This window comes from Mycobacterium sp. IDR2000157661 (assembly GCF_022317005.1).
Classification (GTDB): domain Bacteria; phylum Actinomycetota; class Actinomycetes; order Mycobacteriales; family Mycobacteriaceae; genus Mycobacterium.
In genome coordinates, this window is record NZ_CP081006.1 from 4,446,261 (window position 1) to 4,498,381 (window position 52,121).

Genomic DNA, 52,121 nt, shown 5'->3' on the forward strand with positions numbered 1-52,121 from the left:
CGGACGGCCCAATGGGATACCGCCCAGCGCATTCATCAACGACTCGAGTGCGGCTTCCCGGCCGCCGCCCATGCCTGCGGCGATCCTGTCGATGAGCCCATCGGCGGCACCGGTCTGGATGAAGCCCGGCGACACCGTGTTGACCCGGACACCTTTCGGCGCAACCTCATTGGCGAGACCCTTGCTGTACGCCCGCAGCGCGGCCTTGGCGGCGGCATAGCCCAGGGTGCTGTCATAGAGCGGCATGCGACTCTGGATGGACCCGACGTGAACGACCGTGCCACGACCGGCCTCGACCATCATCGGCAGCAGCGCACGGTCCAGGCGCACGGCAGCCAGTAGGTTGAGATTCATCTCATCGGCCCAGTGCTGATCCGTCAGCGCCGCGAAGCCGCCCGGCGGGGCGCCCGACGCGCCCGCGGTGTGCACCACGATCCGCGCGCCGCCTCGGTCGGCAACATGGGTGGCCACCCTGGCGATGTCCACGACCGAGGTGAGATCGGCGGCGACGAAGTCATCGGCGGCCAGGTCGGCGCCATCGGGTCGTCGGCGGGCCACCGCCGTCACATGGGCGCCCGCCGCTCTCAGGCGTTCGACGATCGCGGCGCCTGCGCCTTGAGTGCCGCCCGTGACGACCGCGCGCCGACCGTGCAGCGCGCTCATGCGTCCGCTCGGAAAATCGGCCAGCACAGGGCGGTACGCCATTGCACGGAATCGTCGACGTCCCACGAGAAGGTCTCGTAGTACTCGCGCAGCGATCCTTCGATGCTGATCTCGTGTCGAGTCGCGTGTTCCCCGAGCGCGCTGTAGGCGAGATCGACGTCGTCATGCGGTCCGCGGTGGGCGATGACCGCGAGCTCGGCCGCCGGTATGGTCGCTGGCTGCACCCGGCCGACCGGCCGCACGGCCCCGTCGACGGGTATGAAAACCGTTGCGTTGCCACGATCTTCAGCGAAAATTTCGTACTCGAACAAGGCGCCGGGCACCCCCCTCGAGGTCAGCTTCTCGTTGGCGGCCACGGACGCCCGCACCTCGCCCATCGCGCCTTGCCACCAGGACAGAAGGTGCTCGCGGTCGACGTCTGCGGTGATCGCGGCGGCCGCCGTCGCACCGACACTGCGGTGCTCGATGCGCATGCCCTGGGCGGGCCGCTCGAGGATGGCCCGCAGCGACTCGACGGCGCTGCGGGTCGCCGCGAGCTGGTGCTCAAGCCGTTCCAGATGCCCGCCGATCAATGCGTTGCGCTCGGCCGGCGCCGACGTCAGCACCGCACGCACATCCGCGATCGGCATGCCGAGTTCACGTAATCGTCGCACCACCTGCGCGGTCGGTACCTGGTCGGGCGTGTAGTAGCGGTATCCGCTGGCCGGATCGACGCGGTGGGGCGCAAGGAGCCCCACCTCGTGGTAGTGGCGCAGCGTCTTGACCGACAACTGCGTCATCCGGGAGAAGTCGCCGATAGGTAGTGCAGTGCTCATGGGCTCAGTCTGAGGTCTCCCCCTGCAGGAGGGTCAACACAGGACCGCCGAGTCGACTCTTCTGCAGCGGGTACCGACACGGCATCGGCGGTCGATAAAGCATACGATGGGCCGGTGTCCACCGAAACAATCTGGGCAGGAGGTCATTACGAGGCCGTCGCCTCCAGGATCGCCGGAATCGCCCAGCGCGTGGTCGCCGCAGTCGACCGCCGCCACCCACTGAAGGGCGCCGTACTCGCCGATCTGGCCTGCGGTACCGGCTCGGCGGCCCTCGCCGCAGCACACCGCGGGGCACGGGTGATCGGTGTCGACGTGACGGCCGACCTGATCGGGCTGGCCGCTCAGAAGGCGCAGGCGGACGGAACACCAATCGAGTGGCGGGTCGCCGACGCCGCGGACACCGGGTTGGCCACGGGTTCGGTTGACGCGGTGATATCGAATATGGGGATCATCTTCGTGGAGCCGCACCGTCAGGTGACCGAGTTGGCGCGACTACTCAGACCTGGTGGTGCACTGGGATTCTCGACGTGGGTCCGCAGCGGCGACAATCCGCTCATCGACCCGATCGAGGCCGTGCTGGGACCACCCACACCGAGTCCTGGCTTCTCGGCCGATGAGTGGGGCCGGGCGGCGACCGCGACGGCGCGGCTGAGCGCCGACTTCACCGACATCGACATCACCGCCGGTACGCACATCTGGCGGTACGAATCGGTGGCCGCTGGGGTGCGCTTTCTCGTCGAGGAGTCGCCGATTCATGTTGCCGCGCTGAGCCGCGCAGGTGACAGACGCGCCGACTTGGTAGCTGCGTTCGAGGCGGCCCTGACCGCTCGCTCGAGCGGCGACGGACAGGTGGCGTTCGAAGCGCCCTACGCGATCATCACCGCACAGCGTCGCTGAGCGCCAGCAGCCGCAAAGTGCCCCGAACACGGAGCGTGTCGGGGCACTTCGCGTCTGCTCGCCGGTGACGTCCGGCGTTGCTCGCTACCGATGCGCGAACTTGTTGTGACGGTCGCCGCGCGACCTGAAGATGTCCTTCCAGCTCTTCTTGCGGCCCTGCGCCTCGGCGGTCGGACCGATCACGTCGGTGCGCTGGTCGCCCGTTCCCGAGGCGGTGTGGTTGGGCCCCGTAGTGGAGGATCCCGTAGTGGAGTCCGTCTCGGACTCCGTCGTGGCGGCCGGTGCGGCGCCCGCCGGCGCATCAGCCGCGGCCGGTGCGGCAGCCGATTGCTCGGCCCAGTGGATGTCGCGAACGCTGCGGATCGACAGCCGACCCAGCGCAGCAGCGCCGAAGAACACGATCAGCGCGCCGAGCCCGTAGAAGTACGTCAGTTCCAGCCAGACCTGCTTGGTCTCGGTCGCCGCGACCGGAGTGCCCGCGTCACCGATGCCCAACGGACCGGCCATCGCCCGACCGATGACGAACCACGCGCCGCCGGCGACCGCCAGCCAGCCGCCCAGCATCGCCGTCGCGCGGTTGCGCGACGTCAGCAGCAGCAGGCCGCCGACGACCGTCACGAGGCCGGGCAGCACCTCCAGCCAACCGCGCCCGCTCGTCCAGGCCCACGCCTCATCCGGCGTGAACGCGAAGTTGAAGTACGGCCCCACGAAGGGGATCAAGGCACCCCAGAGTCCAAGCAGAATCAGCAGAAAGCCGCTCATGGCACCGCGGCTACGCGGCATCTGCAACCGGCCGCCGCGGGGGTGAACGCGTGTGTCGGACATCGTCAACTCCTTCTAAGTCGATGGCCGACGGGTACCCCGATCCGTGCCTGCATAACCGTCAATAAGGGGACGGCCGCACTCAGCATCGACCCCACGCAGGCGAAGAACGGCCCGGCGAATCCCATCAGGCGCCGACACTTTCGACGCGGACAACCGGCGGGATCGTCAGCATCACCAGACCGATCGAGCCGACCCAGAGCAGGCTGCTCAACGCGGCGGGCAACGGGAGCCAGGTGTGCAGCAACGGCAGGATGCCGAGGACGGCTCCCCCGGCCGCCCACTTGGGCAGCACTCCGGTGCGCCATATCGCGATCGAAGCGGCGAAAATCATTGCAGCCGCGCCGATCTGGCAGTAGTGGTACAGCCAGACAGCGAGTGCCAGCAGTGGCTGGCCGAACTCGGTGACGGCGACGTCGCCGAAGCGCACGAGGGCCGCCGGATAGGCGACCTCGGCGGCGAAGCCGGCTGCGCTGAGCGCGAGGAAGACCACTCCGCCGGCCAGCGTCACATAGACCTCGCTGTTGGGACCCGAAGCGCTCCGCAACATCGACACCAGGACACCGAGGAACATCAGCCCGAACAGGACGTGTAACAGCGGCAGCACGCCGTTGGCGGTGACGAAGGACGATCCGCTCTCGTAATAGGCCGCCACCTCGTCCGGCGTTCGCGGCGCGTCCGGCGTGCCGACCAGATAGGCGGGAATCATCGCCACCGCCGACGCGATTCCCAGCAGTCCACCGAGCCTGATGGTGCCGCTTCCCATTCCGGTGCCCTCCCTCAGTCGAACAACCCGGCCTGCCCGAGACCGCTGACGCCGCTCGGCGGGCTCATACCCAGATGTGTCCATGCCAACGCGGTGGCGACTCGGCCGCGGGGAGTCCTCGCGATCATCCCGGCGCGCACCAGAAACGGCTCGCAGACCTCCTCGACCGTGGTGGCCTCCTCCCCGACCGCCACGGCCAGCGTGGAGACACCGACGGGTCCGCCGCCGAAACTGCGGGTGAGCGCCGACAGCACGGCGCGGTCGAGCCGGTCGAGCCCGAGTTCGTCGACGTCGTAGACCTCCAGCGCCGCCTTGGCGACATCGCGGGTGATGATGCCGTCGGCGCGCACCTCGGCATAGTCGCGGACGCGGCGCAGCAGGCGGTTGGCGATGCGGGGTGTGCCGCGGGACCGGCGCGCGATCTCGGCCCCAGCGTCGGCGCCCAACTCGATGCCGAGGATGCCCGCCGACCGGGCCAGCACCCGCTCCAGTTCGGCGGGTTCGTAGAAGTCCATGTGCGCGGTGAACCCGAACCGGTCACGCAGCGGGCCGGTCAGTGCCCCCGAACGGGTGGTGGCGCCGACGAGGGTGAACGGCGCCACTTCCAGCGGGATCGACGTCGCCCCCGGACCTTTGCCGACGACGACGTCGACGCGGAAGTCCTCCATCGCCAGGTACAGCATCTCTTCGGCGGGCCGCGCGATGCGGTGAATCTCGTCGATGAACAACACGTCGTGCTCGACGAGGTTCGACAGCATCGCCGCCAGGTCACCGGCCCGCTCCAGCGCCGGACCCGACGTGAGCCGCAGCGAGGAACCCAGTTCGGCGGCGATGATCATGGCCAGCGACGTCTTGCCCAGCCCCGGCGGGCCCGAGAGCAGGATGTGATCCGGTGCGCCACCGCGGTTCTTGGCGCCTTCGAGCACCAATTGCAGTTGTTCGCGCACCCGCGGCTGACCGATGAATTCGCGCAGCGACCGCGGGCGAAGGCTGGCGTCTACGTCGCCTTCACCGACGGTCAGCGCCGGCGACACCTCGCGGCCGTCGGCGTCCTCGGGGAGGTCGGGGTCGGTGAACCGGCTCATTTCTTCCCCAGCATCGACAGTGCGGCCCGAAGCGCAGTCGACTGGGTGGCCTCGGGTTCGTTGGCCAACACCTTGTCGGTGGCCTCCTCGGCCTGCTTGACCGCGAAGCCGAGGCCGACAAGCGCTTCGACCACCGGGCCACGCACGGTATGGCCGGCCGTCGCGACAGCGCCCGAAGAGGTGACCACCCCTACCTTGTCTCGGAGGCTCAATGCCATCAACTCAGCGGTCTTCCTGCCGACTTTCGGGATGCGGGTCAGTGCGGTGATGTCAGCGTCGCCGATCGCCTGGCGCAACGTCGGCCCGTCGTACATCGCCAGCGCCCCCAGCGCGATGCTCGGTCCGATGCCGTTGACCGCGAGCAGCGTCAGGAACAGATCGCGGGCGTCGGCGTCGGCGAAGCCGTACAGCGTCATGGAGTCCTCGCGCACGATCATCGCGGTGATCAGCCGCGCTTCGGCACCGCGCCGCAGCGTCGCCAGGGTGGCAGGGGTGGCCATGACCTTGTAGCCGACCCCGGACGCCTCGATCACTACGTGGTCGAGTGCGATGTGGAGGACTTCACCGCGCACCGCTGCGATCACCGTTGCACCCTCGCTTTCGCCTTCGCAGTCGCCTGCTGGGCTTTCAGCGTCGACTTGTACTTGCGCTGTTGTTCGGCCGCCAGGGCTTCGGCCGCGGCCATCCGTGCGATCATCGGCGCGCGCCAGCAGTGACAGATGGCCAGCGCCAGAGCGTCGGCAGCGTCGGCGGGCGTCGGCTTGGTCTGCAACGCAAGGATTCTGGTGACCATCGCGGTGACTTGGGCCTTGTCGGCGTTGCCGTTGCCGGTGACCGCGGCCTTGACCTCGCTCGGCGTGTGGAAGAACACATCGATGTCGCGTCGGGCCGCGGCCAGCGCGATGACGCCGCCGGCCTGCGCGGTGCCCATGACGGTCGAGACGTTCTGCTGGGAGAACACCCGCTCGATCGCGATGACGTCGGGCCGGTGGGTGTCCATCCAATACTCGACCGTCTCGCTGATCGCCAACAACCGCCGGTGCAGCGGATCGGCCGAGGGGGTGCGCACCACGTCGACGTCCAGCGCGATGACCTGACGGCCTCGGCCGCTCTCGATCACGGAGAGGCCGCATCGCGTCAATCCGGGGTCGACTCCCATCACCCGCACGTCAGGACCCTTCTGTGAACACCTGTTCGAGAGCTTAGCGGCCTACTCGGACGCCGACGGGCAAGGACACGCCCGTTCAGATCATGAAGTGACCGCCACGGGCGCCTGTGGTCACCTCGAGCAGGATTTCGCTCACGCGCCGCTCAGCGGCGCGCCATCCGCGCACTCTTTCGCGGCCGACCTCGTGCCCGTCGCACTCGATCACGACCACCCAGCGCACGCCGGCGAACTTGGCCAGCAGCCAGAACGGCCACAGCGCGACGAACACCAACCCGACCAGGACCGCAAGCAGGTCCGTGAAATCGAGGACGTCGCCGGGAAACGGCCACCAATCGCGGTGCACTGACCAGACCCTGCCGTTCCTGTCGACGATCACTGCCATGTGCCTATTTTGCTTGGCGCACCGAGAGATCCGCGTCACGACGCCCCGACGTCGATGTGACGTCGGCGCACAATCTCGCTAACGTCGCGAAGAACTGACCTCGATCCCTGGAGTTGAACTCACCCGATGCCCGAAGAACAGGAACTGGAGACCGCTGCGACCAACCTCGCCGTCACCTCGGCCTGGGCCGCAGGCGCCATGGTGGCCGCCTTCCTGGTAGGAGTGATGCTCACCTGGGTGATGTCGAGGTTCGGGCGGCGCAGTGGCGCGCTGTGCGACATCGCGACGCTGACCCGGATGCCGCTGCGCACGGTGTTGATGGTCTTCGCCGCGTCGGTCGCGGTCAAGCAGACCTCCGACCCGTCGGACTCCTGGCGCGGCTGGGTCGACCACACGCTGCTGATCATCCTGATCACGGCCATCACCTGGCTGCTCACCAGCCTGGTTCGGGTGGCGGAGCGGCGTACGATCGCGGCCTACGGCGGCGGCAGCGAGGAGATCTCGGACGCCGACCGCAAATGGCGCCGCGTGCGCACCCAGGTACAGGTGTTGCGCCGGCTCGGCATCGCGATCGTGGTGATCCTGGGCGGCGCGACGATCCTGATGACGTTCCCGTCGTTCTCCGACATCGGCACGACGGTGTTCGCATCGGCCGGTGTGTTGTCGGTGGTGGCCGGCCTGGCCGCGCAGACCTCGTTGGGGGCGGTGTTCGCCGGCATGCAGATCGCGTTCTCCGGTGCCATCCGGGTCGGCGACGTGGTGCAGCTCGAAGACGGCCAGTGGTGGGGCCGCATCGAGGAGATCACCTTGAGCTACGTCGTCGTGCGGCTGTGGGACGAGCGGCGGCTGGTGCTGCCGTGCACGTACTTCACCACCGAGCCGTTCGAGAACTGGACCCGCAGCGCCACCGAGCTGATGGGCACCGTGGAGTTCGACGTCGACTTCTACGTGCCGTTCAACGAGATGCGCGCCGAACTGGACCGGCTGCTGGCCGCGAGCGAACTGTGGGACGGCCGTCGCGGTGTGCTGCAGGTCACCGACGCCGTCGGCGGGGTGGTCCGGGTACGGATCGTGGTCAGCGCGGACAACGCGGGCGCCCTGTTCGACCTGCGGTGTGCCGTCCGCGAAGGAATGGTCAACTGGGTGCAGCGCACCAAGGGCGCCGCCCCGATGCAGCGCTTCGAGCCGGCGACGACGCCGTCGGAGCACATACCGGACCAGGCCCGCGACCGCGACTCGCCGCGTGTGTCGGCCGGCATGTTCTCGGGCAGCCCGGAGGCCGACGAGCGCGCCCGGGCGTTCGACCATTCCGAGGACCACGACGAGTTAGCGCGGTCCAACGGCAGCAGGTGAGCGTGGCGCCAACGCGACACCCCGGTAGCGCGGGGCCAGCGCGGTGCCGGCCGCCAGCAGCGGTTCGACGCTGCGCAGAGTGCGGGCAAGCACGAACGCCCCCTCCAGCGCGGCGATCAGCGCGAGTGTGACGCCGCGGGCCCTTGCCGGGTCGAGGCCCCGCGCAGCGAAGTACGCGGCGCCACCATCAATCCAGCCGGTGAACACCGACGCCGTCGTCGCGCGGAGTTCGTCGACGGTGTCGGCGACCTCCGCGGCGACGCTGGCGACCGGGCACATGTTCGCGAAGCCAGTGCCCGCCATGTCGTCGGCGGCCTGCCGGAACAACCCGTCGATCGCGTCGCCCAGATCGTCGAATCCGTCCACGATCGACGGAATGAGCAGCCCGTAGGCCGCCCCCGCATTGCTCAGCGCCTCGCGTGCGATCTGCACCTTCCCCCCGCGGAAGTGGTGGTAGAGCGAGCCGATAGGGGCGCCGGACGCGGCGGCGATGTCCTTGATGGCAACGGCCGCGTATCCACGGTGCCGCATCAATTCGGCGGTCGCGATCAGGATCGATTCTCGGGTGGATCTTGCCATCGACGCCTCCCTGTGGTCAGACTAGAGCATACGTTCTAGAATCAACATTCTAGTGGAGGGCTTCATGCCGACCGTCGAAGTCGCCGCCGGGACCGTCGAGTACCGCGAGGAGGGTGACCCGCAGGGGCCGCCCGTCGTGCTCCTGCACGGCCTGCTGATGAACGACACCCAGTGGAGGCTCGCGCTGCCCCACCTGCCGGCCGGTTTCCGGTATCTGCTGCCGGTGCTGCCGCTGGGCGGTCATCGCATCCCAATGCGCGAGGACGCCGACCTGACGCTGGCAGGCATGGTGCACCTCGTCGCCGACTTCCTCGACGCGCTCGACCTGGCCGATCTCACCCTCGTCGTGTCGGACTGGGGTGGCCCGCTGTTTCTCACCGACATCGGCCGCGACAAACGGGTTGCGCGGCTGGTCATCTGCCCGTCGGAAGCCTTCGACAATTTTCCGCCGGGCCTACCGGGCAAGATCGCCTGGCTGGCCAGCCGCACCACCGGGACCGTGGCGCTTGCGATGCGGCAATTGCGGATCGGTTGGCTGCGCCGCCGGTGGTTCATGTTTGGACAGATGGCGAAAAAGCCCGTGCCGCAACACATCGTCGAGGACTGGACGGCGGTGGGGCTGGCCGACGCCCGAATCCGCCGCGACCTCGTCAAGTACTGCCGGAGCAGGTTCGACGGCGCCGACCTGATCCGGGCCACCGATCGGCTGCGCGACTTCGACGGTCCTGCACTGGTGTTGTGGAGCCACAACCCCGTCATGCCGGCGGAGCACGGGGAGCGGCTGAAAGCGCTGCTGCCCAACGCAACGCTGAGCCACGTCGACGACGCTTACGTGCTCGTGATGCTCGATCAGCCCGAGCGGACGGCCGCCGCGATCGGCGAGTTCCTCGCCTCCTAGGCGTCGAACACATTTCTCCCATCGCCACTACCGCGTGGCGATCGATTTCTAGTCGTCGGTGTCGAGTTCGGCTGCGACGTCGTCGCCGATCTCGATGTTGGTGTAGACGTCCTGGACGTCGTCGAGATCCTCCAGCGCGTCGACCAGCTTCATGATCTTGCGGGCACCTTCGGCGTCGAGTGGGACGGTCACCGACGGCTCGAACCCGGCCTCGGCAGATTCGTAGTCGATGCCGGCGTCCTGCAACGCGGTGCGCACCGTGACGAGATCACCGGGCTCGCAGAGGACTTCGAAGGTGTCGTCGAGATCGTTGACGTCTTCGGCACCGGCATCGAGCACGGCGGCGAGCACGTCGTCCTCGGTGAGGCCGTTCTTCTCGAGGGTGATGACGCCCTTGCGAGAGAACAGGTACGCCACCGACCCGGGGTCGGCCATGTTCCCCCCGTTGCGGGTCATCGCCACGCGAACCTCGCCCGCGGCGCGGTTGCGGTTGTCGGTCAGACACTCTACGAGCACCGCGACACCGTTGGGCCCATAGCCTTCGTAGGTGATGTTCTGGTACTCGGCGCCACCGGCTTCCTCACCGCTGCCGCGCTTGCGTGCCCGTTCGATGTTGTCGTTGGGCACCGACGACTTCTTCGCCTTCTGGATCGCGTCGTAGAGAGTCGGGTTGCCGGCGGGGTCACCGCCGCCGACGCGCGCGGCGACCTCGACGTTCTTGATCAGCTTGGCGAACATCTTGCCGCGGCGTGCATCGATGACGGCCTTCTTGTGCTTGGTGGTGGCCCACTTGGAATGGCCGCTCATCGGGCATGACCTCTTTTCGCTCACTGCAAAGTCCGGTCAACGAGTCTACGTGCCCACCGAAGTGCCTCGCGGGGGTCACCGCGGCGAAGCGGGTGCGGGCCGACAGATGCTCCGCCCGGACCATCCCTGTTAGCTCCGACACAGCACTAGCCGAGCTAACTTACTCTGGAGTAAGATCGCGGTATGTCGTTTTCGCTCGAGTTGTCGCCCGATCTCGTCCACATCCGCGACTGGGTCCACGAATTCGCCGCCGACGTCATCCGACCGGCCGCCGCCGAGTGGGACGAACGCGAGGAGACGCCGTGGCCGATCATCCAGGAGGCGGCCAAGGTCGGCATCTACTCCGTGGAGTTCTTCGCCGAACAGTCAGCCGAGCCGTCGGGCCTGGGCATGCTGACCGTGTTCGAGGAGATGTTCTGGGGTGACGCCGGGATCGCACTGTCGATCTTGGGCACCGGGCTGGCTGCGGCCTCACTCGCCGCCAACGGCACCCCCGAGCAGATGGGCGAGTGGCTGCCGCAGATGTTCGGCACCGTCGACGATCCGAAGGTCGCGTCGTTCTGCTCCTCCGAACCCGGGGCGGGCTCGGACGTCGGCGCGATCCTGACCAAGGCCCGGTACGACGAAGCCAAGGACGAGTGGGTGCTCAACGGCACCAAGACCTGGGCCACCAATGGTGGCATCGCCGACGTCCACGTCGTCGTCGCCTCGGTGCATCCCGACCTGGGCACCCGTGGGCAGGCGACGTTCATCATCCCGCCGGGCACGCCGGGGTTCCGTCAGGGCCAGAAGTTCCTCAAGCACGGAATCCGCGCGTCGCACACCGCCGAGGTGGTGCTCGACGACGTGCGCATCCCCGGCAACCTGATCGTCGGAGGCCGCGAGAAGTTCGAGGAGCGGATCGCACGGGTGCGCGAGGGCCGCAGCTCCAAGAGTCAGGCCGCGCTGGCGACCTTCGAGCGGACGCGGCCGACGGTCGGTGCGATGGCGGTAGGCGTCGCGCGCGCGGCCTACGAGTATGCGCTCGACTACGCTCGCCAGCGCGAGCAGTTCGGCCGCAAGATCGGCGAATTCCAGGCCATCGCCTTCAAGTTGGCCGACATGAAAGCACGTCTCGACGCGGCCCGGCTGTTGGTGTGGCGGGCCGGCTGGATGGCGCGCAACGGCAAGCCGTTCGACAATGCTGAGGGTTCGATGGCCAAGCTGGTCGCCAGCGAGACCGCGGTATACGTCACCGACGAGGCCATCCAGATCCTCGGTGGCAACGGCTACACTCGCGAGTATCCCGTCGAGCGGATGCACCGCGACGCCAAGATCTTCACGATCTTCGAGGGCACCAGCGAGATCCAGCGCCTCGTGATCGGCCGCGCCGTGACGGGTCTGGCCATCCGCTGACCCGGCGGCTTGTGCACCGCTACCGGCGGTGGCCGCCGCTGGCGGTGCACAGATCGCTAGAGCAGGTCGACGAAGAGTTTGTGGATGCGGCGGTCGCCGGTCATCTCCGGGTGGAACGCCGTCGCGAGTCGCTGTCCCTGCCGCACGGCGACGATGTGGCCGCCGGCCTCGCCGAGCACCTCGACGTCCGGACCGACGCGTTCCACCCACGGCGCCCTGATGAACACCGCGTGCACGGGTCCGTCGACGCCGCTGAATTCGATGTCGTCCTCGAAGGAATCGACCTGGCGGCCGAATGCGTTGCGCCGCACCGTCATGTCGATACCTTCCAGCGGCGCGGCATCGCGGCCGGACACCCCGGCATCGAGGATCTCGGACGCGAGCAGGATCATTCCCGCACACGAGCCGTAGGCCGGCATGCCGTCGGCCAGCCGCGACCGCAACGGCTCGAGCAGTTCGAGTTCGCGCAGCAGGTGGGTCATCGTGGTCGACTCCCCACCCGGAATCACCAGGGCATCGACGGTTTGGAGCTCTCGAAGCCGCCGTACGGTCGACGCCTCGGCACCTGCCTCCCGCAGGGCGGCCAGGTGCTCGCGGGTGTCGCCCTGCAGCGCCAGGACGCCCACGTGGGGCGTGCTCATGGTTGGTAGCCGCGCTTGTAGCGGGTGAGCCCTTCCTGCATGACCGCCGCGACCATCTCGCCGTACTGGTTGAAGATCTTGCCCTGGCACAGCGATCGACCGCCCGAGGCCGACGGCGAGGACTGGTCGTAGAGCAGCCACTCGTCGGCGCGGAACTGCCGCATGAACCACATCGCGTGATCCAGCGAGGCGACCTGCAGGTGCTTACGCTCGAGCGGGTAGTTCACCTGCGCCGAGCCGAGCAGCGTGAGGTCACTCATGTACGCCAGCGCACAGATGTGCAGCACCGAGTCGTCGGGCAACGGATCACGGTGCCTGAACCATACCTGCTGCTGAGATGCCTTGCCAGGCAACTTGTTCAGTACGTCGCGCGGGACGATCCGGACATCCCATTCGTCGAACTGGCGAAAGCTCGCGTCGTCGAAGAGCTTGCTGACCGAGACGAAGTCCGCGGCGTCGTCGGGTGTCGGCGCGACAGGCATCACATCCTGATGTTCGATGCCGCTCTGGTCGGTCTGGAACGACGCCGACATCGAGAAGATGGTCTCGCCGTGCTGAATCGCATTGACCCGTCGGGTGCTGAAAGATCCGCCGTCACGCAACCGTTCGACGATGTAGACCGTCGGCGCCTTGGCATCACCCGGTCGGAGGAAATAGCCGTGCAGCGAGTGCACCTGAAACTCCGGCTTGACCGTGCGCACGGCCGAGACCAGCGACTGGCCCGCCACGTGGCCACCGAAAGTCCTTTGCAGAAAGCCGGATTCGGGGCTGAAGACGCTCCCGCGATAGATGTTGACCTCGAGTTGCTCGAGATCAAGAATCTCTTCGATCGCCATGGGGCTATGGCTGTCCGCTCTTCGCGCAAGCGTTCATCGCCGTATTACCAGCCTCGTTCGGCGAGGCGATGCGGGGTTGCGACGTCCTCGACGTTTATGCCGACCATCGCTTCACCCAGTCCCCGCGAGACCTTGGCCAGCACATCGGGATCGTCGTAGAACGTGGTGGCCTTGACGATCGCGGCGGCGCGGGCGGCGGGATCGCCGGACTTGAAGATGCCCGAGCCCACGAACACGCCCTCGGCGCCGAGTTGCATCATCATCGCCGCGTCGGCCGGGGTGGCGATGCCGCCGGCGGTGAACAGCGTCACCGGCAGCTTGCCTGCCCGGGCGACCTCGACCACCAGATCGTATGGCGCCTGCAATTCCTTTGCGGCGACATACAACTCGTCCTCGGACAACGATGTGAGGTGACGGATCTCGCCGCCGATCTTGCGCATGTGGGTGGTCGCGTTGGACACGTCGCCGGTGCCGGCTTCACCCTTGGAGCGGATCATCGCCGCGCCTTCGGTGATGCGGCGTAGCGCCTCGCCCAGGTTGGTCGCCCCGCAGACGAACGGCACCGTGAACTTCCACTTGTCGACGTGGTGGGCGTAATCGGCGGGAGTGAGCACCTCGGACTCGTCGATGTAGTCCACACCGAGGCTCTGCAGGATCTGTGCCTCCACGAAGTGCCCGATGCGCACCTTGGCCATCACCGGGATGGTGACCGCGGAGATGATGCCCTCGATGAGATCAGGATCACTCATCCGGGCGACCCCGCCCTGGGCCCGAATGTCGGCCGGGACGCGTTCGAGCGCCATGACGGCCACCGCGCCGGCGCCCTCGGCGATGCGCGCCTGCTCGGGGGTGACGACGTCCATGATGACGCCGCCCTTGAGCATCTCGGCCATGCCGCGCTTGACCCGCGCGGTACCGGTCTGGGTGACCGACCCGTTGTTCGGTGCGGTATCCACTGCTATCTCCTCCGAATCGCTACTGATCCAGTTTAGGGTCAGGTGCAAATGTGTTGAATCCGCATCTCAGCGGATCGACTGCAGTTCCCGCCGCGCCACCCCGTCGCGCGCGTCAGCGATCGCATTGGCTTGTTCCAGCAATTCGCCGAGTTGCAGCGGGTAGACGGTTTCGCCCCTGGCGACCAGTTCCTCAATCATTGTCGCATCACACCAGCGGTGGCCGTGAATATAGGCCCGCTCCAGGCCGGTGCGCCCCGCGGCCGAGGGCTCGAAGTGCCGCGTGCGGTGCACGAAGAACATCTCCTCGCTGCGGATGACCGAACCGTTGAAGTCGATCACCGCATCCCGCCGCCACACCGGACCGATCATGTCGGTGGGCTCGACCCGCAGACCGGTCTCCTCGGCGATCTCACGGGCCGCGGCCTGTGCCAGCGTCTCCCCCGCCTGCACGGCGCCGCCGACGGTGAACCACCAGCGCGGCTCTGGGCCGCCCGAACCGTCCCGCCGAGCGGGGTCCGATCCGCACAGCAGCAGCACCGCGCCCCTGTCGTCGAGCAGCACGATGCGCGCCGAGACGCGTTTGTTCACCGAAGGCACCGGTTCGGGCCGCTCGACGATCTCGAAATACGTCGGCAACGCCGCTGTTCCGCCCAGCCGCAGAATCCGCACCGCGGGCCGTTCGCGCAGTGCGAGCGTGTCACGGACCGCGTCGTTGTGGAAGCGTCTGGCCAGCAGCACCCGCGCTTCGGAGTCGGCCAGCTCGGCCACCAGCGGTAGCGGCAGCGACGCGGGCTCCACCGCCGCCAGCGCAGCCGACAGCTCGTTCTCGGCCGCTTCGCGCGCATGCCGCGGCGCCCGTTCGGCGGCGTCGGCCAGTGCCGCCAGCCGCTTGCCCTCCGGGCCGCCGCCATAGGCGTCGACGGCGACCGCGCGGGCCACCACGGCGCGCCGGGCCAACACGCCGTCGAGCGCCTGCCAGGACAGGTCGTAGCGGACATGCAGCCGGTCCAGCCGGTGCGCGGTCTGCAACGCCCATGCGCCCACGGCCAGGATGATCACCACCAGCACCGCCAGCGTGATCACCACCAACCAGGTGATCACCGCACGCCGCCGCTCGTCCGCCGTGGCTTGGTCCGCGTCGCACCCTCCCCGGCGACCGTCACCTTGATGCTCGAACCCGAGACCGTTTCGTAGACCCGCATGATCTGACGCGCCACCACCGACCAGTCGTAGCGCTGGACGGCGTCCGCGCCCGCCGCGATGTAGCGACGGCGCAACTCGTCGTCGGCGAGCACCTCGATCAGCCCGTTGGCCAACGCATCGGCGTCGTCGATAGGCACCAGCAGTCCCGCCGCCCCGTCCTCGAGCACCCGCCGGAAGGCGTCCAGGTCGCTGGCCACCACCGGTGTGCCCGCAGCCATCGCCTCCACCAGCACGATGCCGAAGCTCTCGCCGCCGGTGTGCGGCGCGCAGTACACGTCGGCGCTGCGCATCGCCGACGCCTTCTGCCGGTCGTCCACCTGGCCGAGGAATCGCAGGTGTCGCGCGAATCGGCCTGCGTCATCGCGCAGTTCGTCCTCGTCGCCGCGGCCGACCACCAGAACCTCGATATCGGGGAATCGTTCGACCAGTCGCGGCAGCGCCCGCAGCAGCACGGCCACGCCCTTGCGAGGCTCGTCGTAGCGGCCCAGGAAAAGCACCGATCGGCCCGTCCGCGGGTATCCCTCGAGCGGTGGCGCATCCGCGAACGACGCCACGTCGACACCGTTGGGAATCTCTACCGCATCGCTGCCCAGCGCCTCCATCTGCCAGCGCCGTGCCAGATCCGACACCGCGATTCTGCCGACGATCTTCTCGTGCATCGGCCGCAAGATCGGCTCGAACACGGTGAGCGTCAACGACTTCGTCGTCGAGGTGTGGAAGGTCGCCACGATCGGGCCTTCGGCGATGTTGAGCGCCAGCATCGACAGGCTAGGCGCGTTGGGCTCGTGCAGGTGCAACACGTCGAACCGGCCGTCGGCCAGCCATCGCTTCACCATGCGGTGGGTGGCCGGCCCGAACCGCAGCCTGGCGATGGAGCCGTTGTAGGGGATCGGCACGGCCTTGCCGCCCGAGACGACGTAGTCCGGCAGGTCGGCGTTAGGCGAGGCGGGTGCGAGCACGCTGACGTCGTGGCCCCGATCGTGCATCACCTTGGCCAGTTGCAGCACGTGCGACTGGACTCCCCCGGGCACGTCGAACGAATACGGGCACACCATGCCGATGCGCATCAGACCGGCCTCTTCTTCGCGTTCTTCGCACGGCCGCTCATGAGCCCGTCTCCAGGGCGGCCCGCCGCGCCGCGGGAAGGTCGGCCAGCCACTGCGGCTGCATCATGTGCCAGTCGGCCGGGTGCGCGGCGATGTTGCTGGCGAACCGGTCCGCCAGCGCCTGGGTGATGACGGTGACATCACCCGACGAGGCGTCCACCTCCGGGAACACCTGCATGCCCCAGCCGTCGCGCTCGAACCAGCAGTGCACCGGCAGAAGCGCCGCACCGGTGGCGATCGCCAGCTTTGCCGAGCCCGCGGGCATGCGGGTGGCCTCGCCGAAGAAGTCGACCTGCACCCCGCTCCGGCTCAAGTCGCGCTCGGCCATCAGGCACACCACCCCGTTGGACCGCAACCGCTCCAGCAACACGTCGAACGGCGGCCGGTCACCCCCGGTCAGCGGGACCACCTCGAAGCCCAGGCTCTCGCGGTATGCGACGAACCGGTTGTACAGCGACTCGGGCTTGAGTCGCTCGGCGACGGTGGTGAACGTGCCGTGATTCTGCACCAGCCACACCCCGGCCATGTCCCAGTTTCCGCTGTGGGGCAGCGCCAGGATCGCGCCGCGTCCCGCGTCGAGCGCCGACCAGAGGCGGTCGATGTCGTGCACGACGAGTTCTCGGCCGAGCGCTTCGTGGTTCATGGTGGGCAACCGGAACGCCTCTCGCCAGTACCGCGCGTAGGAGGCCAGCGAAGCGCGCATCAGCCCGTCAGGCAACCGCTCGGGCGACACACCGACCACCCGGGCGAGGTTCTTGCGCAGCTGTTCCGGTCCACCGCCCCGCGCCGCGTAGTGTGCGCCGGCCTCAAATGCGTTCCGCGCGAAGAATTCCGGCATCGCGCGAACGAGTCGCCAGCCGGTGGCATACCCCCAGTCCGCGATCCGGCCACCCAGTGGGCCGGCCGGGGCCGTCGGTCCGGAGGGGGTGGTCGTCACGGCTCTTTCGCCTCGGTTCCGTCGCTCCCGTCGCCGTCGTCGCGCTTGGCGAGCCGGTCCATCGCCCCGGGCGACGTCCGCACCTCGTGCACCCGCTGGCCGAGCGTGATCAGGCTCGTCACCGCCAGCACCCACATCGCGACGTGCAGCAGCCACGGCACCCCGAACAGCCCCGACAGTCCCGCCCCGAGCAGCACGATGATCAGCCGCTCGGGCCGCTCGATCAGCCCCCCCTCGGCCGACAGCCCGCTGGCTTCGGCGCGTGCCTTGATGTAGGAGATGACCTGCGCGGTCACCAGGCAGATCGCCGTGGCGACCACCAACGACGGGCTCTGCATGCCGAACGCCGCCCACCACAGCAGTCCGCAGAATATGGCGCCGTCGCTGATGCGGTCACAGGTGGCGTCCAGCACCGAGCCGAAGCGGGTGCCGCCACCGCGCTGCCGGGCCATCGCCCCGTCGAGCATGTCGGCGAGCACGAAGATCCACACGGCGAACGCGCCCCACCACAGTTGGCCGATCGGGAACAGGGTCAGTGCACTGATCACCGACCCCGCGGTGCCCAGGATCGTGATGCTGTCGGGCGTGAAGCCCGCCTTCAGCGCGCCCTTGGCGATCGGCGTGCTCAGCTTCTCGTAGGCCGCCCTGGTCAGTAGATAGAAATCGCTCACTTCTGATTGACCCATTCGGTCGCCAGCAGTTCACGGGTCTCGCGCAGCAACTGCGGCACCACCTTCGAGCCGCCGATGATGGTGATGAAGTTGGCGTCGCCGCTCCAGCGCGGCACCACATGCATGTGCAGGTGCTCGGCCAGCGAGCCGCCCGCCGACTTGCCGAGGTTGAGTCCGACATTGAACCCGTGGGGCCGCGACACCGCCTTGATCACCCGGATCATCTTCTGTGTGAACGACATCAACTCCAGGCTCTCGTCGACGGTGAGGTCCTCCAGCTCCGAGACCTGCCGGTAGGGCACCACCATGGAGTGCCCGGGGTTATACGGATACAGGTTGAGCACCACATAGACCAACTCGCCACGGGCCACCACCAGGCCCTCCTCGTCGGGCATGGTGGGGATGTCGGTGAACGGCTGCTCGGATTTTCCCGAGCCCGCCGTCTCCCCTTTCAGCGGGCCTTCGGCGATGTAGGTCATCCGGTGCGGCGTCCAGAGGCGCTGCAGGTGATCGGGGTCGCCGGCCCCCCGGTCGACTATTCTCTGCTCTTCGCGCAAGCGCTCATCGTCAATCCTCTGCTCTTCGCGCAAGCGCTCATCGTCGCGTGTCACTTCGGCACGCCTGCATTGACGAGATCGGCTGTCGGCGCGGCATTCTGGCGGTCGGCGATCCACGTTGCGATGGCCTCGACCGCATCGTCGCGCGGCACGCCGTTGAGCTGGGACCGGTCACCGAAGCGGAAACTGACGGCGCCCGCTTCGACGTCCCGGTCACCGGCGACCAGCATGAAGGGCACCTTCTGGTTGGTGTGGTTGACGATCTTCTTCGCCATCCGGTCGTCGCTGCTGTCGACTTCGGCGCGGATACCGCGCAACTTCAGTTGCTCGGCCATGCCGTTGAGGTACGGGATGTGGTCGTCGGCGACCGGGATGCCGACCACCTGCACCGGCGCCAACCAGGCTGGGAACGCGCCTGCGTAATGCTCGGTGAGAATGCCGAAGAACCGCTCGATCGACCCGAACAGCGCGCGGTGGATCATCACCGGCCGCTGCCGCGATCCGTCGGCGGCGGTGTACTCCAACTCGAAGCGCTCCGGGAAGTTGAAGTCCAGCTGGATCGTCGACATCTGCCAACTGCGGCCGAGTGCGTCCTTGACCTGCACCGAGATCTTCGGTCCATAGAACGCCGCGCCACCGGGATCGGGCACCAGATCCAGCCCGGAGGCCGCGCCCACCTCGGCCAGCACGGCGGTCGCCTCCTCCCACAGCTCGTCGGAGCCGACCGACTTCTTGGGATCCTTGGTCGACAGTTCGAGGTAGAAGTCGGTCAGCCCGTAGTCGCCGAGCAGGTCGAGCACGAAGCGCAGCAGCGAGTTCAGCTCGTCGCGCATCTGTTCGCGCGTGCAGTAGATGTGCGAGTCGTCCATCGTCAGACCCCGGACCCGGGTGAGGCCGTGCACGACCCCGGACAGCTCGTAGCGGTACACGGTGCCGAATTCGAAGAGTCGTAGCGGCAGTTCGCGATACGACCGCCCGCGCGACCGGAAGATCAGGCAGTGCATCGGGCAGTTCATCGGCTTGAGGTAGTAGTCCTGCCCCGGCTTGCGCACCGAGCCGTCGGCGTTGAGTTCCGCGTCGAGGTGCATGGGCGGGAACATGCCGTCGGCGTACCAGTCGAGGTGGCCGGAGATCTTGAACAGCTCGGCCTTGGTGATGTGCGGCGAGTTGACGAACTCGTAGCCGGCCTCGCTGTGCTTGCGCCGCGAGTAGTCCTCGAGCTCGCGGCGGATGATGCCGCCCTTGGGGTGGAAAACCGCCAGCCCCGAACCGATTTCGTCGGGGAAGCTGAACAGGTCCAGTTCGGCGCCGAGCCGGCGGTGGTCGCGCCGTTGGGCTTCCTCGATCAGTTCGAGGTGCTTGTCGAGGGCGTCCTGAGACTCCCACGCCGTGCCGTAGATGCGCTGCAGGCTGGCGTTGCTCTGATCGCCGCGCCAGTACGCCGCCGAGCTGCGGGTGAGCTTGAAGGCCGGGATGTACTTGGTCGTCGGGATGTGCGGACCGCGGCACAGGTCGCCCCACTCCCGTTCGCGGGTACGGGGATTGAGGTTGTCGTAAGCGGTCAGCTCGTCGCCTCCGACCTCCATCACGTCGGGATCGCCGGACTTGTCGTCGACGAGTTCGAGCTTGTACGGCTCGTTCGCGAGTTCCTCGCGCGCCCGGTCCTTCGACTCGTACACCCGCCGGGAGAACAGCTGGCCTTCCTTGACGATCTGGCGCATGCGCTTCTCCAGCGCCTCCAGATCCTCGGGTGTGAAGGCGCGCTCGACGTCGAAGTCGTAGTAGAAGCCGTCGGCGATGGGCGGGCCGATGCCAAGCTTCGCCTCGGGGAACAGGTCCTGCACGGCTTGGGCCAGCACATGGGCGGTGGAGTGCCGGATGACGCTGCGGCCGTCGTCGGTGTCGGCCGCCACCGGCGTCACCTCCACGTCCGCCTCGGGCGACCACGACAGGTCGCGCAGCTTGCCGTCGGCGTCACGCACCACGACGACCGCGTCGGGCGCTCCCCTGCTCGGCAGTCCGGCCTGACGAACCGCCTCACCCGCGGTGGTCCCGGCAGCGACCCGGATCGGGGCTGCGGGGGCGGGGCTGGCGGCGGGACTCATCTGGACTCTCCGGTTTCGGTTCGGCGGACTCTAGGACGCGACCATGCTATCGGTGCGAGTCGTCAGTCCCCGATGCCGATCGGACTGTTCAACCACTCGAAATCGAAGCCGAGCCGTTCGGCCGTCCAGTCGAGTGCGCCCAGCGCCCAGAGCGTCAGGGCGACGATGAGCGCGGTGAACACACCACCGAGGATCTGAACGACGGCGGGTTGGCGGTGGAACCACTCCATCCCCTTGTCGTAGCGCTGCTTGGCGTAGCTGAGCACGCGCTGCGCCCATTCGAATTCGGTGGCCAGGATGCCGAGGCCGATGAACACGATCGCCCAGCCGGGCCCCGGATACGGAATCGCCAGGATGCCGACTATCAGGACCGCGGTGCCCACCACGCCGACGGTCAGGCGGTAGACGAGATCGAGGGTCGGCCGTTCGCGCAGCCGGTCGCGCCACCGCGCCCACCGGCGCTTGACATCGGCCGCCTTCACGGCTGTCCCGGCTTGAGTTTGACGAACAACGCGTGCGACTCGGCGAGCACCGTGTCACCGTCGAGCAACCGACCCGCGACGAAGATCTTGCGGTCCTCGATCCGGTCGATGCCGGCCTGCACCTGGTAGTCGTGTTCGACAAGCGCGATCTTGCGGTAGTCGACGTGCAGGAACGCGGTGCGCTGCGCCTTGCTGCCGCTGAGCTTGAACGCGGTGAAACCCAGGATCGAGTCGAACAGCATCGCGACCGCGCCACCGTGTGCGGCACCGTTGCGGCCGAGGTGGAAGCGGCGGAACCGGGCGGTGCCGTTGACCCGGCCGTCCTCGGTGACCTGCAGGTCGAGGGGCACCGCAAGCAGGTTGCCCCGGTTGGGCAGATCCATCCGTCGCCCCGACGGCGAGGCCCACTCGTCGGCGTAGTACGGCGCAAGCAGCTGCGACACCTTCTCGACAAGGTCCGCGGCCTCGGTGATCACCTCGTCGGGCGCGTCGGCGGCACGGGCGTGATCCTGCAAGGTGCGTACGGCGTCGACGAAGCGGCCGTAGTCGGGTCCGCCACGATCGGTCGGGACGGGCGGATTGAACCCGCCACCGGGATGCGTCGCGACGGGCTGATCTGAGCTCACCCGACCCACCGTATTGCCAGGCTCACCGGCCGGCCGACCCGGCTTTGCTCAGCGTCTCGAACTCGTCGTCGGACAACTGGATCTCGGCAGCGGCGACGTTCTCCTCGAGATGGGCCACCTTCGAGGTACCGGGGATGGGCAGCATCACCGGTGAGCGTTTGAGCAGCCAGGCCAGCGCCAGCTGCGACGCAGACGCGCCGTGCTCGGCGGCGATGCGCTGTAGCGGCCCGTCGGGCGCCGCCAGCGGCCCGGCCGCCAGCGGGAACCACGGGATGAAGCCGATGCCTTGTGCCTCGCAGGCGTCCAGCAAGGGTTCGGCCGTGCGGACCGTCACGTTGTACATGTTCTGCACCGACACGATCGGCGCCACCTTCTGCGCGGCCTCGAGTTGTTCGGCGCTGACCTCCGAGAGACCGATGTGGCGGATCTTGCCCTCCTGCTGCAGCTTCGCCAGCTCGCCGACCTGGTCCTCGGCGGGGAACTTGGCGTCGATACGGTGCAGCTGGAACAGGTCGATGGCGTCCACGCCGAGGCGACGCAGGCTCATCTCGCATTCCTGCCGCAGGTAGGCGGGAAAGCCCAGCGGCGTCCAGTCGTCGGGGCCGGTGCGCAACAGCCCGGCCTTGGTGGCGACGATGACGCCGTCGTAGGGGTGCAACGCATCGTGGATCAACTCCTCGGATACGGAAGGCCCGTAAGAGTCGGCGGTGTCGATGAAGTTCACGCCGAGCTCGACGGCACGCCGCAGCACCCGCAGGCATTCCTCGCGGTCGGCCGGTGGTCCCCACACTCCCGGCCCCGTCAACCGCATGGCGCCGAATCCGAGCCGGTTGACCGTGAGGTCGCCCAGCGTGAAGGTGCCGGATTCCTGCGCCACGTGGGAGGTCATGCACTGACCGTACGCCGACAGTGACAGGGTGGGCTGATGAAGCTCAGCGATCTCGCCGCGCTGCCGCTGACGTACCGGGAGGTCGGCGCCACCGCCGGCGACCTGCCCTCCGGATACCACCACGTCCGCAAATCGGCCGTCGTCGGACACGGCCGCGCCCGCTTCGAGCAGGCTGCCGCCGACGGGATGCGCTGGGGGATGCTGCGGGGCGCCGGCATCCGGGTGCAGGCCACGACGGAGGTGGCCGACGTGGGATCGGAGGTGATCGTGCATCTGGGGCCGGTCGCGGCGCCGTGTCGGGTGGTCTACGTCGTCGATGAGGCCGACCGACGCGGGTTCGCCTACGGCACCCTGCCCGGACACGCCGAAACCGGCGAGGAGCTGTTCTTGGTGCGCCACGACCCGGTCAGCGACGAGGTGGTGGCCGAAGTGACGGCGTTCTCCCGTCACGCGACGTGGTGGAGCCGGATGGCGGCACCGATCACCTCGCTCATCCAGAAGGTCGTCACCGATCGGTACCTGCGGGCGCTGTAAGGGCTGGCCAGCGGCTCGGAACCGGCCGGTCAAGCGCTGACATCGCCCGTTGTCGTCGACTACAGGAGCCATCTGTGTATCCCGGCCCCTTACACCGCGTAAATTAGGGGAACTCAGCGAAGGACGTCCGGATGGTGATGACGAACGAACCCAGCGGCATGGAGGCCACCCACCTGCGCATTGCAGAGTTGGTCCGTGGATTGCACGAACGGCCCGACACCGATTCGGAGACCGTCGTCGCCGAACTGGCCGAGCATGCGGCCGTCGAGATTCCCGGTGCGCAGTACGCCGGCATCACGTTGACGCGCAACGCCAAAGAGGTCGACACCCCAGCGGCCACCCACATGTACCCGGTGCTCTTGGACAAGATACAGGCGCGTTATCGGGAGGGCCCGTGCCTGACGGCGGCGTGGGAGGAGAAGGTCATCCACGTCACCGATCTGAATACCGACGACAGGTTCCCCCACTATCGGCGGGATGCGCTGGCCGAGACACCCATCCGCGCCATCATGGCGTTCCAGTTGTTCATCGCCGACCAGTCGATGGGAGCGCTCAACGTCTACTCCGAAGAGCCGAACGCCTTCACCGCCGAGAGCAGGACCATGGGGCTCATCTTTGCGGCGCACTCATCGATCGCCTGGAATGCCGCGCGCCGCGACGAGCAGTTTCAGCGGGCGCTGGCCAGCCGCGACACGATCGGACAGGCCAAAGGCATGATCATGGAGCGCTACGGTGTCGACGCCGTTCAGGCTTTCGGCGTGCTGCGCAAGCTGTCTCAGGACTCCAATGTGCCGCTGATCAAGATCGCGACTGAGCTGGTCGATAAGGGGCGACACGCGCAGGCGAACTAGTCAGTCCGCCAACCCGAGCGTCTTCGCCAACCAGCCCAGCACCGGTGGAGCGACGTCGTCGACGGCCGACGGCGCGATGATCCAGTGCGGCAACCCGGGATGCACCTGGTGCTCGGCGCCGTAGCGGGCCGCGAGGCGGCGCGAAATCCACGGGGCGACATTGCGGTCGGCTCCGGCACTGACACACAGCATCGGACAGGTGATGTTCTTGGTGTTCACCCGGGTCGACGAGGCACCGGTCGACATTTCGCGAAAGACGCGGCCGGAGTCGCGCACCAGCCTCGGCAACAGCTCGTCCTGTTCCTCGGTGGACAACGTATTGAGCGGCACCTGCCGCAGCGTCCGCTCCGAAGGGAAGAACGGCTTGCCCGCCAGGATCCTCGGCAACAGGGGGAACAGATGCGGTAGTGCCCGCAGCTGCGGCCACAGCACCCCTGCCGGGATCGAAGCCAGCAGCACGGCCGCAGGCGGGCGGCGTGCGGCGGCGATCTTCTGCGTGAGCAGACCGCCCATGCTGTGGCCGATGACGATCGGCGCCCGGTCCAGTTGGTCGTAGGCGCTGAGGGCGACCTCGAAGCAGTCCTGGATGTCGGTGCGCGCCAACACGCCATCGTCGGTGGGCTCTCGGCCCGGCAGTACCGGTGCGCTGCAGTCGAATCCGGCCGACTCGAAGAACCGGATCCACGGCTCCATGAGTGTCGGCCTGCCGAACACCCCGTGGATGAAGAGGATCGGCGGCTTGGCTCTGTCGGTTCGTTCCGGCCGCACCTGGCCAGTATGCCGGTCGGACTCCCTACGCCACTCGGGGGTAGACAAGGTCGCGGAACGCAGGCCACGGCACCGGTTGATCGCCGACCGCTAACGTCGAGGGTGACCGCCATGCGCCATCACCTGCCGTGGCCGGAGCGTGATGCAGACTTAACCGAATTGCGTTATCGCTCTTGACCATAATTCGGCATCGGACCCATAGCATGAATTGACACTATTGTAATTTCAAGGGAGCCGGGAACCATGCGTGGGGTTGTTCGGTGCGTTCTGACTGCAAGCGTGGTCGCCACCGGTGTGGCCGCGGTGCCCACTGACCGGAGCGCGGCGGCGGCGTACCAACCAGCTGGTGACGCCATCGCGTCCATCCTGCCGGCACGCGGGCAGGTGGTGGGCGTGGCGCATCCGATCGTGGTGACGTTCGGCACGCCCGTCCATGACAAGCGCGCGGCCGAACGGACCGTCGACATCGCCTCGCTACCCGCCATGACCGGCAGGTTCGAATGGATCGAAAACGATGTGGTGCAATGGGTTCCCGACAAATTCTGGCCGGCGCACAGCACCGTGGCACTTTCCGTCGGCGGCCGCACCACCAATTTCGCGACGGGCCCGGCGGTCGTCGGGGTGGCCAACGTCTCCGATCACACGTTCACCGTGACCATCGACGGTGTCGACGCTGCCCGCCTGCCTGCACCCCATCACCGACCGAACTTCGGCAAGCCGGGGGTGTTTCCGGCGTCCATGGGCCGACCGGAGTATCCGACGCCGGTCGGCACGTACACGGTTCTGGCCAAGGAGCGCGACGTGCTCATGGATTCCAGCAGCGTCGGCATCCCCGTGGATTCGCCCGACGGTTACAAACTGGATGTGGAGTACGCCGTTCGGATCACTCGCCGTGGCATCTTCGTGCATTCGGCCCCGTGGGCCGTCAATGCACTCGGTCACGAGAACATCAGCCACGGCTGCATCAGCCTCAGTACCGAAGACGCTGAGTGGTATTTCAACACCGTCAACGTCGGCGACCCGGTGATCGTGCAGGAGAACAGCGTCGAGGTCCCCCGACCCGTGGCACCACCGGAGAACTCCGCCGAAGTCCCTCGAGTCATATCCCGCTGACGTGACCCCACCGGAAGGTGGAGTGACGACCTCGCGCACCGCGACCGGCCGTCACTCCACCTTCAACTGTGTGAAAGTCGCGCGAATAGTGCTGGCGCTCAAATGGAATCGGCCCGGCGGCGAATCGTACTCGCCGCCGGGCCGAACCCGGAATGCTGTCGCGGGGCGTCAGCCCGTGGGTCCCGGCATGATCGGCTGACCCGGCGCGGGCGCTCCTGCTCGCGGTGGACCTGCCTGCTCTCCCTTGCCGGCGGCGCTGCCACCCATCTCCAAGAGCGGCGCGCCTACCGCCGGAGCACCGGCGACCACCGGTCCTGCGCCGACGGGCACCGGCGGCACGATGGGAACCGGCGGCACGATGGGAACCGGCGGCGCAATGGGAACCGGCGGCGCGATGGGAACCGGTGGCGCGATGGGAACCGGTGGCGCGATCGGCACCGGCGGAACCATCGGGATCGGCGGTGCCACGGGAATCGGTGGTGCGACGGGAACCGGTGGTGCGACGGGAACCGGCCCTGGGAAGGCCATCGGAACACCCGACATGTTGTTCACCGGAGCGCAGATGGCCGCGCCGGCACCGGCTGCACCCGGGGCTCCAGGGGCGCCCGGGGCACCCTCACCGGCCGATGCTTCGACGCATTCGTAGGCGCCGGTCGGTAACGGGGGCAGGGCCGTCGCGGCCGGGCTCAACGCCAGTGCTACCCCGCACAACCCAGCCCCTAGCACTGCTGAGATGCTCACTCGATCAAAGGTCGTCATCGGCGTCGTTCCCTTCACTCACGCTCAAGACATTCCGCTCACCTGTGGCAAGCAGACCTGCATGCCACGATGAGGCCGCGGTAAGCGACCGCGTCAATATGACCAGCCCCCAACTCCCCACGCACCACGCCGCACCGCACCGTTTCCAAAAGGTGACTGGTTCGGCATGGATAGGCAACGCAGCGGACCGCTTCGACTGCACGCACCACTCAATGTCTCCGAAATCGGCCGGTGCCGGTGTCTGCGATACCCAACTGTTGCCGACCGGAGTCGCACTCGTCATCGGAGGCCATTGCACGTTTGCTGACGGATTGGAAGCCCTGATGGGGTTTCGACACCCCCCACCCCGGGCACTTCGGAGAGGACAGCTCAAGCAGGTCAGAGGTTGGAAATGAGATGAGCGTGGAATCCAAACCCGCGACGAATGCGTCGATGGGTGAATTGATGAGTCAGTTGTCGACGCAGACGTCCCGGCTTATTCGAGACGAAATGCGATTGGCGCAAAAGGAGTTCCAGGAATCGGCCAGGCACGCAGGCCTCGGCGCAGGGCTGTTCAGCGTGGCGGGCCTGCTCGCCTTCTTCGGCGCCGCGACGTTCATCGCCGCTGCGGTGGCGGCGTTGTCGCTGGTCCTGCCCGTCTGGGCGGCGGCCCTGATCGTGGGCGCGGTGTTGTTCATCGTCGCCGGCGTCGCGGCGCTGATCGGACGGAACCAGGCGCGCGAAGCCACTCCCGCGGCGCCGCGCACCGTCGAAACGGTGAAAGCCGACATCCAGGAGTTGAAGGACGCGCGTTCATGACCGCACCAGATCCCCGCCCCGAACCGGGACCGGACGCCGACATCAAGGACATCGAGGCCGACATCGAGCAGACCCGCGCCGAACTCGGCGACACCGTCGAGGCGCTGACGGCCAAAATGGACGTCAAGGGGCGCACCCGGGACAAGATCGACGAGACCAAGGAACGCACCCGCGAGAAGGTCGACGAGACCAGGCAGCGCGTCGTCGAGACGGCCGAGGCGGTGCGGCACACGGCCACCGACAACCCGCAGCGGACGATTCCGGTGGCGGCCATCGTCCTGGTCAGCGCGCTGGCTGTGGGCATCCTGATCTGGCGGCGGCGCCGCTGATCGACGGCTTATCCCGCGGCGTTCAGCGGGCGCGGAAGTCGTGGGCTTCGTCGTAGCCGAAATCGCCGCCGACGTCGGTGGTCCCGCCCGTGGGCGCCGTCACCTGGTGCGAGGTCCGGTCCCCACCCCTAGCCTGCGCTCCGGAGAAATCGTGGGCTTCGTCGTATTCGAAGTCTCCGCCTGCTGGGGCGGGCTCATTGGTCGGCTGACCTGATGCTTCCGTGTGCTCCATTCGACACCTCCTGACAGCAATTCACCGTTGCTAACTGAATCTTGCACCGTGGCGGTCGTTGCCGTTGCACCTCACGATGGCCTCGACTCAGAACCATTCGTATCCGACCGCTGAGAAGCCAAGTGCCGGCAGACACTGCCGACCCACCGCCTGACATGGGTCTGGTCGCGCCAATCACCGGCGTTGTCCCTGGCCATAGCGTGGGCGGGAAACCCCCTCGCGCCCGATTCCAGGCGACCTCCGAAGGTGGCGTGGCCTTGCGCCCCGATCGTCGTGACGATCTTGCGCACCTGCGGCGTCGGCGGGATGTCGTGTTCTTCGGCTGAATCATCGAGCGGCCCGCTACTGACCAGCCACACCGGCAGCCGACGCAGCGCGTCCTTATGGCGTCTGACGAATCGGCGAGCGTCACGGTGCCAGCGGTTCATGTACAGCGCGCCCACGACGATAACGGCGTCGAAACCGGTCAGGTCGTCGACATCACCGGCGGTGCTGACCATCGCCTCGACACCGGCGTCGGTGAAGGCATCGCCGATCATGCCGGCCAAGCCCGCCGTTCCGCCCCGTTTTGACCCGAACGCGATCAGCACCCGCATCATCGACTCCTCGGTCTCGATACCGCTTGGGCGTCGGATCTGACCTTTTGCCGCGTCGCTCGCATGATGTGGCCGACGAAGGGCCGAATGAGCCACCAATACCGCTGGAATCGCTTCCGGGAGCCCGGATCGGTTGTCACAGTGCGGCATTCGTAGCTGAGAAGAGTCGATCCCTCGCCATAGGGAATGGTCGAGAGGTTGGCGGCGATCTTGCCCCAGCCGGGTTCGGCGAAGCCGGCGAACTCGTCACGAGGCACATCCCGCCATTCGATGACCGGCTGCCAGAATTTCCCGACGGCACCGAAGGCGATCTCGCGGTCGGCGCGTTCGCCGAGCACCAACCAGCCCGGCATTGTTCCCGCCTCGCTGAGGATCAGTTGTCGCGCCGGCGGTGGGGGCGCCCCCAGGAGGCGCACCGGAACATTGCGTAGCCACATCGATGCCAGCACCAACGGGGTGCGAACGGTGAGCAGGTCGAGCGAACGGGCGGCGGCGAATGTGGTGTGAACGTCGGCACCCACCACGGTGTGCTCGGTGATGACCGCGTCGAACCTCGGCATCGCCGCTTCGATGAGCATGCGGTCAGCGCGCGTCGGGGTCATGAAACTCATCGTGGACCGCGGCGGATGTGGTGGGCCAGAGGCTCTCGGCGTATCAGTTCGGGACTTTGGCCCCTCTCCGCGGCTAGCGGTGAGGCCGTCCTGAGGAGTGGTCCCGGCTGGGTTCGAACCAGCGACCTTCCGCGTGTGAGGCGGACGCTCTCCCACTGAGCTACGAGACCGGGGAGTTCGGCCGAATGACCGATCGACGTCGAAGATTAGCACGGTGGCCTTTTCCGGCCTGAATCCGCAGGTAGTTCGCCTGCGGTGACACGAACGTCCATTTATCGTTTGACGCATGACGAGGACTCACGGTGCACTGTTGGCCGCTGCCGCGATGCTGATCGCGCTCTCATCCGCCGGCGGCGCTCGACCGGTCGAGGAGCGTGTCGTCCTCGTCGCCGACCAGGTGGTCACCGAGATCACCGGGTTCACGACCCCGAGCGGCAACATCGGCTGCTACATCGGGCCGGAGTACGTCCGATGTGACATCCGCGAGCGCGACTGGGCACCGCCGCCGCGGCCTGCCGACTGTCCGGACTTCACCGACTTCGGACAGGGCCTGCAGATCGCCGACGGTGACGCCACTTTTGTGTGCGCCGGCGACACCGCGCTCAACAGCGACTCCGTCGTCGACTACGGCGACTCCATATCGTCGGGATCCCTGCGCTGCGAGGTCCGGACGAAGGGGGTGAATTGCGCCGCCGCCGCCAGCGGTCACGGCTTCTTCCTGGCCCGCGACGGCTTCGACTTCTACTGAGTGCGCTCCGAGTTCGACCGGATCGGCGGCATCGTGGAGATTTGTGCAGGTCTGCTGTCGTGGACTATCGTCGTCCTTCGCGACGGGCGGCGTGCCGTTCGTGGCGCGCGGATGTAGCGCAGTTGGTAGCGCATCACCTTGCCAAGGTGAGGGTCGCGGGTTCGAATCCCGTCATCCGCTCGAAGGTGCAGTGGCATCAACCCCAGCGGTGGAGTGGCCGAGTGGTGAGGCAACGGCCTGCAAAGCCGTGCACACGGGTTCGATTCCCGTCTCCACCTCAATGATGATCCGGCGCGATTAGCTCAGCGGGAGAGCGCTTCCCTGACACGGAAGAGGTCACTGGTTCAATCCCAGTATCGCGCACCAATTCCGCCGCACGTCAGAGGCGGTTTTCAAAGCCCAAGCCGGGCCGCGTGAACTACATGTGAACTGGTCACGCAGGGCGCTAGCAACCCCACTGAGAGGTAGCTAGCCATGACCACCAATCCGTACCCCGTCGACTCCGCCACCCGCCCGTGCTGCGGCGCCATCGGCACGCACACACCCGACTGCCGACCCGCCGGCGCTGTGCACGTCAACGAATGGACGGACTTCGGCGAGGAGCGGTTCCGGTGCTTCGCCGGCCCCATCCGCGAGATCCCCGAGATTCCCTTCAACGACGGTCCGGCCAACGTCTCCATCGACGGCACCCAACTGTTCGACGGCACCGTGGAACACCGCTGCATCCGCCTAACGGGGATCGGATGGGAGGACCAGCTCACCAGCGAGGTGGCCCGCAAGCTCGCTACCGCGCTCCTGGGGGCAGCGGATGACCTCGACCGGCTGGACGGGCCGCGATGAACGCGACCACCATCCCCGATGTTCCGCCGCCGCCCGGAGCGCACACCCTGAGTACGTGGGGTGACTGGGACTACGAGTATCGGGTGGTGTGGACCGCGGACCGATGCGTCGAGGGTCACGGGCGCGCCACCGTCATGGGGGCGGCGATTCAGATGCCGGACGGTCATATCGACGACGGCACCCTCGAGGAAGCACCCGGTGTTCACATAGAAGTTCAGTCAGGCTCACCGATGACGACGGATCAGGCCCGCCAGTTCGCGGCCCTGGTTCTTGCGACAGCGGACGAACTCGACGGATGGGTGCAGCGATGACCACCACGCTGCGCCTGGTCCCCAACCCCGTGTCGCCGGTCGTGTGCACGCCGTGGTGCGACCGCGGCGACGGCCACCCGGATGAATGGTGCCGCGAGGATCAGAGCTGCTGGGGGCCGGTCGACTACATCGAGCTGGAGTTGGAGCCGGTCGAAGTTGAGGCGGCAGGGCGGTTCCCGAGCAGGCTGGGTGTCATGCCGCACCGCCAGCACGATGGCGCACCCCTCGACTGCTACCTGCATGTCGAGCTTCCAGGGCGCGACGTCGACACCTCCGCACGACTGACTGCAACAGAGGCACGGAAGCTAGCCCAGGCGCTCGTCACCGCCGCCGACGTCATCGAAGGAACCAGCTAGCACGGTCCCACGTCTCATCTATTTGTTCGGCCCGCCACCCGGGAGCCCGGGTGGCGGGCCGATTCCATTCTGTTGAGAGCGCGATGCCTATTCGCGAAGTCGCCAGAACGACCGACAACGGCCCTTAGCTATGTGGGCGGGCTGACGACGAGAAATGGTAGTCGCCATTCCTCTTTCGTTTCGCCATTTATGGTCAGTACCCATTCGAAGCGGCGTCCGGGCGGAAGCACCAGTGGCGGCAACGGGATGGCAAGCGGCACATCCAGGCTGATACCTCGAACCAGCCCAGGAGGTCGGCCGACCTGAAGTTTTGCGCCCAACTTCAACGGAACTTCGTTGCCGAGTGGATCTTGCGTCGGAACGGCGTCTCCGTCCTCATCGCGCAGAGCGAGTTCGAGCTCGAGGTCATGGTTAGCGAGATCCCACGGCACTGCCAGCAGTAGAGCAATGAAGCCGGTCACGTTCGGGCTGACCATCGACCAGCCGCCGCCAGAGATATACAGCTTGCCGTCGGCTACGGCTGCGTGATCGCAAAGGAGCAGCGTCGCCTTCATCCTGTTGCGGCGCGCGCATACGCCGACGAGGTCTCGGACTGCGCTCTGGTCCACGCCGCCGCGGTGATCCTTATTTCAGTTGGCGCCATGCTTGTACGGGCTTGGTGCATCTGGCGCACGACGGTCTTGGTCGGCGTAGCCCGTTCCCACATCGCGTTGAACTCCTCGGCTGTGGTATCCGACTCGTCGTATTCATCCTCTGGGTGCGTCATCTTTGCATCTTGCCCTTCACTATCCATCCTCGGCAATGGCCGTCTTCAAGCGCCATTTTCCCTGGTCTTCGTCCTCTGGGTGCAGGATTACCAATAGCGGTCTGCCGCCAATCGTGCGTCCTTTAACCAACAACCTCCAACCGCCATTGCCCTCGTCGTAGTCCCATTTGGCCTGATGATCGCGGCTATAGCAGACATCCCACACCTCGTCTTTTGTGATGCCGGGTTTCTTACTGTTGATCTTCTCGTTGATTCTGGCCGAGATCTCCACGTCGTAGATCGGTATGGCCACCCGAGCAAGTCTGTCATAAGCGCAGGTCACCTGGATTGGCCCGCCAGTGTCATCCGTCTGTGTGCTCGATATGACCGCATCCGGCACGCATCCGAACACCACCGCCGCGGCCGCCCTGACTCCATCTCCGGCACCAGCGCCCCACACCAACCGCACGGAATCGTGCACACCCACGTCTCCAACCGACCATTCCTCACCAGCACAAACCACCTGTCCCAAACGGGACACCTAGCGTGCGGTCGGTAATCGGCGAATTGTGAAACCGCAGTTCAGCGAGGGTGCCCCGTTTTTCCGTAACCCGTACAGAACCCGAGACGCTATGCCGATTGGGTCGTCTGCGGGGGTTAACTGGGGGACCCGGCACCCCCACTTGACCTGCGCTAATCCCCTGCGGGTGTGTTAGCTGCGCGGCTGGCCTATGTCCGGGGCGCGCACTGGTCGGGGTTGGTTGGTGTTCATCGGGCTCTTCCTGTTCGGGATTGGTTGAGCCGTGCCGTGCCTTGCCGTGCGCTGGTCGGTCTTCGGGTGTCACGGTTACCCATGACCGACGTGTTCGATGGTAGTTCATGTCGCGGTCCGGGATGTTGTTTGGCCGGCTGCTTTCTTGCGGGCTGTGCGCTTGGCCTTCGGCGCGGCTGGCGGTGGGCTGTCGATGCAGTGGGGGCAGGCGCTTTGTAGTTGGCCGTTGACGGTGATGGCTGTTGCTGCCTGCCGTGTGCATCCTGGTAGCCGCGACTGGCATTCGTAGTTGTCGTGTTCGAGTGTGTCGGTGCGGGCTTTGCGGTTGCCGCGGGTGGTGCCTTCGCCCCATGTGGTCATGGTGTTGTCCTTGTCGGGTGTTGGTGGTAGCGGCGGCGCAGGTGCACGCTTCCGTAAGGCTCTGCGCCGCTTCGGCGACCTTCGCCGGGTCAACGGTGCCGAACTCGTCATCGAGGAACGCGGCGGGGTCGGCGTGTGCGCGCCACACGTCGGAGGGGTCTTTGAGGTGTTCGGCGGCAAGTCTTTCTATCTCGACCGACCGCATCGCGCCGAGTTGCGCGGCGGCTTCCTCGATGGTCGCCTCGGCGTCGCGCAGTTTGGTGCGGTAGTTCGCGCTTTCCTTGCGTAGCTTGCGAACTTCTTCCTCGTACCACTCCATCGTGCGCGGCGGGCGTTCCTCGTCCGGGGTCTCGGGTTCGGTGCCAGGCAGATGGCCGGGCATCACGGTCGGCGACGGTGTGGGGTTGATGGATTCGGTCATGGGGTTACCTCCAGGATTTGGATTTCTAACTGCGGCCAACGGCGGTTACGGACGCCGGTGGTCAAAAATGTGACTGCGGTGAATAGTTCGTCGGGCAGCGTGTAGCCGAGATGCGCCAGCAGTGTGCGTTCGGTGTCGGTGGCGGGCCGTGCGGCGGCGCGTAGGGTGCTCATCCCGGCCCGTGTCAGCACTGTTCGGGCCCGCGTCCTTGCTGCGGCGAGTTCGTCGGGGTCGCTGGTGCCCCACACGGCGGGCGTGTCGAACTGGTGCAATTGGCGGCGTTGGAAGTCGGCGGCTTGCGTCGAGTCCTCGGCGCGCTGAACGTCGTCGGGCAAATACTCGAAGACCAGGATGCCGCGGGGGTCGGTTCCTGCGGCGGCGCGGGCCAACTGCGGGCCGATGGTGTCGGTCATGACTCGTTGCCGAACTGTGTGACTGACTTGCGTGTTTCCTCGAGCTCCTCAACCAGGCGGTCGACTGCGAGATCCTCACCCTGAGTCCCAACGGCCATCGTCGCGAACTGCTCCAAAAGGGCCAGGAACACGACGTGCCAACGCCTGTCGGTGTAGCGGTCGCACCAGAAGTGCTCAAACGTCGCGGCGAAACTCTGGTCGCGGCTGACGTAGCGGTGCACAAGGTCGGCTACGAGGGCGCGCTCCGCGTTAGTCGGTTGTATCGAGTCGAGCACGTCACCGAGACGCGGATCGAGCGGGTCCGGTGGCGGGGTCATGTCCCAGTCGGGCGGATATGAGTTGTTGTCGGTCATGCGTTGTTCCTTTCTGTTGTTCGAGCGGTGCAGTCGTCCCGGTGGTTGCCGTTGGTTGCGTAGTAGGTGCCGCAGCCGGGGCAGAACGTGTTGTTCTTGGCGAGGATTCTCAGGACGCGGGCGGTCTGACCGGGCGTCTCAGCGGTCAAGCCGCCGAGCGGCTGTGCGCCAGTCGCGCCCGTCGCGAGGTGTTGGCGGGACAGGTCCTGCCTGTCTTCTCTGTCAGATTTCGGCGCAACACCGCAACAGTCCTGCTCAACCGTGGTGTCGGGTGTTGCGAGTTGCGCAGGGTCCGGCAGAAGGTCGGACTCATCGGGCAGCTGCTCACCGATAACCCAGCGCGCCGGCTTCCCGCGTTTGTCTTCCAAGTTCCGCAGATACCCGCCCTCGGCGGCCATCCGCACCCGCCTGCTGGCGTTGGACTTATCGAGTTTTAGTTCCTCGGCGATGCTGCGCAGCGTGACGCCTTCCTCGGACGCCAACGCGGCGACCGCGGCGACGGTGTCGCGCACCGTCTTCGGCACGGTCTGTCCGACGCCCTCGGTGATGGTGTCGGCTACCAACTCGCGCACCACCGCATAGTCATCGACGGTTGCAATGATGCGGCCGTCGTCGTCGCGGTCCCGGCTGGCCTGGTGCAGCACCGCATGTGCGCGGATCAGCGCGAGCAGCGAAGCGAAGTCGCGGCGCAACCGCACAGCGACCGGCGCCACCTGTTCGGCGAGCCGCCGCCCGTACGGGATCGTGACTCGATTGTCTTGTTCAGCGAGCCAGCGTTGCAGTTCGTGCCATTCTTCGAGTTCACGCCCGCCGCCGGATTCGGCGGCAATCTCTAGCAGCACCCGCGCTGTCTGTTCGCGTGAATCATCAGTGGCAAGCGACAAAATCCGCGTCTCGTTCTCCGCGTGAACCTGCGTCTTCGTCGTGGTGAAAATCAGGTTCGTCGGACCCTGCTTGACGATTTTCTTCGTGGTGAAACCGCCATCTTTGCCGCGCACGGTGACCGCGTAGTCGATGCGGCCCTCCGACAACAGCGACCGCACGAAGTAGCTCGTCATGTCGTCTTCGACACCCTCACGCAGCGCCGTTATCTCATAGACGATGAGCGTGCGGTGCGCGTACTCCTCCGTCGAATAGACCAGCGCCCGCTCACTCATCGCGGTGAACTCGAGATAGGCGTCGCGTGGGAACATCTTGGCCACCGTCTCAACGGTGTAGGACTTGCCCGACGCCGAATGGCCTTTCACTCCTGCGGATACCTGTTTGTCGAGCAGCCGCGAAGTCAGCACCAGATACAGCGTCTGCGCGAGCCGTTCCTCACCGACCAGTCCCCGCGTTCGTACCTCGGCGGCGACCCGGTCAAGGATTCGCCGCAACAGCGCAAGGGTCGGCACCTCACTTGAACTGGGCTGTTGCGGTGTTGCGCTGTTGTCCGGGGGGATATAAAGCAGCGTGTCGTCGGGTGGCGTTGCGCCGGTTAGACCTTCAAGGAATCCGCTCACAGTTCACCGCCCCGAAGCGCGGCGAGCCGGTCAGCGCAGTCGCGCACCTGGGCGGCGGCTTGTGCCGCCAACGGTGCGAGGTCGGCCTCCGCGGACGACTCAGCGGCCGATTGCAGAGCCGCACCGGCCGATTCGGTGAGCCGACGCAGCCGTTCGGCGACCGCCGCAGCGGCGTAGTGGCGCGCCGCTGAGCCGCAGGCACCCGCCGTCGTCGCCGACGCCAACGTGACACCTAGTTGCCGGTCGAGCTTGCCCTCACGGCGCAACTCATCAGCGACCAACTGCGGGGACGGCGGCACACCCGCGGCCGACAGACGGCGCACCGCCGAAAGAATTGGCGACAACGGCCAATCAACGTCGTCGTCGGACACGTGCGCCAACACCGTGCACGCCTCAGCGGGCGTCGAGTACAGGAGCGCCGCGATAAGGAGCTCAGCTACGCCGGGCGGGGGACCGATGGGGCGAATTTGTTGTGCTGTACTCATGCCGCCGACACCGCCTCGCTGCGGAGGTGACGCCAACAAACCGCTCCGGCAAGCCGAGACACGCTGCGATGCGCCCATACTCTGCGCCGGCAGCGTCGGCACCGAACGGTAGTATCTGTTGTGCGGGTGGTGGTGACATCTGCTAGGTCCGGGCCTTCTGCGGAGGCCCGGACTTCTATTTGCGGCGGCTGCTCAGCGAGTCTGCATGTCACGACGCACCGCCGATTGGCTGCATTGAGGCGTCGATTTCGTCGATGCGGAGGCGGATCAACCGGTTACCGGAGCGGTATCCACGCAGACGGCCATCGGCGATCATGGCGCGGACAGTTCGGTCTGTTACGCCGAGGTACTCGGCGGCTTGGAGGATGGTGACATATCGGTGCCGTATGGGGTCAGGCATGTGCGTCTCCCAGGGAGCGCGAGAGTGCGGAGTTCGTGAGCGCATATCGCCGCCGTCCGCACTACACGGGCACTGCGATTCGCTGCTCGACGTAACTCCACCGGGGAGACGCGCTCAGGCCACCTGGACCGTAAACGCCCCTTTCGGTTGACCGCCTGGGTCGCACCTACTCGGGTAAGCAGTGGCTAGTTTACTCAGCTTTCCGCAGTTTTCAGCTTGACCGCGCCGGGTCGGCGTGTCGCTTCGCGAAGAGGCAAACGCTCAACCATTCGCCAGTTTGGATAGCAGCGCGGCGATTTCGCGGTCGCGTCCTTTTGCGCGGTGCTGGTATCGCATCGCTGCGGCGGGAGTTGAATGCCCGAGTCGCGCCATCAGTTCGGCCAACGTCGCGCCGGTTGCTGCGGCGAGGACAGCGCCGGAGTGACGTAGGTCGTGCCAGCGGAGGTCAGGGCGCTTGGCTTTACTGCGTGCTGTGTAGAAGCGGCGATACAACGTGGCCGGTGCGAGGTGCCCGCCGTGCGCGGCCGGGAACAGCAGCCCGTCAGGCTCTTTGGCGACGAACCGCTTTAGGTGGTCCGCGAGCGCGGGCAGCAGGTGGGGCGGTATCGCCACGTCGCGGACGCCGGCCTCAGACTTTGGTGTGGTCACTTGGAAGCCGTCATCTGTGCGGACTACTGCGCGCTCGACGCGGACAACTTCGTCGGTGAAGTCAATGTCGCGGCGGCGCAACTCGGTGAGTTCGCCGAACCTCAGCGCGCACCACGCGGCCAGCAGCACCATTGCGCGGTATTGCTCGGGCATCTCAGCGGTAATCACTTCTATTTCGTCGAGCGACGCAGGTCGGATCTTGTGTACTCGCTTGGCGTTGCCTGCCCCGCGAATCACGCACGGGTTCGCGCTGATTTTTCCGTCGCTGGCGGCGGTACCCATGATGGTGCGCAACAGCCCGTAAGCGTGCGCCCGCAGCGTGGGGGTTTTCTTGCCTAGTTTGGCGTGCCAGTCGCGCACATCGTCGGCGGTGATTGATGCGATGGGCCTCGAACCGAGTTTGGGGAGTATGTGGTCGTCTAGCAGCATCCGGTAGTGCTCATGCGTGCGCGGTTTCAGGTCACGGTTTTCTAGCCAGCGGTCGGCGTAGGTTCGCAAAGTCAATTTCGGCTGGGGTGTCTCGTCGGCCTCGGGCGGTACCCACGATTTGCGAATGATTTCGGACTGCCGCAGCGACAGCCACCCGCGAGCGTCCTTCTCCGTCAGGAACGTCCTAGGTGCCGAATACCGGCGCCCATCGGGGCCGCGGTACATCGCCCGGTACCGGCCGCTGGGGAGCTTGTGGGCGGTACCGAACGCGCCGCGCTTCTGCGGCTTTCGGCCTTCTCCTCGCACCACTGCGATACCTCGCTGAATACTGGCGTGAACTCGTGAACTCGTTGTGAGCTAACGAAACTGTATCAACTTTCCGCGAGATTCCGCGTGACTGCGCTACACTGTGTCGGGTCAGGGCAGGTAGATCCACTATTTGCGCTGGTCAACCCACAACTGCTAGCAAACTGATTGAACTGGTTCAATCCCAGTATCGCGCACCAGCATTGCCGCACGTCTGGGCTGGTCGACCGAATGCTGACCGCGTGTGAGTGTCGCAAGGCGACCCGGGGAACTCGGGAGCGCGGCGTAGGGGGTCATGTTCGCGTTCGGTGATCGACGGTCGCTACTGACGATGGAAGCCATTGGCGGCGTTGAGGCCGTCGGCCACCCGTCTCTTGTCGAAGATGGCCGACAGTCATATACCAGGTCTGTCGACCACCGCTGCCCCCGCCAGCAGAGACACTGACGGGGGCAGGTGGCGTCTTGTAGCTCGCGGAGTTACACGCGCCCGGTGGGATTCGCCGGCCCGGCACCCGTGGGGCCAGTAGCTGTGGTCCCAGAAACGCCACGGGTGGCGGGATAGTCGGCGTCCTTGCGCCGCTTCAGTCCGAGCAGCCCGAGCAGGCCGAGCAGGCCCGCGAGACCCCACAGGCCGTTGTCACCGCCGTCGTCCTCTGTCTCGGCCTGAGCGACGGTCGTGGTCGTTGTCGCCGGCGCGGGCGCGCTCAACTCGGTGGCATTGGCGACCCCAGCACCGCCGAACAGCAGCACCAGAGTGGTGGCCGCGGTCGCAACTGTCTTCTGCATGTCGTGCTCCTTCTAGTATGGGAAGCGATAAGCCTCGAGGCTGGTGCTGAACCCGCCGACTCGCGTTGCTCTATTGCCAATGCGTGCGCAGCTAAACCACAGCTTCAGTCGCTGCATTGGGATGGTGGACGAAACCGCACGTCATGCCGGTTGTGTGACAGTTCCCACACGGCTGGCCATGAGCAGCCAGCAATCGATGCGGAAACGGTGCGCGGGAGGGGGGAGCAATCTGCATACTTGAGCTGTGGAGAAACTTCCGCCGACCAGAATGGAAGGCTTCGCGCCGGAATCAGACACCGGCACCGACGGGGTCGCCCCGGGGCCGCTGGACAAGGCGCTGCTGGGTGGCCTACCCCAACGAGTGGGTCGCTTCGAGTACCGCTACGACACCGACACTTGGACGTGGTCAGACACGGTCGCACGGATTCACGGATACGAACCCGGCGAGGTCGAACCGACCACCGAGCTCGTATTGAGCCACAAACACCCCGACGACCTCGAACTGATCAAGGGATTGCTGAACCGTTCGTCAGCACCGTTCGCCGGGCGACACCGCATCATCACCAACTCCGGGAAGACGCGTCGAGTGGTCGTGGTGGGTGAGATAGTGACCGACAGCAGCGGCGAGGTGGAGGCCACCCGCGGCTTCTACATCGACGTGACGGCCGCCGTCGAACAGGATGTGCAGGACTCAATCGGACACAAACTTGACGACATCGTGGCCCACCGGGCAGTCATCGAGCAGGCCAAGGGCATGTTGATGTTGGCCTACGACATCGACTCCGACGCTGCATTCGACGTGTTGCGGTGGCGTTCCCAAGAGCTGAACATCAAACTCAATGAGGTCGCCAAGACTCTGGTAGAGGAAATGCCGCGACTCTCGGACATGCGAGCGAAGCCGGGAAGCCGAATCGATCACTTCTTGCTCACCCTGGAAAACGAGCACACCTGCCGTGGTCGTAACGCGCTCGACGGGTGACTGAGGGTCGAGCCACGCACCCTGCGACCACAGCCGCTTCTCTTCGGGTTTGCACGGGGCATTCTCAGCTCACTCTCGGACTGCATTCGTACCGTCTTCTGTAACGGCCCGCCGCTTGTGTTCCCCCGACGGCGGCGGGCCGCCCTCCATCGCCGCGAACGACGGCAGATCGCTGACGACTTGACGTCAAGGCAGGAATCAGGGATACCCCTAGCGTCCGCGGAAGGGGAACTCGCCGTGCGGCTTGCGGTTCGACAGGGCGTTGGGCTGAGGCGAAAACACCCGTCCCTCGCGCCCCACCTACTAGGCTCAGGCAAACACCGAAAACGGGGTGTCACGACCAAGGGGTGAAGTCATGCTTCGCGAAGTTCTCGTCACCGCAGCGATCGCCTGCGCCGCCTCCGCATGTGCTACCCCGCTCGCCTCCGCCGACCCCGAGACCGACTACCCGGATACGCCGGGCCGTTACGCCACCGATGTGCCGGGCATCGTCTACGACGCCCACCTCGCCGGGCCCTGCACCAACATGGAGCGGTTCACGTTCGGCCGCGGCCCCGGAGGCGAAGTGCTGCAATGCCGCTGGATCGCAAACCAGTGGCCACCCGTCTACACCGGCTTCTGGGTCGCCCACTATCAGCTGTACGGCGTTCAGGAAATCGGAGCGCCGTGCCCCAAGCCGCAGTCGGCCGCTCAGGCCCCCGACGGACGACCGTTGCTGTGCCTCGGGGAGCGCGGCTGGCAGCCCGGATTGTTCACTCGCGAGGGATTCTTCCCGAGATAGGCGGGTTCAGTGGCGAAGCGTCTCGCTCGGAGGCGTTCCGAACGTGCGCTTATAGACACTGCTGAACCTGCCCGCATGGGTGAACCCCCAGCGGCCCGCGATCGCCATCACGGTGTCCACGCGCGGGTCGGCCGTCTGCAGTTCGCGGTGTGCGCGCTCCAGCCGCACCCGGCGCAGGTATTCGAGCGGCGTCGCGCCCAGGTGGCGGCGGAACGCATACTGCACCGAACGCGGAGTCAGGTTCACCGACGCCGCGATGTCACCCAGCGTGATGTCGTGGTGGGCGTTGTCGTGGATGAAGTCGATCGCCCGACGCAGGGCCGTCGGCTGCGTTCGGGGGGACTGGACGTGATTGCGCATTCCGTCCCTCAGATACCCCTACTGCACAGCCCGAAAACGGATCTCGCCAAGCTCCACACCCCGAGAGGATTTGCCCGTGACCGATCGCATCGAGGTCCACCGCACCCTTGCCGCGCCGGCGTCCGACATCTTCGCGGTGTTGTGCGACCCCCAGGGACACGTCGCGATCGACGCCACCGGCATGCTGCAGGACGCCACCGGCAGCGTGGTCCGCGCCGTCGGTGACAGCTTCATCGTGCACATGGACCGTGAAGCACTGGGTGACTTTCCGCTCGGCAAGTACGACGTGACCGTGTCCATTCGTGAATACCAGCAGGACCGGCTCATCGCATGGACGATCACCGGCCAGATCAAGCCGCAGATCGGCCACGTCTACGGCTATCGACTCGACCCCGCCGACGACGGCACCGTGGTCACTTCGTTCTACGACTGGTCCGACATCGACCAGCACTGGCGTGATGCCGGCATCTTCCCGGTCGTCTCCGAGGGAGCGCTACGCGCAACGCTGGGCATATTGGACCGCACCGTCCGGCGTGGCTACCCCGCCGCGCCAACCCACGGTTGACGGCGGCGAAACGTCAACCTAAAGTTGACGCCATGACGCAACCCGCCAAGATCACCAACCCGGTCCGCCTTGACGACCTGATCGACGTGATCAAGACGGTGCACTCCGAACCCCTCGATCAACTCACCGACGCGGTGCTGGCCGCGGAGTCGCTCGGCGAGATCGCCGACCACCTCATCGGTCACTTCGTCGACCAGGCCCGGCGCTCGGGAGCCTCCTGGACCGACATCGGCAAGTGCATGGGCGTCACCAAACAGGCCGCTCAGAAGCGGTTCGTTCCCAAGGCACCCGGCGCCGACGCGCTGGACCCCAACGCCGGGTTCGGCCGCTTCACCCCCCGCGCCCGCAACGTCGTCGTCGACGCGCAGAACCGGGCCGCCGAAGCCGGCAACACCGAGATCACCCCCGCGCACCTGCTGTTGGCGGTGTTCGCCGACCCCGACGCGCTCGCGGTCAGGCTGCTGGCCGGACAGGGCGTCGACGCCGACGCCGTATCGGAAACGGTGAGCCTGCCGGCCAGGGCCGACGGAGACGTGCCCGCGCTGATCCCGTTCGACGGCGCCGCCAAGAAAGTCCTCGAGTTGACGTTCCGGCAGGCTCTGCGCCTGGGCCACAACTATGTGGGCACCGAGCACATCCTCGTCGCCCTGCTGGAGGCCGAGGAGGGCGACGGTCCACTGCACCGCCTCGGCGTCGACCGGGACCGCTTCGAAGCCGACCTGGCTGCCGCGCTGGAACCGTTCACGAAGGGCTGATCTCACATCAGGTGACGCCGCGACGTCTACCAGGATGTGAAGGTGCGCCCATTCGAAGAGGTGGTGGCCGAGTACGGGCCGACGGTGCTGCGGGTGTGCCGCGCGGTGGTCGGCCCCGTTGACGCGGAGGACGCCTGGTCGGAAACCTTCCTGTCGGCCATGCTCGCCTATCCGGACCTGCCCGCCGACGCCAATGTCGAGGCTTGGCTGGTCACCATCGCCCACCGCCGTGCCATCGATGTCAGCCGGGCCCGCTCGCGGCGGGCGGCGCCCACCGACACCATGTCCGATGTCCCCGCGCTGCAAGCGGATCCGGCCGGACACGACCAGGACCTGTGGGAAGCACTGTCGCGGCTGCCCACGAAACAGCGCCACGCGGTGGCCTACCACCACGTGGCCGGCCTGCCGTTCGCAGAGATCGCGAAGCTGCTCGGCAATTCGCCCGACGCCGCCCGCCGCGCCGCAGCCGACGGCATCAAGACGCTACGCAAGACCTACCCGAAGGATCAAACATCATGAGTGTCAACATCTTCGACGATCTGCACGCCGACGGCCGCACGCTGGCGCGGCTGCACCGGCGGCTGGAACGGCAGGCCGACGAGGCCGGTGTCCTCGATGTCGCCTACCGCACCGTCGACTCGCCCGTCGGCCCGCTGCTGTTGGCCGCCACGCCCGCGGGACTCGTGCGCGTCGCCTACGGCGTCGAGGACCACGACGCCGTGCTCGCCCGGCTAGCGACGACCGTCAGCCCGCGCATCCTGCGGGCACCCGACCGCCTCGACAACGCGGCGCGGCAACTCGACGAATATTTCGCCCGGCGCCGCACCTTCTTCGACGTCCCGGTTGATCTGCGGCTCGCCAACGGTTTCCGGCGCAGCGTCATCGAGCATCTGCGCGAGATCGGCTACGGGCGCCGCGAAAGCTACGCGGCGGTGGCCGCGGCCGTCGGCCGTCCACGCGCCGTTCGCGCGGTGGGAACCGCCTGTGCGCACAACCCCCTTCCGGTGGTGATCCCGTGCCACCGGGTGGTGCGTTCCGACGGCTCGACGGGCCGGTATGTGGGCGGAGCGCGGGCCAAGTCGACGCTGCTCAACCTCGAGGCGGCGGCCTGACGGAGCCTTCGACGCGGAGCATGGCCCGGGAAGCGGCTGTAACGCGTTTCAGTCTGTGCGATCATTCCGGGATGCGCCGCTGGTTCGTGCTCTTCGTCGCCGCGATGGCGACCGTCGCCGGAATCTTGGCCGCGCCCGCATCGGCCGCGAACGCGCCGATCGGCCGGCTGGGTGACACGCTGCAGGTGAAGTTCGAAGGGCTGATCGCCGATATCACCGTCCACGCCGTGGATCCCTCCCCTGTCCCACCCGGATTCGGCTATCCCCCGCGTCCTCCGCGCAACCAGGTGTGGCGCGCCTGGGTCTCCGTGCATTCGATCCAGGTTCCGACGCCGTATGCGCAAGCGATCACCTACAGCTTCCGCGGTGTCACCGCGACCGGCGACGCCTACGAGCCACGAAACACCGACGCACCCGACGCCCTGCAGCACGCGCTGACAAACGCGCCGGCGGGGTCGACGGTCAGCGGCGCGGTGTTCTGGGACTGCTACCGCGACCTGGTGTCCAACGTGGTGCTGATCGACAAGATCACCGGTGAGCACCTCGCGCAGTGGAACATGTGAGCGCCGTTGGGCGTTGACGTCGCCCCGGCCACCGACGCCGATCTCGCCGAGCTGGCCGACGTCGCCGCCCGCACCTTCCCACTTGCCTGCCCACCGCGGGTGACGCCGGAGAACATCGCCGCCTTCGTCGAGGAGAACCTGTCCCCCGACCGGTTCCGCGGCTACCTGGCCGACCCCGCCCGCGCAGTCCTGGTCGCGCGCGCGGAAGGCCGAATCGTGGGCTACGCCATGCTGATTCGCGGTGTCCCCGACGACGATGACGTACAGCGCGCCGTCACGCTGCTGCCTTCGGTCGAGGTGTCGAAGATGTACGTGCTCCCCGACAGCCACGGTGCAGGCGCATCGGCGGCGATGATGACCGCTGCCGTGCAGTGGGCACGCGAGTCCGGCGCGGCCTCCGTCTGGCTGGGCGTCAACCAGCAGAACCTGCGCGCACAGCGGTTCTACGCCAAGCACGGCTTCGCCGTCGCGGGAAACAAGACCTTTCGGTTGGGCGCCGGCGTCGAGCAGGACTACGTGATGGTGCGGACTCTGTAGCGTGCCGAAGGCTGAGGCTGTGCAGCCTCACGCCCCCGGGCGCGCCAAGGCGAGCAACCGCGACGTCGCGCGCAGGTACTTCTTGCGAAAGCCACCGGCGAGCATCTCGTCGCTGAACACCGTGTCGAGCTTGGCGCCCGAAGCCACCACCGGGATGCCGGCGTCGTAGAGCCGGTCGGTCAACGACACCAGGCGCAGCGCCACGTTCTGGTCGTCGAGCGGGTGCACCCCGGTGACGAACACGGCGCTCACCCCCTCGATGAGCGCCAGATATCGCGACGGGTGCATGGTGGCCAGATGCGCGCAGAGCGCGTCGAAGTCGTCCAGCGTCGCACCCGTCACCTGCCGCGCCCGTTCGGCGACTTCGGCGTCGCTGGGCGGCTCGGGGGCCGGCGGCAGGTCACGATGCCGATAGTCGGGTCCGTCGATGCGCACGGTCTCGAAGATGGCGGCCAGGGTGTGGATCTCACGCAGAAAGTCCTGGGCGGCGAAGCGGCCCTCCCCCAGCTGCTCGGGCAGGGTGTTCGACGTCGCGGCCACCGACACGCCGCGCTCGACGAGCGCCGACAACAGCCGCGAGATCAACGTCGTGTTGCCCGGGTCGTCGAGTTCGAACTCGTCGATGCACACCACCACGTACCCGGCGAGCAGGTCGATGCACTCCGCGAAGCCGAAAATGCTTGCCAATTGGGTCAATTCGCCGAAGGTCGCGAATGCCGACGGGGCGGCGCACGCCGCACTGACCGCGTAGTACGACGACGCCAGCAGGTGGGTCTTGCCGACGCCGAAACCGCCGTCGAGATAGAGCCCGACACCGGGCAGCACCTGTCGGCGGCCGAACAACTTCTTCCTGCCCAATCGGCGTTCGACGGCCTGATCGCAGAACCGCACGCAGGCCTGCACCGCCCCCGCCTGCGACGGCTCGTCCGGATCGGGAATGTAGGTGTCGAAGCCGACCTCGGCGAAAGTCGGTGGCGGAACCAACTGGGCGATCAACCGTTCCGGGGTCACGTTCGGATGCCGATCGGTCAGATGCGCCACTGCGCCGGACCCGTGCATGCAGGCACCCTAACGGCGTGCTGCAATCGTGTTCATGCCCGATACGGCCCCCGCGATCCAGTTCACGGTGCTCGGGCCGGACGGCCCGCCGGTCGAGGTCGCCGACCCTCGGATCGCCGACTTCTACGCCTACCCCGACGGGCTGCAGGCCTGCTGGGTGCGCGGCAACATGATCGCCAGCGTGGACGGCGGAGCCACCGCCGACGGCAAGACCGGCGACCTCGGCGCCGCGGGCGACCGCTTGGTGTTCGACCTCATGCGCCACGCCACCGACGTCATCCTGGTCGGCGGCGCGACCGTGCGCACGGAGAACTACTCCGGCGCCCAGGTGCCCGTCGCGCTGCGGCGCGCCCGCCAGGGCCGCGGGCAGTCCGAGGTGCCGCCCATCGCCGTCATCACCCGCTCCGGCAACCTCGACCCCGACACCCTGTTCTTCACCCGGACCGAGGTGCCGCCGCTGGTCTTCACCTGCACCGAGTCCGCAGGCACCGCCCGGGCGCGCCTGGGTGAGGTCGCCGACGTGATCGATGCGTCGGGCCCGGCGCCCGACGAGGTGGACGGCGACACGGTGCTGAAGATCCTGTCCGAGCGCCGGCTGTACCGGGTGCTCAGCGAGGGTGGCCCGGCGATTCTGGGACTGCTTATCCGCGCCGGTCTGCTCGACGAGCTGTGTCTGACCGTGGCGCCGTTCCTGGTGGGCGGCGCCGCCGCGCGCATCGCAACCGGCCCCGGTGAGGTGCTCACCCGGATGCGGCCGGCACACGTGCTCACCGACGACGACGGCTACCTGTACACCCGCTACGTCCGGAGCCGCTGAGCCGCACATCAGTACTGTGGTCGGCATGAATCGGCGTCTTCAGCTGGTCCGGGCGCTGAGCCTGGGAACGGTCGTGGCGGTCCTCACCGCGTGCGCGCCCGGTCTGGCCGCCAATCCGCGGTTCGCCACCGATTCCGGGGCGGGCCCCCAGGGTGAGCCGCCGTCGGCCCAACCGGCCGCGGGCCCGCCCCCGGTCGAGGCGCCGAAGAACGACCTGGCCTGGAGCGACTGCACGACCCGGGTGTTCAGCGATGCGGCCATCCCGACGATCCCCGGCGTCACCCTCGACTGCGCCAGCTACGACGCCGACCTGGATTCGATCAACGGCGCGACCGGCACGGTGAGCATCGGAGTCGTGCGGGCGCGCGGGCCGCAAACCCCCGCGGACGCCGGGCCGCTGGTGATGACGACAGGGTCGGACCTGCCCTCGTCGGTGCAACTGCCGGTCTGGCTGTCGCGTTCGGGCACCGACATGCTCGCCACCCACCCGGTCGTGGCCGTCGACCGGCGCGGGATCGGCATGTCCGGCGACCTGGACTGCCGCGACCTGTTCGACCGCCAGGAGATGCTCGACCAGGCGCAGTTCCAGGCCGGCGACGACCCCGTGGCCAACCTGTCCGCCATCGCGCAGACCGCGACGACCAATTGCACCGACATGATCGCTCCCGGCGACTCCGCGTACGACAACGCCCACGCCGCCGAGGACCTCGAACGGTTGCGCAGCACCTGGGACGTGCCTGCGCTGGCCCTGCTCGGTGTCGGCAACGGCGCGCAGGTGGCGCTGGCCTACGCGGGATCGCATCCCAACAAGGTCGCGCGCCTGGTGCTCGACTCACCGTTGCCGTTGGCCATCGCCGCCGAGGCCGCAGCCGAACAGCGCGTCAAGGGCGAACAGGCCGCCCTGGACGCCTGGGCCGCTCAGTGCGCCGCCACCGGTTGCCCGTTGGCCCCCGATCCGAAGGGCGCGGTCGACGCCCTGCTCTCGGCCGCCCATGAGGGCCGCGGACCCAACGGCGCATCGGTGGCCACAGTGGCCAACGCGATCGCGACGAGGCTGGCCTATCCACTCGGCGACCGCGTGCAGACCGGCAACACGCTGGCCGCCGCGGTGGCCGCCGCTCGGTCCGGTGATGCCGGCCCGTTCACCGATCTGATCGTCGAGGCCGAGAACCTGCGCTTCACCGACGGCCAGTTCGTCAACCGGTGCAGCGACTCGCTGAACCGCCCGACACCGGACCGGGTCCGCGAATTGGTGGTGGCCTGGGACAGGCTCTATCCGCAGTTCGGCGCCGTCGGGGCGCTGAGCCTGGTCGATTGCCTGAGCTGGCCCAGCGGCACCCCGCCGCAGGAGCCGCAGAACCTCGAGATCCCGGTGTTGCTGCTGGGCACCCAGAACGACCCGATCGTCGGCAACGAGGGCGTCGCCGCGGTCGCGGCCACGGTGATCAACGCCGGATCAGCGAACCGCCGGGTGATGTGGCAGGGCATCGGCCACGGAGCCTCCATCTACTCGCCGTGCGCGCTGCCGCCGGTGATCGGGTATCTGGAGTCGGGCAACCTGCCCGAGACCGACACGTTCTGCCCGGCCTGACATCCTGCCCTGAAGGGGTCGGGTACCGTGCGGTCGTGCGCGATCTTGTCTTGACCGCTTTCCGGCCCCGCACCTCCCCGCCCGGCGTCGCGACGGTGTTGCGCTCGATTCTGTGGCCGCTGGCGATCCTGTTCATCATCCACCGCAGCTACGTGCTGGCGACCAACGGCTACATCACCGACGACTACGGACCCGTCTATCGCGCCGTCGTGAACTTCAAGATGGGCTGGGACATCTACAACGAGCACTTCGATCACGTCGACCCGCACTACCTCTACCCGCCGGGCGGCACTCTGTTGATGGCGCCGTTCGGGTATCTACCCGTCGACGCGTCGCGGTACTGGTTCATCACGTTCAACACGATCGCGATGGTGCTGGCCGCCTACTTCCTGGTGCGCCTGTTCGGCTACGGCTTCCGGTCGGTGGCGTTGCCCGCCCTGCTGGCGGTGATGTTCTGCACCGAAAGCGTGATCAACACCCTGGTGTTCGGCAACATCAACGGCGTCCTGCTGCTGATGGAGGTGTTGTTCTTCCGGTGGCTGCTCGACCGCGACAAGAAACACGAATGGTGGGCCGGCATCGCGATCGGCCTGACGCTGGTCGTCAAACCCCTTCTGGCCCCGCTGCTGTTGCTGCCCCTGCTCAACCGCCAATGGCGTGCGCTGGCGAGTGCGTTCGCGGTGCCGCTGGTGTTCAACGTGGCGGCGTGGCCGTTGATCAGCGATCCGATGAGCTTCATCACGCGCACGATCCCCTACATCCTGACGACCCGCGACTACTTCAACAGTTCGATCGCCGGCAACGGCATCTACTACGGCCTGCCGACATGGCTGATCCTGTTGCTGCGCATCGGTTTTGCCCTCCTCGCCGGCTACACCCTGTGGCTGCTCTACAAGTACTACCGGACCCGCGACCCGTTGTTCTGGATGCTCACCTCCTCAGGCGTGGTGCTCACCGCGTCGTTCCTGGTGCTCTCGTTGGGCCAGGGCTACTACTCGATCGCGCTGTTCCCGTTCCTGATGACGGTGGTGCTGCGCAACTCGGTGCTGCGCAACTGGGTGGCGTGGGTGGCGATCTACGGGTTCATGAGCGCCGACCGGTGGCTACTCGGGCACTGGCCGTCGACGGGCCGCTTCCTGGAGTACATGAAGATCACCTACGGCTGGGGCCTGATGCTGGTCGTGGTGTTCTCGGTGCTGTACTTCCGCTACCTCGACGCCAAGGCCGAGAGCCGCCTCGACGACGGTATCGACCCCGTGTGGATGAAAGAGCAGGAACCGTCGGCGCCCGCGAAACCCGTCGCGCCGCCGATCAGCTGAGTAGCGATGCGTGCCGCCGAACGCCGCTAACGTGGAACCATGACGACACCGGGTCCCAAGTTGCAGCTCACCGACGACGAGTGGCGCCAGAAGCTCACGCCCGAGGAGTTCGCGGTGTTGCGCCAGGCCGGCACCGAGCGCCCGTTCACCGGCGAGTACACCGAGACCAAGACCGAGGGTGTCTACGAGTGCCGCGCCTGCGGGGCCGAACTGTTCCGCAGCACCGAGAAGTTCGAGTCGCACTGCGGCTGGCCGTCGTTCTTCGATCCTGCCGACAGTGACGCGGTGATCCTGCGGTCCGACGACTCGCTGGGAATGCGCCGCGTCGAGGTGCTGTGTGCCAACTGCCACAGCCATCTCGGCCACGTCTTCGAGGGCGAGGGCTACCCGACGCCGACCGACAAGCGGTACTGCATCAATTCGATCTCACTGCGGCTGGTTCCGCCGGCGTCGTGATCGCTCGGCCGCGAGCGAGAACTCGTGGCTGCGCATCTGTCACGATCGCGACCAGGAATGCTATCTCGGCGCCCGTGTCGTCCGGTTATCCCGGATAGACGGCGAACTCCGCCCGATCCGCGGTGTCGGCCACGCACTGGAACAGCAGCGGCGCGGTCATCGCGTTGCCGGAGTAGCACGTGAACGGCCCTATCACCTGGTACTTGTCGCCGTAGAGGTCGTACTGGGCGGCGAAATCCGACGCCGTGAGGCAGTCGATGTCGCCGGCGGTGATCTCGATGAGTTGGCCCGCGCGTGGCGGACATTGAAAGCCGTTCTGCGCCTGCGCGACGCCGACACATCCCCCCACTAGGGCGGCGGTCGACATCGCGGCGCCGGCCCATGCCGTCATGTTCATCCACTCATGATGAGCGCCGGCGCCGCTGTCGGCGTGGTGTTCGGGCAAACTGCCTCAGGGCAACCGCTCGATCAACTGCTCGGCGCTCACGCGCGGGCCGGTGAAGAACGGCGTCTCCTCACGGACGTGGCGGCGGGCGTCGGTGGCGCGCAGATCACGCATCACGTCGACGATGCGATGCAGTTCGGGCGCCTCGAACGCCAGGATCCACTCGTAGTCGCCGAGCGCGAACGCCGGCACCGTGTTGGCCCGCACGTCCTTGTACCCCCGCGCGGCCATGCCGTGTTCGGCGAGCATGCGACGACGCTCGTCGTCGGGCAACAGGTACCAGTCCAGTGAGCGCACGAACGGATACACACAGATGTAGTTGCCGGGCTCCTCGCCGGCGAGGAACGCCGGGATGTGGCTCTTGTTGAACTCGGCGGGCCGGTGCAGCGCGACGTTGCTCCACACCGGCGTGCTCGCCCGGCCCAGCGCCGTGGTGCGGCGGAAGTCGGCGTAGGTGGCCTGCAGCGCCTCGACGGTCTCGGCGTGCGTCCAGATCATGAAATCGGCGTCGGCGCGCATCCCCGCGATGTCGTAGAGGCCGCGGATCACCACACCCCGCTCCTCCTGGTGCTTGAGGAAGGTCGCGGTCTCGTCCACGGCGGCCGCGCGCCCCTCTCCGTCCTGGCCGAGCTGCCCTGGCCGCACCGAGAACACCGAGAACATCAGGTAGCGGATGGTGGCGTTGAGCGTGTCGTAGTCGAGCTTGGCCATGGGTCTATCGTGCCACGCGCGAGGTCACCAACGAGGCCGCTGCCCTGGTGGCCGCCGAGACGCAGGCGGGCACGCCGATGCCGTCCAGATAACCGCCCGCAACGGCGATGGTCGGCGGCAGCCCGGCGCGCAGATCGGTGACCAGCTCGGCGTGCGCGGGCCCGTACTGGGGCATGGCGTCGATCCAGCGCTGCACCCGGCAGTCGACGGGTTCGGTGCTGACGCCGAACAGGGTGTCCAGGTCCTGCGCCGACCATTCGAGCAGGTCCTCGTCGCCCGCGCTGGACGCCAGATCGTCACCGAAGCGGCCGAACGACAGTCGCACCAGTTCGACGTTGCCGCGCCGGCCCCACTTGCGCGTCGTCAGCGTGATCGCCTTGGCCCGCAGGCGTTCGCCGCCGGCCACCAGCACACCGGACTGCTGGGGCAGCGGGGTGCCGCCGGGCAACGCCAACGCCACCAGTGCGGTTGACGCGACGGGGATGCGGCGCGCTGCCGCAGCAGTCCTGGGAGCGATGTCGGCGACCAGCCGCGCCAGCCGCGGCGCGGGTACGGCCAGCACCACCGCGTCGGCGTGGTGGCGGGTGCCTTCATCGTCGACCAGTTGCCAGCCGGTCGCGCCGCGGTCCACCCGTTCGACGGCCACCTGCAACCAGCGCACACCTGCGCGCCGCACCAGTTCGTCGACCAGCACCGAGTAACCGCCCTCGACCGCGCCGAACACCGACCCCGTGCTCGGCGGCGCCGCCGTTGCCAATGCCTCACGCACCGCCTCGGTGAGGTTGCGCGCGCCCCGGTCCAGCACCACCGTCAGGGTCGGGATCGCCGAGCGCACCCCGATCGTGGCCGCCGAACCGGAGTAGACGCCCATCAGCAGCGGCTCCACCGATCGGGCCACCACCTGGGGGCCGAAGCGGTCACCGACGAGTTCGGCCACCGACGGGTCGGCGCCGGGTCGCCATGAGA

69 protein-coding genes and 4 tRNA genes (2 of these 73 cut by a window edge) are annotated in these 52,121 nt (G+C 67.2%); 29 read left to right on the forward strand and 44 right to left on the reverse strand.

Features of this window, described 5'->3' with window-relative positions; translation table 11 throughout:
• Window positions 1–663, reverse strand: the 5' portion of a protein-coding gene (locus K3G64_RS22720) for an SDR family oxidoreductase (protein ID WP_238887460.1). Its footprint begins 111 nt before the window's first position; the window shows 663 of its 774 coding nt (coding positions 1–663); it begins with the start codon at window positions 661–663; its stop codon lies off the left edge, out of view.
• Window positions 660–1,478 (reverse strand): MerR family transcriptional regulator, encoded by an 819-nt coding sequence (locus K3G64_RS22725; RefSeq protein ID WP_238887462.1) that lies wholly within the window; start codon window positions 1,476–1,478, stop codon window positions 660–662. The genes K3G64_RS22720 and K3G64_RS22725 overlap by 4 nt, the downstream gene beginning before the upstream one ends.
• 114 nt (window positions 1,479–1,592) lie before the next feature.
• Between K3G64_RS22725 and K3G64_RS22730 the strand changes: the two genes are divergently transcribed.
• A complete protein-coding gene (locus K3G64_RS22730; RefSeq protein WP_238887464.1) occupies window positions 1,593–2,375 on the forward strand; it encodes a class I SAM-dependent methyltransferase in 783 nt (260 codons plus the stop codon).
• Window positions 2,376–2,459: 84 nt separating this feature from the next.
• On the opposite strand, the gene K3G64_RS22735 is transcribed toward K3G64_RS22730, so the two are convergent.
• The 6 genes from K3G64_RS22735 to K3G64_RS22760 form a co-directional block, all read right to left on the reverse strand.
• Entirely contained in the window at window positions 2,460–3,200 is a 741-nt protein-coding gene (locus tag K3G64_RS22735; RefSeq protein ID WP_238887465.1) for a hypothetical protein, read from the reverse strand.
• A gap of 124 nt (window positions 3,201–3,324) precedes the next feature.
• Window positions 3,325–3,963 (reverse strand): hypothetical protein, encoded by a 639-nt coding sequence (locus K3G64_RS22740; RefSeq protein ID WP_238887466.1) that lies wholly within the window; start codon window positions 3,961–3,963, stop codon window positions 3,325–3,327.
• A 14-nt stretch (window positions 3,964–3,977) separates the two neighbouring features.
• Window positions 3,978–5,048 (reverse strand): Holliday junction branch migration DNA helicase RuvB, encoded by a 1,071-nt coding sequence (gene ruvB / locus K3G64_RS22745; protein WP_238887468.1) that lies wholly within the window; start codon window positions 5,046–5,048, stop codon window positions 3,978–3,980.
• Entirely contained in the window at window positions 5,045–5,632 is a 588-nt protein-coding gene (gene ruvA / locus K3G64_RS22750; RefSeq protein WP_238887470.1) for a Holliday junction branch migration protein RuvA, read from the reverse strand. Before ruvA ends, ruvB begins: the two co-directional genes overlap by 4 nt.
• Window positions 5,629–6,216, reverse strand: coding sequence for a crossover junction endodeoxyribonuclease RuvC (gene ruvC, locus K3G64_RS22755; RefSeq protein WP_238887472.1), 588 nt, complete (start codon window positions 6,214–6,216; stop codon window positions 5,629–5,631). Before ruvC ends, ruvA begins: the two co-directional genes overlap by 4 nt.
• 76 nt (window positions 6,217–6,292) lie before the next feature.
• A complete protein-coding gene (locus K3G64_RS22760; protein WP_238887473.1) occupies window positions 6,293–6,598 on the reverse strand; it encodes a hypothetical protein in 306 nt (101 codons plus the stop codon).
• A gap of 126 nt (window positions 6,599–6,724) precedes the next feature.
• On the opposite strand from K3G64_RS22760, the gene K3G64_RS22765 reads away from it, so the two are divergent.
• Complete coding sequence (locus K3G64_RS22765; RefSeq protein WP_238887475.1) at window positions 6,725–7,951, forward strand: mechanosensitive ion channel family protein; 1,227 nt, start codon at window positions 6,725–6,727, stop codon at window positions 7,949–7,951.
• Here the strand turns inward: K3G64_RS22765 and K3G64_RS22770 are convergent.
• Complete coding sequence (locus tag K3G64_RS22770; protein WP_238887477.1) at window positions 7,925–8,530, reverse strand: TetR/AcrR family transcriptional regulator; 606 nt, start codon at window positions 8,528–8,530, stop codon at window positions 7,925–7,927. The genes K3G64_RS22765 and K3G64_RS22770 overlap by 27 nt on opposite strands.
• Before the next feature lie 64 nt (window positions 8,531–8,594).
• On the opposite strand from K3G64_RS22770, the gene K3G64_RS22775 reads away from it, so the two are divergent.
• Entirely contained in the window at window positions 8,595–9,428 is an 834-nt protein-coding gene (locus K3G64_RS22775; RefSeq protein ID WP_238887479.1) for an alpha/beta fold hydrolase, read from the forward strand.
• 48 nt (window positions 9,429–9,476) lie between these two features.
• On the opposite strand, the gene K3G64_RS22780 is transcribed toward K3G64_RS22775, so the two are convergent.
• Entirely contained in the window at window positions 9,477–10,235 is a 759-nt protein-coding gene (locus K3G64_RS22780; RefSeq protein ID WP_238887481.1) for a YebC/PmpR family DNA-binding transcriptional regulator, read from the reverse strand.
• 183 nt (window positions 10,236–10,418) lie between these two features.
• Here K3G64_RS22780 and K3G64_RS22785 point away from each other — a divergent pair, with 183 nt between their 5' ends.
• The gene (locus K3G64_RS22785) at window positions 10,419–11,630 is read left to right on the forward strand and encodes an acyl-CoA dehydrogenase family protein (protein WP_238887482.1); all 1,212 of its coding nucleotides are present in this window, start codon (window positions 10,419–10,421) and stop codon (window positions 11,628–11,630) included.
• 56 nt (window positions 11,631–11,686) lie between these two features.
• On the opposite strand, the gene pdxT is transcribed toward K3G64_RS22785, so the two are convergent.
• The 12 genes from pdxT to K3G64_RS22845 form a co-directional block, all read right to left on the reverse strand.
• Window positions 11,687–12,271, reverse strand: a complete 585-nt coding sequence (gene pdxT, locus K3G64_RS22790; protein ID WP_238887484.1) for a pyridoxal 5'-phosphate synthase glutaminase subunit PdxT — start codon at window positions 12,269–12,271, stop codon at window positions 11,687–11,689.
• Entirely contained in the window at window positions 12,268–13,107 is an 840-nt protein-coding gene (gene tesB / locus K3G64_RS22795; RefSeq protein WP_238887486.1) for an acyl-CoA thioesterase II, read from the reverse strand. The genes pdxT and tesB overlap by 4 nt, the downstream gene beginning before the upstream one ends.
• Before the next feature lie 44 nt (window positions 13,108–13,151).
• Window positions 13,152–14,000, reverse strand: a complete 849-nt coding sequence (gene pdxS, locus K3G64_RS22800; protein ID WP_238950945.1) for a pyridoxal 5'-phosphate synthase lyase subunit PdxS — start codon at window positions 13,998–14,000, stop codon at window positions 13,152–13,154.
• A gap of 129 nt (window positions 14,001–14,129) precedes the next feature.
• A complete protein-coding gene (locus K3G64_RS22805) occupies window positions 14,130–15,164 on the reverse strand; it encodes an NUDIX hydrolase (RefSeq protein ID WP_238887488.1) in 1,035 nt (344 codons plus the stop codon).
• A complete protein-coding gene (locus K3G64_RS22810; RefSeq protein ID WP_238887489.1) occupies window positions 15,161–16,333 on the reverse strand; it encodes a glycosyltransferase family 4 protein in 1,173 nt (390 codons plus the stop codon). The genes K3G64_RS22805 and K3G64_RS22810 overlap by 4 nt, the downstream gene beginning before the upstream one ends.
• 37 nt (window positions 16,334–16,370) lie before the next feature.
• Window positions 16,371–17,309, reverse strand: a complete 939-nt coding sequence (locus K3G64_RS22815; protein ID WP_370647019.1) for a phosphatidylinositol mannoside acyltransferase — start codon at window positions 17,307–17,309, stop codon at window positions 16,371–16,373.
• Complete coding sequence (gene pgsA, locus K3G64_RS22820; RefSeq protein WP_305071266.1) at window positions 17,306–17,980, reverse strand: phosphatidylinositol phosphate synthase; 675 nt, start codon at window positions 17,978–17,980, stop codon at window positions 17,306–17,308. The genes K3G64_RS22815 and pgsA overlap by 4 nt, the downstream gene beginning before the upstream one ends.
• Complete coding sequence (locus tag K3G64_RS22825) at window positions 17,977–18,552, reverse strand: HIT family protein (protein ID WP_238950949.1); 576 nt, start codon at window positions 18,550–18,552, stop codon at window positions 17,977–17,979. Before K3G64_RS22825 ends, pgsA begins: the two co-directional genes overlap by 4 nt.
• A 35-nt stretch (window positions 18,553–18,587) precedes the next feature.
• A complete protein-coding gene (gene thrS / locus K3G64_RS22830) occupies window positions 18,588–20,642 on the reverse strand; it encodes a threonine--tRNA ligase (protein WP_238887492.1) in 2,055 nt (684 codons plus the stop codon).
• Between the two features lie 62 nt (window positions 20,643–20,704).
• On the reverse strand, window positions 20,705–21,124 hold the full coding sequence (locus K3G64_RS22835) for a TIGR02611 family protein (protein ID WP_238887494.1): 420 nt from the start codon (window positions 21,122–21,124) through the stop codon (window positions 20,705–20,707).
• A complete protein-coding gene (locus K3G64_RS22840; protein ID WP_238887496.1) occupies window positions 21,121–21,750 on the reverse strand; it encodes a PaaI family thioesterase in 630 nt (209 codons plus the stop codon). Before K3G64_RS22840 ends, K3G64_RS22835 begins: the two co-directional genes overlap by 4 nt.
• 22 nt (window positions 21,751–21,772) lie before the next feature.
• Window positions 21,773–22,639 (reverse strand): aldo/keto reductase, encoded by an 867-nt coding sequence (locus K3G64_RS22845; RefSeq protein ID WP_238887497.1) that lies wholly within the window; start codon window positions 22,637–22,639, stop codon window positions 21,773–21,775.
• 36 nt (window positions 22,640–22,675) lie between these two features.
• On the opposite strand from K3G64_RS22845, the gene K3G64_RS22850 reads away from it, so the two are divergent.
• Together K3G64_RS22850 and K3G64_RS22855 are read left to right on the forward strand one after the other, a co-directional pair.
• Window positions 22,676–23,173: a DUF1990 family protein gene (locus K3G64_RS22850; protein ID WP_238887499.1), complete on the forward strand. Its 498-nt coding sequence runs from the start codon at window positions 22,676–22,678 to the stop codon at window positions 23,171–23,173.
• Between the two features lie 131 nt (window positions 23,174–23,304).
• Window positions 23,305–24,024, forward strand: coding sequence for a GAF and ANTAR domain-containing protein (locus K3G64_RS22855; RefSeq protein WP_238887500.1), 720 nt, complete (start codon window positions 23,305–23,307; stop codon window positions 24,022–24,024).
• Here K3G64_RS22855 and K3G64_RS22860 read toward each other — a convergent pair whose 3' ends face one another.
• The gene (locus K3G64_RS22860; protein WP_238887502.1) at window positions 24,025–24,792 is read right to left on the reverse strand and encodes an alpha/beta hydrolase; all 768 of its coding nucleotides are present in this window, start codon (window positions 24,790–24,792) and stop codon (window positions 24,025–24,027) included.
• Window positions 24,793–25,035: 243 nt separating this feature from the next.
• Between K3G64_RS22860 and K3G64_RS22865 the strand changes: the two genes are divergently transcribed.
• Window positions 25,036–25,905 (forward strand): L,D-transpeptidase, encoded by an 870-nt coding sequence (locus K3G64_RS22865; RefSeq protein WP_238887504.1) that lies wholly within the window; start codon window positions 25,036–25,038, stop codon window positions 25,903–25,905.
• Between the two features lie 168 nt (window positions 25,906–26,073).
• On the opposite strand, the gene K3G64_RS22870 is transcribed toward K3G64_RS22865, so the two are convergent.
• On the reverse strand, window positions 26,074–26,664 hold the full coding sequence (locus K3G64_RS22870) for a hypothetical protein (protein WP_238887505.1): 591 nt from the start codon (window positions 26,662–26,664) through the stop codon (window positions 26,074–26,076).
• A gap of 396 nt (window positions 26,665–27,060) precedes the next feature.
• Here K3G64_RS22870 and K3G64_RS22875 point away from each other — a divergent pair, with 396 nt between their 5' ends.
• Both K3G64_RS22875 and K3G64_RS22880 read left to right on the forward strand, forming a co-directional pair.
• Window positions 27,061–27,462 carry a phage holin family protein gene (locus K3G64_RS22875; RefSeq protein ID WP_238887507.1) on the forward strand — a complete coding sequence of 134 codons (402 nt, stop codon included), beginning with the start codon at window positions 27,061–27,063 and terminating at the stop codon, window positions 27,460–27,462.
• Window positions 27,459–27,791 (forward strand): DUF3618 domain-containing protein, encoded by a 333-nt coding sequence (locus K3G64_RS22880; RefSeq protein ID WP_238887509.1) that lies wholly within the window; start codon window positions 27,459–27,461, stop codon window positions 27,789–27,791. The genes K3G64_RS22875 and K3G64_RS22880 overlap by 4 nt, the downstream gene beginning before the upstream one ends.
• 22 nt (window positions 27,792–27,813) lie before the next feature.
• Here K3G64_RS22880 and K3G64_RS22885 read toward each other — a convergent pair whose 3' ends face one another.
• The 4 genes from K3G64_RS22885 to K3G64_RS22900 all read right to left on the reverse strand — a co-directional run bounded on the left by K3G64_RS22885 (window position 27,814) and on the right by K3G64_RS22900 (window position 29,400).
• The gene (locus K3G64_RS22885) at window positions 27,814–28,023 is read right to left on the reverse strand and encodes a hypothetical protein (protein ID WP_238887511.1); all 210 of its coding nucleotides are present in this window, start codon (window positions 28,021–28,023) and stop codon (window positions 27,814–27,816) included.
• Window positions 28,024–28,094: 71 nt separating this feature from the next.
• Entirely contained in the window at window positions 28,095–28,619 is a 525-nt protein-coding gene (locus tag K3G64_RS22890; RefSeq protein ID WP_238887512.1) for a flavodoxin domain-containing protein, read from the reverse strand.
• Window positions 28,619–29,221 carry a hypothetical protein gene (locus K3G64_RS22895; protein WP_238887513.1) on the reverse strand — a complete coding sequence of 201 codons (603 nt, stop codon included), beginning with the start codon at window positions 29,219–29,221 and terminating at the stop codon, window positions 28,619–28,621. The genes K3G64_RS22890 and K3G64_RS22895 overlap by 1 nt, the downstream gene beginning before the upstream one ends.
• 107 nt (window positions 29,222–29,328) lie before the next feature.
• A tRNA-Val gene (locus K3G64_RS22900) sits at window positions 29,329–29,400 on the reverse strand.
• A gap of 116 nt (window positions 29,401–29,516) precedes the next feature.
• Here K3G64_RS22900 and K3G64_RS22905 point away from each other — a divergent pair.
• The 7 genes from K3G64_RS22905 (at window position 29,517) to K3G64_RS22935 (ending at window position 31,485) form a co-directional block, all read left to right on the forward strand.
• The gene (locus K3G64_RS22905; RefSeq protein WP_238887515.1) at window positions 29,517–29,978 is read left to right on the forward strand and encodes a DUF6636 domain-containing protein; all 462 of its coding nucleotides are present in this window, start codon (window positions 29,517–29,519) and stop codon (window positions 29,976–29,978) included.
• A 107-nt stretch (window positions 29,979–30,085) separates the two neighbouring features.
• A tRNA-Gly gene (locus K3G64_RS22910) sits at window positions 30,086–30,158 on the forward strand.
• A 27-nt stretch (window positions 30,159–30,185) separates the two neighbouring features.
• Window positions 30,186–30,256: transfer RNA gene (locus tag K3G64_RS22915), tRNA-Cys, on the forward strand.
• 13 nt (window positions 30,257–30,269) lie between these two features.
• Window positions 30,270–30,344, forward strand: a tRNA-Val gene (locus K3G64_RS22920).
• Between the two features lie 108 nt (window positions 30,345–30,452).
• On the forward strand, window positions 30,453–30,818 hold the full coding sequence (locus K3G64_RS22925; RefSeq protein WP_238887517.1) for a hypothetical protein: 366 nt from the start codon (window positions 30,453–30,455) through the stop codon (window positions 30,816–30,818).
• Window positions 30,815–31,129 carry a hypothetical protein gene (locus tag K3G64_RS22930; protein ID WP_238887518.1) on the forward strand — a complete coding sequence of 105 codons (315 nt, stop codon included), beginning with the start codon at window positions 30,815–30,817 and terminating at the stop codon, window positions 31,127–31,129. The genes K3G64_RS22925 and K3G64_RS22930 overlap by 4 nt, the downstream gene beginning before the upstream one ends.
• The gene (locus tag K3G64_RS22935) at window positions 31,126–31,485 is read left to right on the forward strand and encodes a DUF6907 domain-containing protein (RefSeq protein WP_238887520.1); all 360 of its coding nucleotides are present in this window, start codon (window positions 31,126–31,128) and stop codon (window positions 31,483–31,485) included. Before K3G64_RS22930 ends, K3G64_RS22935 begins: the two co-directional genes overlap by 4 nt.
• A 128-nt stretch (window positions 31,486–31,613) precedes the next feature.
• On the opposite strand, the gene K3G64_RS22940 is transcribed toward K3G64_RS22935, so the two are convergent.
• The 4 genes from K3G64_RS22940 to K3G64_RS22955 all read right to left on the reverse strand — a co-directional run bounded on the left by K3G64_RS22940 (window position 31,614) and on the right by K3G64_RS22955 (window position 33,362).
• Window positions 31,614–32,039 carry a DUF6941 family protein gene (locus K3G64_RS22940; protein WP_238887522.1) on the reverse strand — a complete coding sequence of 142 codons (426 nt, stop codon included), beginning with the start codon at window positions 32,037–32,039 and terminating at the stop codon, window positions 31,614–31,616.
• A complete protein-coding gene (locus K3G64_RS22945) occupies window positions 32,036–32,251 on the reverse strand; it encodes a hypothetical protein (RefSeq protein ID WP_238887524.1) in 216 nt (71 codons plus the stop codon). Before K3G64_RS22945 ends, K3G64_RS22940 begins: the two co-directional genes overlap by 4 nt.
• 19 nt (window positions 32,252–32,270) lie before the next feature.
• Window positions 32,271–32,717 carry a hypothetical protein gene (locus K3G64_RS22950; protein WP_238887525.1) on the reverse strand — a complete coding sequence of 149 codons (447 nt, stop codon included), beginning with the start codon at window positions 32,715–32,717 and terminating at the stop codon, window positions 32,271–32,273.
• Between the two features lie 390 nt (window positions 32,718–33,107).
• A complete protein-coding gene (locus K3G64_RS22955; protein ID WP_238887527.1) occupies window positions 33,108–33,362 on the reverse strand; it encodes a hypothetical protein in 255 nt (84 codons plus the stop codon).
• On the opposite strand from K3G64_RS22955, the gene K3G64_RS22960 reads away from it, so the two are divergent.
• Window positions 33,355–33,651: a hypothetical protein gene (locus K3G64_RS22960; RefSeq protein WP_238887529.1), complete on the forward strand. Its 297-nt coding sequence runs from the start codon at window positions 33,355–33,357 to the stop codon at window positions 33,649–33,651. The genes K3G64_RS22955 and K3G64_RS22960 overlap by 8 nt on opposite strands.
• Before the next feature lie 128 nt (window positions 33,652–33,779).
• Here K3G64_RS22960 and K3G64_RS22965 read toward each other — a convergent pair whose 3' ends face one another.
• The 7 genes from K3G64_RS22965 to K3G64_RS22995 all read right to left on the reverse strand — a co-directional run bounded on the left by K3G64_RS22965 (window position 33,780) and on the right by K3G64_RS22995 (window position 39,105).
• Window positions 33,780–34,196 (reverse strand): hypothetical protein, encoded by a 417-nt coding sequence (locus K3G64_RS22965; RefSeq protein WP_238887531.1) that lies wholly within the window; start codon window positions 34,194–34,196, stop codon window positions 33,780–33,782.
• Window positions 34,193–34,549 (reverse strand): hypothetical protein, encoded by a 357-nt coding sequence (locus K3G64_RS22970; protein ID WP_238887533.1) that lies wholly within the window; start codon window positions 34,547–34,549, stop codon window positions 34,193–34,195. The genes K3G64_RS22965 and K3G64_RS22970 overlap by 4 nt, the downstream gene beginning before the upstream one ends.
• Window positions 34,546–35,706 carry a MarR family transcriptional regulator gene (locus K3G64_RS22975; protein ID WP_238887535.1) on the reverse strand — a complete coding sequence of 387 codons (1,161 nt, stop codon included), beginning with the start codon at window positions 35,704–35,706 and terminating at the stop codon, window positions 34,546–34,548. Before K3G64_RS22975 ends, K3G64_RS22970 begins: the two co-directional genes overlap by 4 nt.
• 341 nt (window positions 35,707–36,047) lie before the next feature.
• Window positions 36,048–36,536 carry a hypothetical protein gene (locus K3G64_RS22980; RefSeq protein WP_238887536.1) on the reverse strand — a complete coding sequence of 163 codons (489 nt, stop codon included), beginning with the start codon at window positions 36,534–36,536 and terminating at the stop codon, window positions 36,048–36,050.
• A gap of 208 nt (window positions 36,537–36,744) precedes the next feature.
• On the reverse strand, window positions 36,745–36,936 hold the full coding sequence (locus tag K3G64_RS22985; protein ID WP_238887538.1) for an excisionase family DNA-binding protein: 192 nt from the start codon (window positions 36,934–36,936) through the stop codon (window positions 36,745–36,747).
• Between the two features lie 261 nt (window positions 36,937–37,197).
• Window positions 37,198–38,322, reverse strand: coding sequence for a tyrosine-type recombinase/integrase (locus K3G64_RS22990; RefSeq protein WP_238887540.1), 1,125 nt, complete (start codon window positions 38,320–38,322; stop codon window positions 37,198–37,200).
• A 474-nt stretch (window positions 38,323–38,796) separates the two neighbouring features.
• Window positions 38,797–39,105, reverse strand: coding sequence for a WGxxGxxG family protein (locus K3G64_RS22995; RefSeq protein WP_238887541.1), 309 nt, complete (start codon window positions 39,103–39,105; stop codon window positions 38,797–38,799).
• A 244-nt stretch (window positions 39,106–39,349) separates the two neighbouring features.
• On the opposite strand from K3G64_RS22995, the gene K3G64_RS23000 reads away from it, so the two are divergent.
• Window positions 39,350–40,084: a PAS and ANTAR domain-containing protein gene (locus K3G64_RS23000; RefSeq protein WP_238887543.1), complete on the forward strand. Its 735-nt coding sequence runs from the start codon at window positions 39,350–39,352 to the stop codon at window positions 40,082–40,084.
• Window positions 40,085–40,439: 355 nt separating this feature from the next.
• The gene (locus K3G64_RS23005; RefSeq protein ID WP_238887545.1) at window positions 40,440–40,865 is read left to right on the forward strand and encodes a hypothetical protein; all 426 of its coding nucleotides are present in this window, start codon (window positions 40,440–40,442) and stop codon (window positions 40,863–40,865) included.
• Between the two features lie 6 nt (window positions 40,866–40,871).
• Here K3G64_RS23005 and K3G64_RS23010 read toward each other — a convergent pair whose 3' ends face one another.
• On the reverse strand, window positions 40,872–41,225 hold the full coding sequence (locus K3G64_RS23010; protein ID WP_238887546.1) for a helix-turn-helix transcriptional regulator: 354 nt from the start codon (window positions 41,223–41,225) through the stop codon (window positions 40,872–40,874).
• A 76-nt stretch (window positions 41,226–41,301) separates the two neighbouring features.
• Here K3G64_RS23010 and K3G64_RS23015 point away from each other — a divergent pair, with 76 nt between their 5' ends.
• From K3G64_RS23015 to K3G64_RS23040, 6 genes are all read left to right on the forward strand, one after another.
• The gene (locus K3G64_RS23015; protein WP_238887548.1) at window positions 41,302–41,790 is read left to right on the forward strand and encodes a polyketide cyclase; all 489 of its coding nucleotides are present in this window, start codon (window positions 41,302–41,304) and stop codon (window positions 41,788–41,790) included.
• A 32-nt stretch (window positions 41,791–41,822) separates the two neighbouring features.
• On the forward strand, window positions 41,823–42,545 hold the full coding sequence (locus K3G64_RS23020; RefSeq protein ID WP_238887550.1) for a Clp protease N-terminal domain-containing protein: 723 nt from the start codon (window positions 41,823–41,825) through the stop codon (window positions 42,543–42,545).
• A gap of 42 nt (window positions 42,546–42,587) precedes the next feature.
• The gene (locus K3G64_RS23025; RefSeq protein WP_238887552.1) at window positions 42,588–43,064 is read left to right on the forward strand and encodes an RNA polymerase sigma factor; all 477 of its coding nucleotides are present in this window, start codon (window positions 42,588–42,590) and stop codon (window positions 43,062–43,064) included.
• A complete protein-coding gene (locus K3G64_RS23030) occupies window positions 43,061–43,657 on the forward strand; it encodes a methylated-DNA--[protein]-cysteine S-methyltransferase (protein WP_238887554.1) in 597 nt (198 codons plus the stop codon). Before K3G64_RS23025 ends, K3G64_RS23030 begins: the two co-directional genes overlap by 4 nt.
• Window positions 43,658–43,728: 71 nt before the next feature.
• On the forward strand, window positions 43,729–44,220 hold the full coding sequence (locus tag K3G64_RS23035) for a hypothetical protein (protein WP_238887562.1): 492 nt from the start codon (window positions 43,729–43,731) through the stop codon (window positions 44,218–44,220).
• A 6-nt stretch (window positions 44,221–44,226) separates the two neighbouring features.
• Window positions 44,227–44,757 carry a GNAT family N-acetyltransferase gene (locus K3G64_RS23040; RefSeq protein ID WP_238887571.1) on the forward strand — a complete coding sequence of 177 codons (531 nt, stop codon included), beginning with the start codon at window positions 44,227–44,229 and terminating at the stop codon, window positions 44,755–44,757.
• A 27-nt stretch (window positions 44,758–44,784) separates the two neighbouring features.
• On the opposite strand, the gene zapE is transcribed toward K3G64_RS23040, so the two are convergent.
• Window positions 44,785–45,816, reverse strand: a complete 1,032-nt coding sequence (gene zapE, locus K3G64_RS23045) for a cell division protein ZapE (RefSeq protein WP_238887572.1) — start codon at window positions 45,814–45,816, stop codon at window positions 44,785–44,787.
• Between the two features lie 34 nt (window positions 45,817–45,850).
• Here zapE and K3G64_RS23050 point away from each other — a divergent pair, with 34 nt between their 5' ends.
• From K3G64_RS23050 to msrB, 4 genes are read left to right on the forward strand one after another with little or no spacing between them, the layout of a single operon-like run.
• The gene (locus K3G64_RS23050; protein WP_238887574.1) at window positions 45,851–46,633 is read left to right on the forward strand and encodes a pyrimidine reductase family protein; all 783 of its coding nucleotides are present in this window, start codon (window positions 45,851–45,853) and stop codon (window positions 46,631–46,633) included.
• Window positions 46,634–46,658: 25 nt separating this feature from the next.
• Window positions 46,659–48,224 (forward strand): alpha/beta hydrolase, encoded by a 1,566-nt coding sequence (locus K3G64_RS23055; protein ID WP_238887576.1) that lies wholly within the window; start codon window positions 46,659–46,661, stop codon window positions 48,222–48,224.
• 35 nt (window positions 48,225–48,259) lie between these two features.
• Window positions 48,260–49,543, forward strand: a complete 1,284-nt coding sequence (gene aftC, locus K3G64_RS23060) for an arabinofuranan 3-O-arabinosyltransferase (RefSeq protein ID WP_238887583.1) — start codon at window positions 48,260–48,262, stop codon at window positions 49,541–49,543.
• Window positions 49,544–49,582: 39 nt separating this feature from the next.
• A complete protein-coding gene (msrB, locus tag K3G64_RS23065) occupies window positions 49,583–49,999 on the forward strand; it encodes a peptide-methionine (R)-S-oxide reductase MsrB (protein WP_238887585.1) in 417 nt (138 codons plus the stop codon).
• A gap of 85 nt (window positions 50,000–50,084) precedes the next feature.
• Here msrB and K3G64_RS23070 read toward each other — a convergent pair whose 3' ends face one another.
• The 3 genes in view from K3G64_RS23070 to K3G64_RS23080 are tightly spaced (at most 54 nt apart) and all read right to left on the reverse strand, a layout consistent with a single transcriptional unit that may run on beyond the window.
• The gene (locus K3G64_RS23070) at window positions 50,085–50,396 is read right to left on the reverse strand and encodes a hypothetical protein (RefSeq protein ID WP_370647021.1); all 312 of its coding nucleotides are present in this window, start codon (window positions 50,394–50,396) and stop codon (window positions 50,085–50,087) included.
• 54 nt (window positions 50,397–50,450) lie between these two features.
• The gene (hemQ, locus tag K3G64_RS23075; protein WP_238887592.1) at window positions 50,451–51,155 is read right to left on the reverse strand and encodes a hydrogen peroxide-dependent heme synthase; all 705 of its coding nucleotides are present in this window, start codon (window positions 51,153–51,155) and stop codon (window positions 50,451–50,453) included.
• 4 nt (window positions 51,156–51,159) lie between these two features.
• Window positions 51,160–52,121: the 3' portion of a protoporphyrinogen oxidase gene (locus K3G64_RS23080; RefSeq protein WP_238887594.1), read on the reverse strand. 403 nt of this gene lie beyond the right edge of the window; the window shows 962 of its 1,365 coding nt (coding positions 404–1,365); its start codon lies off the right edge, out of view; it ends in the stop codon at window positions 51,160–51,162.

What these genes read in the sequence shown, in the direction of transcription:
- K3G64_RS22965 (WP_238887531.1), bottom strand. Translation starts at nt 34,196, where the DNA reads ATGACCGACACCATCGGCCCGCAGTTGGCCCGCGCCGCCGCAGGAACC.
- K3G64_RS22760 (WP_238887473.1), bottom strand. Translation starts at nt 6,598, where the DNA reads ATGGCAGTGATCGTCGACAGGAACGGCAGGGTCTGGTCAGTGCACCGC.
- K3G64_RS22810 (WP_238887489.1), bottom strand. Translation starts at nt 16,333, where the DNA reads ATGCGCATCGGCATGGTGTGCCCGTATTCGTTCGACGTGCCCGGGGGA.
- K3G64_RS22875 (WP_238887507.1), top strand. Translation starts at nt 27,061, where the DNA reads ATGAGCGTGGAATCCAAACCCGCGACGAATGCGTCGATGGGTGAATTG.
- K3G64_RS22985 (WP_238887538.1), bottom strand. Translation starts at nt 36,936, where the DNA reads ATGCCTGACCCCATACGGCACCGATATGTCACCATCCTCCAAGCCGCC.
- pdxS (WP_238950945.1), bottom strand. Translation starts at nt 14,000, where the DNA reads ATGGCCGAGATGCTCAAGGGCGGCGTCATCATGGACGTCGTCACCCCC.
- K3G64_RS23055 (WP_238887576.1), top strand. Translation starts at nt 46,659, where the DNA reads ATGAATCGGCGTCTTCAGCTGGTCCGGGCGCTGAGCCTGGGAACGGTC.
- K3G64_RS23020 (WP_238887550.1), top strand. Translation starts at nt 41,823, where the DNA reads ATGACGCAACCCGCCAAGATCACCAACCCGGTCCGCCTTGACGACCTG.
- K3G64_RS22780 (WP_238887481.1), bottom strand. Translation starts at nt 10,235, where the DNA reads ATGAGCGGCCATTCCAAGTGGGCCACCACCAAGCACAAGAAGGCCGTC.
- K3G64_RS22955 (WP_238887527.1), bottom strand. Translation starts at nt 33,362, where the DNA reads ATGACCACATGGGGCGAAGGCACCACCCGCGGCAACCGCAAAGCCCGC.
- K3G64_RS22935 (WP_238887520.1), top strand. Translation starts at nt 31,126, where the DNA reads ATGACCACCACGCTGCGCCTGGTCCCCAACCCCGTGTCGCCGGTCGTG.
- K3G64_RS22870 (WP_238887505.1), bottom strand. Translation starts at nt 26,664, where the DNA reads ATGACGACCTTTGATCGAGTGAGCATCTCAGCAGTGCTAGGGGCTGGG.
- thrS (WP_238887492.1), bottom strand. Translation starts at nt 20,642, where the DNA reads ATGAGTCCCGCCGCCAGCCCCGCCCCCGCAGCCCCGATCCGGGTCGCT.
- zapE (WP_238887572.1), bottom strand. Translation starts at nt 45,816, where the DNA reads ATGCACGGGTCCGGCGCAGTGGCGCATCTGACCGATCGGCATCCGAAC.
- K3G64_RS23050 (WP_238887574.1), top strand. Translation starts at nt 45,851, where the DNA reads ATGCCCGATACGGCCCCCGCGATCCAGTTCACGGTGCTCGGGCCGGAC.
- K3G64_RS23005 (WP_238887545.1), top strand. Translation starts at nt 40,440, where the DNA reads ATGCTTCGCGAAGTTCTCGTCACCGCAGCGATCGCCTGCGCCGCCTCC.
- ruvB (WP_238887468.1), bottom strand. Translation starts at nt 5,048, where the DNA reads ATGAGCCGGTTCACCGACCCCGACCTCCCCGAGGACGCCGACGGCCGC.
- hemQ (WP_238887592.1), bottom strand. Translation starts at nt 51,155, where the DNA reads ATGGCCAAGCTCGACTACGACACGCTCAACGCCACCATCCGCTACCTG.
- K3G64_RS22775 (WP_238887479.1), top strand. Translation starts at nt 8,595, where the DNA reads ATGCCGACCGTCGAAGTCGCCGCCGGGACCGTCGAGTACCGCGAGGAG.
- K3G64_RS22725 (WP_238887462.1), bottom strand. Translation starts at nt 1,478, where the DNA reads ATGAGCACTGCACTACCTATCGGCGACTTCTCCCGGATGACGCAGTTG.
- K3G64_RS22975 (WP_238887535.1), bottom strand. Translation starts at nt 35,706, where the DNA reads ATGAGTGAGCGGGCGCTGGTCTATTCGACGGAGGAGTACGCGCACCGC.
- K3G64_RS23035 (WP_238887562.1), top strand. Translation starts at nt 43,729, where the DNA reads ATGCGCCGCTGGTTCGTGCTCTTCGTCGCCGCGATGGCGACCGTCGCC.
- K3G64_RS22770 (WP_238887477.1), bottom strand. Translation starts at nt 8,530, where the DNA reads ATGGCAAGATCCACCCGAGAATCGATCCTGATCGCGACCGCCGAATTG.
- K3G64_RS22980 (WP_238887536.1), bottom strand. Translation starts at nt 36,536, where the DNA reads ATGAGTACAGCACAACAAATTCGCCCCATCGGTCCCCCGCCCGGCGTA.
- K3G64_RS22895 (WP_238887513.1), bottom strand. Translation starts at nt 29,221, where the DNA reads ATGACCCCGACGCGCGCTGACCGCATGCTCATCGAAGCGGCGATGCCG.
- tesB (WP_238887486.1), bottom strand. Translation starts at nt 13,107, where the DNA reads ATGGCGATCGAAGAGATTCTTGATCTCGAGCAACTCGAGGTCAACATC.
- K3G64_RS22850 (WP_238887499.1), top strand. Translation starts at nt 22,676, where the DNA reads ATGAAGCTCAGCGATCTCGCCGCGCTGCCGCTGACGTACCGGGAGGTC.
- K3G64_RS23010 (WP_238887546.1), bottom strand. Translation starts at nt 41,225, where the DNA reads ATGCGCAATCACGTCCAGTCCCCCCGAACGCAGCCGACGGCCCTGCGT.
- K3G64_RS22925 (WP_238887517.1), top strand. Translation starts at nt 30,453, where the DNA reads ATGACCACCAATCCGTACCCCGTCGACTCCGCCACCCGCCCGTGCTGC.
- K3G64_RS22865 (WP_238887504.1), top strand. Translation starts at nt 25,036, where the DNA reads ATGCGTGGGGTTGTTCGGTGCGTTCTGACTGCAAGCGTGGTCGCCACC.
- K3G64_RS22735 (WP_238887465.1), bottom strand. Translation starts at nt 3,200, where the DNA reads ATGTCCGACACACGCGTTCACCCCCGCGGCGGCCGGTTGCAGATGCCG.
- K3G64_RS22995 (WP_238887541.1), bottom strand. Translation starts at nt 39,105, where the DNA reads ATGCAGAAGACAGTTGCGACCGCGGCCACCACTCTGGTGCTGCTGTTC.
- K3G64_RS22930 (WP_238887518.1), top strand. Translation starts at nt 30,815, where the DNA reads ATGAACGCGACCACCATCCCCGATGTTCCGCCGCCGCCCGGAGCGCAC.
- K3G64_RS22785 (WP_238887482.1), top strand. Translation starts at nt 10,419, where the DNA reads ATGTCGTTTTCGCTCGAGTTGTCGCCCGATCTCGTCCACATCCGCGAC.
- K3G64_RS22765 (WP_238887475.1), top strand. Translation starts at nt 6,725, where the DNA reads ATGCCCGAAGAACAGGAACTGGAGACCGCTGCGACCAACCTCGCCGTC.
- msrB (WP_238887585.1), top strand. Translation starts at nt 49,583, where the DNA reads ATGACGACACCGGGTCCCAAGTTGCAGCTCACCGACGACGAGTGGCGC.
- K3G64_RS22855 (WP_238887500.1), top strand. Translation starts at nt 23,305, where the DNA reads ATGGTGATGACGAACGAACCCAGCGGCATGGAGGCCACCCACCTGCGC.
- K3G64_RS22945 (WP_238887524.1), bottom strand. Translation starts at nt 32,251, where the DNA reads ATGACGCACCCAGAGGATGAATACGACGAGTCGGATACCACAGCCGAG.
- K3G64_RS22845 (WP_238887497.1), bottom strand. Translation starts at nt 22,639, where the DNA reads ATGACCTCCCACGTGGCGCAGGAATCCGGCACCTTCACGCTGGGCGAC.
- K3G64_RS22905 (WP_238887515.1), top strand. Translation starts at nt 29,517, where the DNA reads ATGACGAGGACTCACGGTGCACTGTTGGCCGCTGCCGCGATGCTGATC.
- K3G64_RS22890 (WP_238887512.1), bottom strand. Translation starts at nt 28,619, where the DNA reads ATGCGGGTGCTGATCGCGTTCGGGTCAAAACGGGGCGGAACGGCGGGC.
- pdxT (WP_238887484.1), bottom strand. Translation starts at nt 12,271, where the DNA reads ATGAGCACGCCCCACGTGGGCGTCCTGGCGCTGCAGGGCGACACCCGC.
- K3G64_RS22880 (WP_238887509.1), top strand. Translation starts at nt 27,459, where the DNA reads ATGACCGCACCAGATCCCCGCCCCGAACCGGGACCGGACGCCGACATC.
- K3G64_RS23070 (WP_370647021.1), bottom strand. Translation starts at nt 50,396, where the DNA reads ATGAACATGACGGCATGGGCCGGCGCCGCGATGTCGACCGCCGCCCTA.
- K3G64_RS23030 (WP_238887554.1), top strand. Translation starts at nt 43,061, where the DNA reads ATGAGTGTCAACATCTTCGACGATCTGCACGCCGACGGCCGCACGCTG.
- K3G64_RS22740 (WP_238887466.1), bottom strand. Translation starts at nt 3,963, where the DNA reads ATGGGAAGCGGCACCATCAGGCTCGGTGGACTGCTGGGAATCGCGTCG.
- K3G64_RS22885 (WP_238887511.1), bottom strand. Translation starts at nt 28,023, where the DNA reads ATGGAGCACACGGAAGCATCAGGTCAGCCGACCAATGAGCCCGCCCCA.
- K3G64_RS22940 (WP_238887522.1), bottom strand. Translation starts at nt 32,039, where the DNA reads ATGAAGGCGACGCTGCTCCTTTGCGATCACGCAGCCGTAGCCGACGGC.
- K3G64_RS22970 (WP_238887533.1), bottom strand. Translation starts at nt 34,549, where the DNA reads ATGACCGACAACAACTCATATCCGCCCGACTGGGACATGACCCCGCCA.